This window comes from Pseudomonas brassicacearum (assembly GCF_003732225.1).
In the GTDB taxonomy this organism is placed as follows: domain Bacteria; phylum Pseudomonadota; class Gammaproteobacteria; order Pseudomonadales; family Pseudomonadaceae; genus Aquipseudomonas; species Aquipseudomonas brassicacearum_E.
The window spans coordinates 230,687-287,897 of the sequence record NZ_MOBJ01000005.1 but is presented as its reverse complement, the minus strand read 5'-3'; the positions used below and the strand labels follow the sequence as shown (position 1 = coordinate 287,897).

The 57,211-nt window shown below is 59.1% G+C and carries 52 protein-coding genes and 1 pseudogene (1 of these 53 only partly in view); 25 read left to right on the top strand and 28 right to left on the bottom strand.

The annotated features are described in order from the left end of the window. Positions 1 to 16: 16 nt before the first annotated feature. The 5 genes from BK659_RS06900 (at position 17) to BK659_RS06880 (ending at position 5,432) form a co-directional block, all read left to right on the top strand. The gene (locus BK659_RS06900) at positions 17 to 2,761 is read left to right on the top strand and encodes a hypothetical protein (protein WP_123424342.1); all 2,745 of its coding nucleotides are present in this window, start codon (positions 17 to 19) and stop codon (positions 2,759 to 2,761) included. Positions 2,762 to 3,011: 250 nt separating this feature from the next. Continuing rightward, positions 3,012 to 3,476 (top strand): multidrug transporter, encoded by a 465-nt coding sequence (locus BK659_RS06895; RefSeq protein ID WP_123424341.1) that lies wholly within the window; start codon positions 3,012 to 3,014, stop codon positions 3,474 to 3,476. Between the two features lie 39 nt (positions 3,477 to 3,515). After that, entirely contained in the window at positions 3,516 to 4,340 is an 825-nt protein-coding gene (locus BK659_RS06890; RefSeq protein WP_123424340.1) for an SDR family oxidoreductase, read from the top strand. 36 nt (positions 4,341 to 4,376) lie between these two features. Further along, positions 4,377 to 4,775 (top strand): DUF4440 domain-containing protein, encoded by a 399-nt coding sequence (locus tag BK659_RS06885; RefSeq protein ID WP_123424339.1) that lies wholly within the window; start codon positions 4,377 to 4,379, stop codon positions 4,773 to 4,775. A 291-nt stretch (positions 4,776 to 5,066) separates the two neighbouring features. After that, a complete protein-coding gene (locus BK659_RS06880) occupies positions 5,067 to 5,432 on the top strand; it encodes a DUF6124 family protein (protein ID WP_123424338.1) in 366 nt (121 codons plus the stop codon). Between the two features lie 238 nt (positions 5,433 to 5,670). On the opposite strand, the gene BK659_RS06875 is transcribed toward BK659_RS06880, so the two are convergent. The 5 genes from BK659_RS06875 to BK659_RS06850 form a co-directional block, all read right to left on the bottom strand. After that, positions 5,671 to 6,417 carry a hypothetical protein gene (locus tag BK659_RS06875; RefSeq protein WP_123424337.1) on the bottom strand — a complete coding sequence of 249 codons (747 nt, stop codon included), beginning with the start codon at positions 6,415 to 6,417 and terminating at the stop codon, positions 5,671 to 5,673. Positions 6,418 to 6,612: 195 nt separating this feature from the next. Further along, on the bottom strand, positions 6,613 to 7,476 hold the full coding sequence (locus tag BK659_RS06870) for an efflux RND transporter periplasmic adaptor subunit (RefSeq protein ID WP_123424336.1): 864 nt from the start codon (positions 7,474 to 7,476) through the stop codon (positions 6,613 to 6,615). A 10-nt stretch (positions 7,477 to 7,486) separates the two neighbouring features. Next, the gene (locus BK659_RS06865; protein WP_019691945.1) at positions 7,487 to 7,687 is read right to left on the bottom strand and encodes a DUF1656 domain-containing protein; all 201 of its coding nucleotides are present in this window, start codon (positions 7,685 to 7,687) and stop codon (positions 7,487 to 7,489) included. Next, complete coding sequence (locus BK659_RS06860; RefSeq protein WP_123424335.1) at positions 7,677 to 9,863, bottom strand: FUSC family protein; 2,187 nt, start codon at positions 9,861 to 9,863, stop codon at positions 7,677 to 7,679. Before BK659_RS06860 ends, BK659_RS06865 begins: the two co-directional genes overlap by 11 nt. A 147-nt stretch (positions 9,864 to 10,010) precedes the next feature. Continuing rightward, positions 10,011 to 11,522: an efflux transporter outer membrane subunit gene (locus tag BK659_RS06850; RefSeq protein WP_123424334.1), complete on the bottom strand. Its 1,512-nt coding sequence runs from the start codon at positions 11,520 to 11,522 to the stop codon at positions 10,011 to 10,013. Between the two features lie 317 nt (positions 11,523 to 11,839). Between BK659_RS06850 and BK659_RS06845 the strand changes: the two genes are divergently transcribed. Then, complete coding sequence (locus BK659_RS06845; RefSeq protein WP_123424333.1) at positions 11,840 to 12,808, top strand: LysR family transcriptional regulator; 969 nt, start codon at positions 11,840 to 11,842, stop codon at positions 12,806 to 12,808. Positions 12,809 to 12,950: 142 nt separating this feature from the next. Next, entirely contained in the window at positions 12,951 to 13,925 is a 975-nt protein-coding gene (locus tag BK659_RS06840; protein ID WP_123424332.1) for a 2-hydroxyacid dehydrogenase, read from the top strand. A gap of 56 nt (positions 13,926 to 13,981) precedes the next feature. On the opposite strand, the gene BK659_RS06835 is transcribed toward BK659_RS06840, so the two are convergent. Continuing rightward, positions 13,982 to 14,386: a hypothetical protein gene (locus tag BK659_RS06835; protein ID WP_123424331.1), complete on the bottom strand. Its 405-nt coding sequence runs from the start codon at positions 14,384 to 14,386 to the stop codon at positions 13,982 to 13,984. Between the two features lie 252 nt (positions 14,387 to 14,638). Here BK659_RS06835 and BK659_RS06830 point away from each other — a divergent pair, with 252 nt between their 5' ends. Next, entirely contained in the window at positions 14,639 to 15,148 is a 510-nt protein-coding gene (locus BK659_RS06830) for a DUF2165 family protein (RefSeq protein WP_123424330.1), read from the top strand. 48 nt (positions 15,149 to 15,196) lie between these two features. On the opposite strand, the gene BK659_RS06825 is transcribed toward BK659_RS06830, so the two are convergent. Continuing rightward, positions 15,197 to 16,099 carry a DMT family transporter gene (locus tag BK659_RS06825; RefSeq protein ID WP_123424329.1) on the bottom strand — a complete coding sequence of 301 codons (903 nt, stop codon included), beginning with the start codon at positions 16,097 to 16,099 and terminating at the stop codon, positions 15,197 to 15,199. Between the two features lie 139 nt (positions 16,100 to 16,238). On the opposite strand from BK659_RS06825, the gene BK659_RS06820 reads away from it, so the two are divergent. Beyond that, positions 16,239 to 17,114 carry a helix-turn-helix domain-containing protein gene (locus tag BK659_RS06820; protein ID WP_123424328.1) on the top strand — a complete coding sequence of 292 codons (876 nt, stop codon included), beginning with the start codon at positions 16,239 to 16,241 and terminating at the stop codon, positions 17,112 to 17,114. A 93-nt stretch (positions 17,115 to 17,207) separates the two neighbouring features. On the opposite strand, the gene BK659_RS06815 is transcribed toward BK659_RS06820, so the two are convergent. From BK659_RS06815 to BK659_RS06765, 11 genes are all read right to left on the bottom strand, one after another. Beyond that, positions 17,208 to 18,260, bottom strand: a complete 1,053-nt coding sequence (locus tag BK659_RS06815; RefSeq protein ID WP_123424327.1) for a WD40 repeat domain-containing protein — start codon at positions 18,258 to 18,260, stop codon at positions 17,208 to 17,210. After that, positions 18,260 to 20,701, bottom strand: coding sequence for a TonB-dependent siderophore receptor (locus BK659_RS06810; protein WP_123424326.1), 2,442 nt, complete (start codon positions 20,699 to 20,701; stop codon positions 18,260 to 18,262). The genes BK659_RS06815 and BK659_RS06810 overlap by 1 nt, the downstream gene beginning before the upstream one ends. Positions 20,702 to 21,012: 311 nt before the next feature. After that, on the bottom strand, positions 21,013 to 22,713 hold the full coding sequence (locus BK659_RS06805) for a bifunctional metallophosphatase/5'-nucleotidase (protein WP_123424325.1): 1,701 nt from the start codon (positions 22,711 to 22,713) through the stop codon (positions 21,013 to 21,015). Positions 22,714 to 22,758: 45 nt separating this feature from the next. Further along, positions 22,759 to 23,403: a MotA/TolQ/ExbB proton channel family protein gene (locus BK659_RS06800; protein ID WP_123424324.1), complete on the bottom strand. Its 645-nt coding sequence runs from the start codon at positions 23,401 to 23,403 to the stop codon at positions 22,759 to 22,761. Between the two features lie 35 nt (positions 23,404 to 23,438). After that, a complete protein-coding gene (locus tag BK659_RS06795) occupies positions 23,439 to 25,682 on the bottom strand; it encodes a TonB-dependent receptor family protein (RefSeq protein WP_123424323.1) in 2,244 nt (747 codons plus the stop codon). A 42-nt stretch (positions 25,683 to 25,724) separates the two neighbouring features. Beyond that, positions 25,725 to 26,474: an energy transducer TonB family protein gene (locus BK659_RS06790; protein ID WP_123424322.1), complete on the bottom strand. Its 750-nt coding sequence runs from the start codon at positions 26,472 to 26,474 to the stop codon at positions 25,725 to 25,727. A 4-nt stretch (positions 26,475 to 26,478) separates the two neighbouring features. After that, positions 26,479 to 26,886: an ExbD/TolR family protein gene (locus BK659_RS06785; protein WP_123424321.1), complete on the bottom strand. Its 408-nt coding sequence runs from the start codon at positions 26,884 to 26,886 to the stop codon at positions 26,479 to 26,481. A 178-nt stretch (positions 26,887 to 27,064) separates the two neighbouring features. Beyond that, a complete protein-coding gene (locus tag BK659_RS06780) occupies positions 27,065 to 28,054 on the bottom strand; it encodes a FecR family protein (protein ID WP_123424320.1) in 990 nt (329 codons plus the stop codon). Next, positions 28,051 to 28,623, bottom strand: coding sequence for an RNA polymerase sigma factor (locus BK659_RS06775; RefSeq protein ID WP_123424319.1), 573 nt, complete (start codon positions 28,621 to 28,623; stop codon positions 28,051 to 28,053). The genes BK659_RS06780 and BK659_RS06775 overlap by 4 nt, the downstream gene beginning before the upstream one ends. 301 nt (positions 28,624 to 28,924) lie before the next feature. Further along, a complete protein-coding gene (locus BK659_RS06770) occupies positions 28,925 to 29,332 on the bottom strand; it encodes an HPF/RaiA family ribosome-associated protein (RefSeq protein ID WP_123424318.1) in 408 nt (135 codons plus the stop codon). A gap of 213 nt (positions 29,333 to 29,545) precedes the next feature. Continuing rightward, positions 29,546 to 30,493 carry a LysR substrate-binding domain-containing protein gene (locus BK659_RS06765; protein WP_123424317.1) on the bottom strand — a complete coding sequence of 316 codons (948 nt, stop codon included), beginning with the start codon at positions 30,491 to 30,493 and terminating at the stop codon, positions 29,546 to 29,548. Positions 30,494 to 30,628: 135 nt separating this feature from the next. On the opposite strand from BK659_RS06765, the gene BK659_RS06760 reads away from it, so the two are divergent. The 3 genes from BK659_RS06760 (at position 30,629) to BK659_RS06750 (ending at position 33,909) form a co-directional block, all read left to right on the top strand. Beyond that, a complete protein-coding gene (locus tag BK659_RS06760) occupies positions 30,629 to 32,005 on the top strand; it encodes an L-serine ammonia-lyase (RefSeq protein ID WP_123424316.1) in 1,377 nt (458 codons plus the stop codon). An 87-nt stretch (positions 32,006 to 32,092) separates the two neighbouring features. Then, complete coding sequence (locus tag BK659_RS06755) at positions 32,093 to 33,394, top strand: serine/threonine transporter (RefSeq protein ID WP_123424315.1); 1,302 nt, start codon at positions 32,093 to 32,095, stop codon at positions 33,392 to 33,394. Positions 33,395 to 33,591: 197 nt separating this feature from the next. Continuing rightward, positions 33,592 to 33,909, top strand: a complete 318-nt coding sequence (locus BK659_RS06750) for a DUF3509 domain-containing protein (RefSeq protein WP_123424314.1) — start codon at positions 33,592 to 33,594, stop codon at positions 33,907 to 33,909. Here BK659_RS06750 and BK659_RS06745 read toward each other — a convergent pair. After that, entirely contained in the window at positions 33,906 to 34,406 is a 501-nt protein-coding gene (locus BK659_RS06745) for a phosphate-starvation-inducible protein PsiE (protein ID WP_054595739.1), read from the bottom strand. The genes BK659_RS06750 and BK659_RS06745 overlap by 4 nt on opposite strands. Positions 34,407 to 34,667: 261 nt before the next feature. Here BK659_RS06745 and BK659_RS06740 point away from each other — a divergent pair, with 261 nt between their 5' ends. Further along, positions 34,668 to 37,436 carry an RHS repeat domain-containing protein gene (locus tag BK659_RS06740; protein ID WP_123424313.1) on the top strand — a complete coding sequence of 923 codons (2,769 nt, stop codon included), beginning with the start codon at positions 34,668 to 34,670 and terminating at the stop codon, positions 37,434 to 37,436. A gap of 349 nt (positions 37,437 to 37,785) precedes the next feature. Beyond that, positions 37,786 to 38,025, top strand: a pseudogene (locus tag BK659_RS06735) (YebG family protein); the annotation flags it as partial. A gap of 154 nt (positions 38,026 to 38,179) precedes the next feature. Here the strand turns inward: BK659_RS06735 and BK659_RS06730 are convergent. The 4 genes from BK659_RS06730 to BK659_RS06715 all read right to left on the bottom strand — a co-directional run bounded on the left by BK659_RS06730 (position 38,180) and on the right by BK659_RS06715 (position 42,503). Beyond that, complete coding sequence (locus BK659_RS06730) at positions 38,180 to 39,289, bottom strand: dihydrolipoamide acetyltransferase family protein (protein ID WP_123424311.1); 1,110 nt, start codon at positions 39,287 to 39,289, stop codon at positions 38,180 to 38,182. Between the two features lie 16 nt (positions 39,290 to 39,305). Beyond that, entirely contained in the window at positions 39,306 to 40,295 is a 990-nt protein-coding gene (locus BK659_RS06725; protein WP_123424310.1) for an alpha-ketoacid dehydrogenase subunit beta, read from the bottom strand. Further along, on the bottom strand, positions 40,288 to 41,382 hold the full coding sequence (gene pdhA / locus BK659_RS06720; RefSeq protein WP_123424309.1) for a pyruvate dehydrogenase (acetyl-transferring) E1 component subunit alpha: 1,095 nt from the start codon (positions 41,380 to 41,382) through the stop codon (positions 40,288 to 40,290). The genes BK659_RS06725 and pdhA overlap by 8 nt, the downstream gene beginning before the upstream one ends. A gap of 101 nt (positions 41,383 to 41,483) precedes the next feature. Continuing rightward, entirely contained in the window at positions 41,484 to 42,503 is a 1,020-nt protein-coding gene (locus BK659_RS06715; RefSeq protein WP_123424308.1) for a Glu/Leu/Phe/Val dehydrogenase family protein, read from the bottom strand. Between the two features lie 184 nt (positions 42,504 to 42,687). Between BK659_RS06715 and BK659_RS06710 the strand changes: the two genes are divergently transcribed. The 6 genes from BK659_RS06710 to BK659_RS06685 all read left to right on the top strand — a co-directional run bounded on the left by BK659_RS06710 (position 42,688) and on the right by BK659_RS06685 (position 45,946). Then, entirely contained in the window at positions 42,688 to 43,491 is an 804-nt protein-coding gene (locus BK659_RS06710) for a SirB1 family protein (protein WP_123424307.1), read from the top strand. Between the two features lie 75 nt (positions 43,492 to 43,566). Next, a complete protein-coding gene (gene folM, locus BK659_RS06705; RefSeq protein WP_123424306.1) occupies positions 43,567 to 44,277 on the top strand; it encodes a dihydromonapterin reductase in 711 nt (236 codons plus the stop codon). 23 nt (positions 44,278 to 44,300) lie between these two features. After that, positions 44,301 to 44,876, top strand: a complete 576-nt coding sequence (gene folE / locus BK659_RS06700) for a GTP cyclohydrolase I FolE (RefSeq protein ID WP_123424305.1) — start codon at positions 44,301 to 44,303, stop codon at positions 44,874 to 44,876. A 2-nt stretch (positions 44,877 to 44,878) separates the two neighbouring features. Then, positions 44,879 to 45,250, top strand: coding sequence for a dihydroneopterin triphosphate 2'-epimerase (gene folX, locus BK659_RS06695; RefSeq protein ID WP_123424304.1), 372 nt, complete (start codon positions 44,879 to 44,881; stop codon positions 45,248 to 45,250). 68 nt (positions 45,251 to 45,318) lie between these two features. Beyond that, on the top strand, positions 45,319 to 45,615 hold the full coding sequence (locus BK659_RS06690; protein ID WP_123424303.1) for a DUF1244 domain-containing protein: 297 nt from the start codon (positions 45,319 to 45,321) through the stop codon (positions 45,613 to 45,615). After that, entirely contained in the window at positions 45,608 to 45,946 is a 339-nt protein-coding gene (locus BK659_RS06685) for a HopJ type III effector protein (protein ID WP_123424302.1), read from the top strand. The genes BK659_RS06690 and BK659_RS06685 overlap by 8 nt, the downstream gene beginning before the upstream one ends. 185 nt (positions 45,947 to 46,131) lie before the next feature. On the opposite strand, the gene trxB is transcribed toward BK659_RS06685, so the two are convergent. Further along, a complete protein-coding gene (gene trxB, locus BK659_RS06675) occupies positions 46,132 to 47,094 on the bottom strand; it encodes a thioredoxin-disulfide reductase (RefSeq protein ID WP_123424300.1) in 963 nt (320 codons plus the stop codon). Positions 47,095 to 47,425: 331 nt separating this feature from the next. Here trxB and cysZ point away from each other — a divergent pair, with 331 nt between their 5' ends. Then, positions 47,426 to 48,181, top strand: coding sequence for a sulfate transporter CysZ (gene cysZ, locus BK659_RS06670; protein WP_123424299.1), 756 nt, complete (start codon positions 47,426 to 47,428; stop codon positions 48,179 to 48,181). A 40-nt stretch (positions 48,182 to 48,221) separates the two neighbouring features. Beyond that, entirely contained in the window at positions 48,222 to 49,421 is a 1,200-nt protein-coding gene (locus tag BK659_RS06665; protein WP_123424298.1) for a glycosyltransferase family 4 protein, read from the top strand. Between the two features lie 108 nt (positions 49,422 to 49,529). On the opposite strand, the gene BK659_RS06660 is transcribed toward BK659_RS06665, so the two are convergent. The 3 genes from BK659_RS06660 to BK659_RS06650 all read right to left on the bottom strand — a co-directional run bounded on the left by BK659_RS06660 (position 49,530) and on the right by BK659_RS06650 (position 51,905). Beyond that, positions 49,530 to 50,633 carry an NADH:flavin oxidoreductase gene (locus tag BK659_RS06660; protein ID WP_123424297.1) on the bottom strand — a complete coding sequence of 368 codons (1,104 nt, stop codon included), beginning with the start codon at positions 50,631 to 50,633 and terminating at the stop codon, positions 49,530 to 49,532. Positions 50,634 to 50,811: 178 nt separating this feature from the next. Continuing rightward, entirely contained in the window at positions 50,812 to 51,294 is a 483-nt protein-coding gene (locus tag BK659_RS06655; RefSeq protein ID WP_123424296.1) for a glutathione peroxidase, read from the bottom strand. A gap of 125 nt (positions 51,295 to 51,419) precedes the next feature. Further along, positions 51,420 to 51,905 (bottom strand): FKBP-type peptidyl-prolyl cis-trans isomerase, encoded by a 486-nt coding sequence (locus BK659_RS06650; protein ID WP_123424295.1) that lies wholly within the window; start codon positions 51,903 to 51,905, stop codon positions 51,420 to 51,422. Between BK659_RS06650 and BK659_RS06645 the strand changes: the two genes are divergently transcribed. From BK659_RS06645 to BK659_RS06635, 3 genes are read left to right on the top strand one after another with little or no spacing between them, the layout of a single operon-like run. After that, positions 51,874 to 52,212 carry a DUF3565 domain-containing protein gene (locus tag BK659_RS06645; RefSeq protein ID WP_123424350.1) on the top strand — a complete coding sequence of 113 codons (339 nt, stop codon included), beginning with the start codon at positions 51,874 to 51,876 and terminating at the stop codon, positions 52,210 to 52,212. The genes BK659_RS06650 and BK659_RS06645 overlap by 32 nt on opposite strands. 59 nt (positions 52,213 to 52,271) lie before the next feature. Beyond that, complete coding sequence (gene pta / locus BK659_RS06640) at positions 52,272 to 54,371, top strand: phosphate acetyltransferase (RefSeq protein ID WP_123424294.1); 2,100 nt, start codon at positions 52,272 to 52,274, stop codon at positions 54,369 to 54,371. After that, positions 54,372 to 55,277 carry an acyltransferase gene (locus BK659_RS06635; RefSeq protein WP_123424293.1) on the top strand — a complete coding sequence of 302 codons (906 nt, stop codon included), beginning with the start codon at positions 54,372 to 54,374 and terminating at the stop codon, positions 55,275 to 55,277. A gap of 184 nt (positions 55,278 to 55,461) precedes the next feature. On the opposite strand, the gene cysN is transcribed toward BK659_RS06635, so the two are convergent. Further along, positions 55,462 to 57,211: the 3' portion of a sulfate adenylyltransferase subunit CysN gene (cysN, locus tag BK659_RS06630; RefSeq protein ID WP_123424292.1), read on the bottom strand. Its footprint extends 149 nt past the window's final position; 1,750 of the gene's 1,899 nt are visible here — the last part of the coding sequence; the start codon falls outside the window, past its right edge — the gene reads right to left on this strand; it ends in the stop codon at positions 55,462 to 55,464.

Below are 57,211 nucleotides of genomic sequence, written 5' to 3'. Positions count from 1 at the left end.
GCCTGCGGGTCTGGGCATGACTTACGCCCCCTTGCTTAAACAACCCCTTCCGGTACCGGAAGGGTTGCAACTGAGATGGAGTGTCACCGGCGCCAACAACAGTGGTCTTTTCACACTGCGTGCAGTCTGTGCCAACACATCTGTGCCGTTGACTCTCGAGAGTCGGGTGATCTCGAGAACACTGGTGCAGGAAATCACCCGAATTGAAGTACGAGGCAGACCGGTCTCTGAGGTCGGGGCAATTTTTTTTCGCGAAGAGCTGGCCGAATTCAAGTTGACTTTCGAGCCCGGGATGCAAGGGTTAGCCGTGTTGCTTGAAGACACCGACGCTCCGGTCGGGATGGTCTACGTGCCAGCGCTTCGACAACTTACCGACGTACCGCAAGGCCTGACTTTGAGCTGGAACGTCACGGGGGGTAAGGTCAGCGGTTCTTTTGCGTTGAAGCTTGGCTGCGCAGGTGTCACCACGGCGCTGACCCTCACCAGTCGGGTGATGTCGAAACTCACCTCGGACGCATTTGAATCGATCACGCTCAATGGCGAGACCATCGATGATCTGAGTAAACCAGACCTGGTGTTTTTTCGTGCGGGCACTCATGTGCTGGAGCTGAAACCCAAGTCAGGCGGGCCGTTGCCTGAAATGAAGGTGGCCCTGATTGCTGGCGACATTAATCCAAACCTGGGCATCACCTACACCCCTCCGCTGGGCGAATCCAATACCCAGGACATCCCCGAAAACGGCTCGGTGAAGTGGACCATTATCGGCGGCAGTCAAAGCGGATTCTTTGATTTGCAATTCAAGTTCACGGAAACCGATGAAGTCTTTCCCTTGCCTTGTCGGGTGCTCTCCAAAAATCTGAATGATGAGGCAACGGCCATCCTTGAGGGGAACGATGACTTTTTTCTTCGTGGAATACCACGTACGCTGAAATTGACAGCAAAACCCGGCAGCCCGTTGGATGGCTATCCGGTGACGCTGACCTGCGCGATCAAGAGTGGGCTGGATGTGGCCAACGTGGGGAGTAACCCGATATTCGGCCTAGATAACACAACTAACAGCTGGGCCGTGACCGGCTCAACCAAAAGCGGCACCTTCCAGCTGAGCCTTACGGGCAAGGGTATGACCGCGCCGATTGCGCTGACCGTCAGCAAACTGCTGTCGACCAACCTGAATGATGAGGCCGACGTCACGATTGACACAAAGCCGGTTCCCCCCGAGGGTAACTTTTTCCTCCGGGGACAGGCCCAGACCGTCAAGCTGACGCCCAAGGCCAACAGTCCGCTGGCCGGCTATCCGGTGACGCTGACCTGCGCGATCAAGAGTGGGCTGGTAGCGGCCAACGTGGTGAGTGTCCCGGCATTCGACGCAGAAAAAACAACTCACAGCTGGGATGTAACCGGCTCGACCAAAAGCGGCACCTTCCAGCTGAGCCTTACGGGCAAGGACATGACCACGCCGATAGTGCTGAACGCCAGCAAACTGCTGTCGACCAACCTGAATGATGAGGCCGACGTCAAGATCGGCGGCGCGCTGGTTCCCGCCGATGGTAACTTTTTCCTCCGGGGACAGGCCCAGACCGTCATGCTGACGCCCAAGGCCAACAGTCCGCTGGCCGGCTATCCGGTGACGCTGACCTGCGCGATCAAGAGTGGGCTGGATGTGGCCAACGTGGGGAGTAACCCGATATTCGGCCTAGATAACACAACTCACAGCTGGGCCGTGACCGGCTCAACCAAAAGCGGCACCTTCCAGCTGAGCCTTACGGGCAAGGGCATGACCGCGCCGATTGCGCTGACCGTCAGCAAACTGCTGTCGACCAACCTGGCGGATGAGGTGACACCTCTACTTGATGGGGATATTTTCTCTGAAAAAAGCTCCGTATTTGCGGGAAAACCTTCCACCCTTTCACTTCTTTCGAAGACTGGAATTACTGGTATTCCCCTCGAACTGGAATGGCACACCGGAACAGGTGTAACCAAGAATGACTTTACTGTCACACCACCTTTTGACAGCAGTACGACGGCTAGTTCGTGGAGTATTACAGCAACCAAAAACTCTCCAGGCACTTTCGCCGTAACATTTTTACCACAACTAGTTGGAATGAATTCCCGAATAACCACATCGCCTATAAATTCGATTCCGTATGTGATGCTTAAATTTTGCAACCAACTAATTGAACCTGGCGTTACAGTTGACGCAGCGAGAAATGGACGTCACTCAATCCGGCTACTGGAAGGCGATGGCGATACTCCCTATACAGGAGCACGAGTAAAAATCGAACTGGAAGGTGCCAGTTCTATTGGAAAACTTTCTCCCGATTTCGGCACTTGGATGTCAATGAGCAGTACCTCAGAGTGGCTATTGGACTGTGACGACAAGGATGCAAATTTTTCACTAAAATTTATTTTTGAAAACACACCAACCCATCAGTTTATCGCCCCATTCTCTTTAACCAACCACCCCCGCACTATTAAGTCAATGACGCCTGATAGAGATAAATTCATTGCGCATGAATTAGGTTACTACAATGTATTTGTGACCTCAGCCAGGAATACTGAAATCCCAATGAGAGTTGAAATTTTCTATTTTAACTATTTTGGCGTACCATTCGGCGTTGGTCCTATCGATTATGACGGCAGGGGCCAAGTCCCAATAAACTATATAGCAGGGCAATACACTCTCACCTGTTTTATGAGAAGCCCAAACAATGATAAAGAGGGTGAGAAATCAGCTCCCTTGGTTGTCTACCCTGCCCAATAAACATTCGGATTCACGCACTGTATAGGCGTCATTAGCCGGTTGCGCTTGGGCACACTGGCTATCTGACTCGGTTAAGGCACACGCTGAGTGGAGTCTGTCGCAAGACGGGCGCTGCGAGGTGTTGGCCCACCAAACCTCTGGTTATCTTGGCAGCATTACGGGTATCGGATGGCCTCACCAAACCCGCCCATCGCCAACCCCATCTACGCTTAGGTAGGATGACCCTCTCCCCTGCCCGAGGTTTCGCTTCATGTTCATCGGCGTCCTGCTGGTCATTACCTGGCTGGTCCTGTTACTGCGCTATCCGGCCAAAGCCTTGCCGGTCTCGCTGGCGGCGGCCATCGGGTTGGCGTTAGTGGCCGTCTGGGTGGTCTGGCTGGACAACCGCGAGGCCAAGCAACTGGCGCGGCTGGAATTGCGCATCACCTACGCACCGGAACACTGCCCGGCCGATCGCCCGCTGCTGCTGAAGCTGAACAACGGCAACGACGTGCCGCTCACCGAGTTGCGCTGGCGGATCGCCGCCTACGCGCCGGGCGATACGGTCAATCTGGCCGACAATCAATACGCCGCGCCGCGCTACCGTGGCCCCGGCGAATTGCAGGCTGGCGCCGATTGGGAAGACTGTTTGCCGATGCCACCGCTACGTCCCGGCTATCGCCCGCAAACCCTGGAGTTTCGCGCCGAGCGTTTGCAGGGTAGTTTCTCTGACTGATCCCTCACCTTCCCCCTCTTATTGCACAAGGACCGCGCCATGCCCATCGCGTTAATCACCGGTTGTTCCAGCGGTATCGGCCGCGCTTTGGCTGACGCCTTCAAAGGTGCCGGCTATGAAGTCTGGGCCAGCGCCCGCAAGCCTGAAGACGTGGCGGTTCTGGCTGACGCCGGTTTTACCGCCGTGCAACTGGATGTCAATGACGGCGCGGCACTTGAACAGCTGAGCGAACGGATCAACCAGCAACGCGGCGGCCTCGATGTGCTGATCAACAATGCCGGTTACGGTGCCATGGGGCCGCTGCTCGACGGCGGTGTCGCGGCGATGCAGCGCCAGTTTGAAACCAACGTGTTCGCCATCGTCGGCGTCACCCGTGCATTGTTCCCGGTGCTGCGGCGCGCCAAAGGGTTAGTGATTAACATCGGCAGTGTCTCCGGGGTTTTGGTCACGCCGTTCGCCGGCGCCTACTGCGCCTCGAAAGCCGCGGTGCATGCCTTGAGCGACGCGCTGCGCATGGAACTGGCGCCGTTCGGCATCCGGGTGATGGAAGTCCAGCCCGGCGCCATCGCCTCCAGTTTCGCCAAGAATGCCGGCGTTGAAGCCGAACAACTGATCACCGAACAATCACCCTGGTGGCCGTTGCGCGAAGGCATTCGCGCTCGGGCCAAGGCCTCTCAGGACAACCCGACCCCGGCGAGCACGTTTGCCGACGACCTGCTCAAAGCCGTGCAGCAGAGCAAACCACCGCGTTTACTGCGGCTGGGCAATGGCAGCCGGGCGTTGCCGCTGCTGGCGGGGTTGCTGCCCAAGGGGTTGCTGGAAAGCGGATTGATGAAGCGGTTCGGCCTGACAGGGCACCTTTAATCAATAGAAACAACGACGATATTTCAAGGAACGAACATGACCGATTACACCCCCTACTTCAACGAAGTGACCCAGACCCTCGTCGACATCGAGCAATGGTTTTCCGGCACGGCCGATAAAGGCGTATTGACGCAGCTGCTGGCGCGTTTCTCGCCGCAGTTTTCTATGATCGTGCCTGGCGGCAACGCGCTGGATTATCCGGGCTTGAGTGAGCTGTTCGATAAACTCGGCGGCACCCGCCCTGGCTTGCGAATCGGCCTGAGCGAACTGCGCGGGATTGATCAACACGCAGGCGGCGCCACCGTCAGCTACCGCGAATTGCAATCCGATGCCAGCGGCGTGCTGAACGATCGGCGCGCGACGGCGGTGATTGAAAAACTGCCGTCAGGCGCGTTGCTGTGGCGGCATTTGCATGAGACGTATTGCCAAGCCTGAACAAGAAAACAGATCGCAGCCTTCGGCAGCTCCTACACAAACCGGTGTGCGCCCGGCACCCCGTAGGAGCTGCCGCAGGCTGCGATCCTTTGATCTTGAAAAAAAGAACGTTTATGTCGCGTAGGTTTTTGAAGGACAATGCCCCACGCTTCCGAGGACGGTTCCGACACGTTTTGACGGTTGCGCTGGGTGATGGAGGACGGATAACCTTTTCGGGTCGCTGCCAATCAGCGATCGGGTGTGGTAGCCCGGATATCTCATAGGAGTGACTTAACCTATTGGAGCATCACCATGTCTAACGCTACCCCCAATCCCACTGAAACCGACAGCACCTCCCCCTACGCCTCCCTCGATTCAAAAGAACTCCACGCCGCCGCGCACCGTGCGCTCGATCATTACCTGGTACTGCCCGAGACCAAGGCAATGTTGGCCGACCGACGTCCCGGCTGCATTTTCGTCATTGCTCCCGACGTCGACAGCGAAACCCTGCTGGCGCACGCCTGCGAGACGCTCGCCTCGGTGAATGTCATGGCCAGCGATCTGGCGTTTGAGCTTGAGGGTCCGAAACGCAATACCGCACTGGCGATTCAGCAGATGATTTCTCTGGCCGAGTTGGCGGTTAATCGCGCACTGGATCATCTCGACCCACCGGAGTAACAGCGCCCGTAGCAGCTGTCGAGCCCGCGAGGCTGCGTTCGAGGACGCAGTCCTCGCAAACCCTGCATACACGGTTTACCTGGAAGAACGCGCGGCCTGATTTTACGACTGCTGCGCAGCCGAACGCAGCCTCGCGGGCTCGGCAGCTGCTACGAGTTTTTGTGGTGAGGGGGTTATTCCTCGCGATCCTGCTTCACCACCGTATGAGGCAGTCTGGTGTTATCAACACCCTGCCCTGTCAGAGCGGGTAGGCAACCAGATTAGGAACGTTCTGGAATGACGGGTCCTGACCCGACTCGACCGGGTAAAGCAGTTGAACGGAAACAGGCAGGTCTGTGTCTGGCTCCAACAGGTACTTGTCCCCCTCAGGCGTGCGCAACTCGATAATCCCTTCTGTGCCGTCATGGGTTATGTCGAGCCAGGGATTGGCGTAAATTTTCGTGCCCTGTGGTAATCCTGCGGTCGAAATTTTCCACTGCGCAATCGAGTGCCGGGTGGATCTTAGAATGAGCTCATAACTGTATACCCAGCCTTTAGTGGCCTGATCCTGCCATGCACCATTAAACGTCTGGCGCACCTGGATATTTTGCTCTTCAATACCTGTTGCCAGAACAGCGCAATAGAGATCCACCATATGGGCCGGCTGGTAATAAATAATTGCGCACAACTCGGCAACTGATGAAGGCCCTAAATCTCTTTCGGAAATTAAAGTCAGTGTGCGTTTAGGGTTCCATCCCTGAGTTTGCACATCAGTAATCGTTATCATGCTGGAGTCATAGTAACCCGGTCTAAAAAACATCTGCGCCCCGTTGACTGGCATCGAAGCGTGCAGCAGGGTCACGTCCTTGTACGCCCGAAACTCCAGACGTGATCCGACAGGAGGTGGTGCGCCATCCGTTTCAAGGGTAAATCCGAGCGTCACCGGCACACCTTTTTTAATACCGTTGATAAAGTTATCCATCCTGATATCTATCAGCTTTGTCATTTTAAAAATCCTTTTTAAAACCATAATCACACTAAAAAATAGAGCCGAATAAGTACCAACCCTTATAAACAAACTAATATAAGCCACCTGCAAAGGTGACAACCTGAAAACTAACACATAACAAAATAACCAAACCCCCTAACTAACACCCTATTACAATTGGTACCGGGAAAGAACAACGCCCCCACTGCGAAGTCACTCTGCGTCATCCCGATTGACCACTACCGTGCACGTAATCCCCGCCGCCAACAGCACCCCATCCGGCACTTCATCAATGTGAATCCGCACCGGCACCCGTTGTGCCAAACGTACCCAGTTAAAGGTTGGATTCACGTCAGCGATCAGCTCGCGGCTTTCCGGGTTATCGCGGTCGTAGATGCCACGCGAAATACTTTCGACATGGCCCTTGAGCACTTCGCCGCTCATCAGTTGCATATCGGCCTGATCGCCAACCTTCACATGCGGCAGTTTGGTTTCTTCGAAGAAGCCGTAGACCCAGAACGAGTTCATGTCGACCACGGCCATTTTCGCTTCGCCGATGCGCGCATAGTCACCGCGATGGACATTGAGGTTAGTGACGTAACCGTCCACCGCCGCCAGCACTTTGGTGCGTTTGAGGTTCAGCTCCGCCGCCTCCAGCTGAGCCTGGGCCTGTTGGTAATCGGCCAGTGCCGAGTCGGCGATGTTGCTGGCGTCGTCGCGGTTTTCCTTGGAGATCACCAGGTTGTCGAGATCCGCTCGGCGATGCGCGTTGACCTTGCGCATCTCCCAGGTGGCCTTGCGTGAGGCCACCAGCGACTGCGCCTGTTTCACCGCGATCTGGTAGTGCTCGGGGTCGATCTGCATCAGCAGGTCGCCCTTTTTCACCAACTGGTTATCACGCACCGGCACGTCGATCACTTCGCCGGTGACGTCGGCGGCGACGTTGATGATGTCGGCGCGCACCCGGCCATCGCGAGTCCACGGGGTGTCCATGTAATGCACCCAAAGGGTCCGGCCGATCCACAGCGCGAGGGCCAGTACCAACAAGGTCGCAAGCAGGCTGAAAAGTTTTTTCATCGAATCGGTCTCAAGGGTAAACAGTCAGCGCAAGGGCGCCGAACAAACAGGTGAAGAGGCTCAGGCGCAGCAGCGCCGGGTGCCAGAAGAAGCGGTACAGATCAAACCCGGACAGAAACCGGTCGAGCGCCCAGGCCACTGCCGCAGCGATGAAAAACATCAGGGTCATGGTCGGCATGTACACGCCGTGGAAGGCGATTTCACGAGGCATGGTCAGGTCCTTGCGGGGCAGCGAGTGCCGCCAGCGGCGATTGCGGGTCGAGCAGCGAGGTGCGGATGAAATGCAGGTAGCTCTTCACCCGACGCAGTGCCGAGGTGTCGAAGTGCGGGGCGAACGGTTCGTCAGTGGCCTGGACGCGGCCGATGGCGTGGTCGACCGCCACCAGACTGCGCTCAAGATTGCTCTGGCTCGGTTGCAGAAACAGCCGCACCAGCGAGCGGCCCATGACCCGGATCGCCTGACGCCACGGCTGGGTTTCGGCATACGCCGGGTGCACCGGGAGAATCGCCTGTTCCTTGCGCAACTCGATGATCGCGTGGCCGACTTCCAGCACCACGAACATCCAGCGCAGCAAATCGCGTTGTACCTGAGGCTGCCCGGCAGCCAGGCCATACGCCTGATGCACCAGATCGCGGGTGCTGCTTTCAAAACCCGATGCCAGCCCCTTGAGTTTGCCGCTGATGGCGAACACCACTTGCCCGCGCAAGTCCTGCTCCAGACGCCACCACAACCAGCGACTGTTGGGCGGCAGAATGATTGCCCCCGCCGCCGCGCACACCAGCATGCCCATGACCATGGCGATGTAGTCGTTGATGAAGGTGTAAGGGTTGTAGACGGTCAGGTTGTCTGGCACTGAACCGGTGCTGAAAAAGATCAGCAAACCCAGGCCGACACCGGCGTACTGCGGTCGTGAGGTGAGGAACGAACCGAACACGATCACCGGCGCCAGCATCACGCATAACAGTGGGAAGCCGTCGATCCGCGGGAAGATGAAAAACATCTCGACGAAGCCGATCAGCGCCCCGAGCAACGTCCCGCAGGCCATCTGGAACGCCATGCGTTTGGGGTTCGGTGTAGCCGCCGACAAACCGACGGTGGCGGCAGCGATCAAGGTCATGGTCGCGCCGCTTGGCCACGCGGTGGCGACCCAGTAACTGCCCAGCACAATCAGAATGAACGACGCCCGAATGCCCGCCGCAGCCGAGGCCAGCCAGTTGGTTTTCGGGGTGTAGGGTTCGTCCCATTGCTCGCGTTCGTGGCGGTGCTCGGCCAGCGATGCATGGGTCTGTGCATAACTGTGCACTTCATCGACGAAGCGGTAGAGCAACTCATACGCGGTGTGGAAATCCAGCTGCTCGGCGTCGCTCGGTTCGCTCTGCTGAAAGCTCGCCCGCAAGCTGCGCACCCGCGCCGGCAGTCCTTCTTTATAGGCGGCCAATTGCGCCGCCAGACGCGCCGCGTCGGCATGCGTCAGCGCGCGACCCGAGAAACCATCGAGCACTTCGGCCAGCTCCTGCAATCCCGGTTTGATTGCCGCCACCACCTGTTCGGCGCCGCTGCTGCGCAGGCGTTCAATCAATTGGTGCAAGGCGTTGAAACGGGTGGTGATGCCCATGAACTCGCTGTTCAGCCGACTGAGCCGACCATTGCGTCGACGCATGTGCGGGTCTTCGAACACGGTGACGCTGCGCAAACCTTCCAGGCCCACGGCTTCGGCGATAAACCGCACGTTGCCAGCTTCGAAAGCCTCGCGTTGGCTGCGCCCGCGCAAGCCATCGGTCACGAACAGCGCGAACACCCCGAAGCGCTGATACAAGGCGTTGCGCATCGCCGCGCTGGCGGTTTGCGGGAGGATCGCGGCGCTGACCAGGGTCGAGCAGAGAATCCCCAGGGAGATTTCCAGCACCCGCCAGACCGCCGCCATGAACGCGCCGTCCGGGTGCGCCAGCGCCGGCAAGCCGACCATCGCTGCGGTGTAACCGGCGAGCACAAAACCGTAAGCGCGGAAGTTGCGATAACGCGCCGCGCCGGCCGTGCAGATGCCGACCCAGATCGCCAGCGAACCGAGGAACAGTTCGGTGTTCTGTGCGAACAAGGCAATCAGCGCGACCATCACCGCCGAGCCAGCCAAGGTGCCAAGGAAGCGATAGAAACTCTTGGCGAACACCTGACCGCTCTGCGGCTGCATGACGATGAACACGGTGATCATCGCCGTGCGCGGTTGCGGCAGTTCCAGGCGCATGGCCAACCAAAGAGTCAGGAACGCGGCGATCAGCACCTTGAAGATGTAGACCCAGGTCACGCCGTCACTGCGTGCCCAATCGAAGAAACCCCGGCGCCACTCAAGGGAATACAGCCAGCGCAAAGGTGCGGGCAAGGGAGTCATGAAATCCTGCTCAGTGTTCGAAAATTGTGCGGCGAGAACACGATCCCTGTGGGAGCGAGCTTGCTCGCGAAAGCGGTGTGTCAGGCGACATCTGCATTGACTGACACTCCGTCTTCGCGAGCAAGCTCGCTCCCACAGGTTTTGTGTTCAATTCACGATGCTCTGAAGAAGGACCGGAGTTTTCGGTGCCTGAGTCTGGCCTTCTTTCGGTACGTCGTTACCGGCGCCGAGCCCGCCACCGAGGGCGGTGACCAGTTCGGCATGGGCACTCAAACGCGCAGCCTGAACCTGTTGTTGCACTTGCTGCTGCTTGAACAACAGGCTCTGGGCATTCAGCACGTTGAGGTAATCGGTGAGCCCGCGCTGATAGGCGATCATCGCGATGTCGTAGGTTTTCTGCGCGGTGGCCACCGACTCGGCAGCGAAGGCTTGCTGCTTGTCCATGGACTCGCGGCGGATCAACTGGTCGGAGATGCTTTTGAGCGCATTGACCAGGGTCTGGTTGTACTTGGCCACGGCAATGTCATAGCCCGCCGAGGCTTCACCCAGTTCCGAGCGCAAACGCCCACCGTCGAAGATCGGCAAGGAAATCGCCGGCCCGGCGTTGTAGTTGAGCTTCTTGCCAGTCAAAAACTCCAGCGCCCCACCGCCGGTCGCCATGTAACCGAGGCTGCCGACCAGATCGACGTTGGGGTAGAACCCGGCGTGGGCCACATCGATCCCGCGAGCCTGGGCTGCGACTTGCCAGCGACTGGCAACTACGTCCGGGCGTTGGCCGAGCAACTGCGCGGGCAACGCCGAAGGCAGTTTCAGCGCTGTGCCCAAAGACAGCGTCGGACGCTGCAAGCGTGCGCCCTCCCCTGGGCCCTTGCCGGCCAATGCGGCGAGTTGATTGCGGCTCAGGGCAATTTCTTCGTCCAGTGCATCCAGTTGCCGATGGGTTTCCGGCAACGGGGTTTGTGCCTGGCTGACTTCGAAATGGGTGCCGATGCCACCGTCCAGACGCTTTTGCGCGAGGTCGAGAATCTGCTGTTGCTGCTTGAGGGTCGCGGTCACGATGTCCCGCTGTGCGTAATGCAGCGATAACTGGATGTAGGTGCGGACCACGTTGTTCTGCAATTCTAGCTGAGCCATGCGCGCTTCGGCGGCGCTCATGTGCGCCATGTCGACAGCGCGTTCGGTGGCATTGCTTTCGCGGCCCCACAGGTCGAGAGCGTAGCTGAAGCCGAGGGCGGCGTTATTGTCCCAGGTGGTGGTGTTGGCCAGCTCGCCCGGACCGTAGAATTGGTCGGTCGGCCAGTTATGGCGTTTGAGGGTGGATTGGCCATTGACCTGCAACGACTCGGCCGACTCGGCAACACCGGCCATGGATTTGGCCTGACGCACACGGGCGGTGGCCATGGCCATGCTCGGGCTGCCTTGCACGGCGAGGTCGACCCAGTGATTGAGTTGCGGATCGCCATAGGCCTGCCACCACTGCGCGGTGGGCCAATGAGCGTCCTTGGCGGCGCTTTGAATGGCCTCGTCGGTGGCCAATGTATTGGCGTCGAATGCCTTGCCCTGTGGGGCAATACCTCCGGTTCCGATGCAGCCGCTGATGGCTAACGATAAAGCCCAAACACTGAGAGTCTTCAGCTCTCTGCTGATGCGACGCGGCACTGCTGCAAATTCCTGGAATTAGGGGGGAGGTACGAAATATTGGGGAACGGACACCGCCCCCCTGTGGGAGCGAGCTTGCTCGCGATAGCGGTGGGTCAGGCAACATCAATGCTGGCTGTGATGGCCCCATCGCGAGCAAGCTCGCTCCCACAGGTTTGATGTTCCGGCGGTGGCGGCAATTCTAGGGGTGGGCCTGAGCGGCGATAAGCCGGGAATCCTGTGAATCTTTGTTACCGTTCACGAGATAATCCCTTGGTCGGGGTCACAGAATTCCGCAACTTCGTGTCACAATTTGTCATCGCCCCCGAGAGCACCCCATGGACACTTTGCAAAACATGCGTGCCTTCAGCTGTGTCGCCGAAGCCGGCAGCTTCACTGCCGCTGCCGTGCAGCTGGATACCACGACGGCCAACGTCTCGCGCGCGGTCTCCAACCTGGAAGCCCATCTGCAAACCCGTTTGCTCAACCGCACCACCCGCCGCATCGCCCTGACCGAGGCTGGCAAACGTTATTTGCTGCGCTGCGAGCAGATTCTCGCCTATGTCGAGGAAGCCGAAGCTGAGGCCAGCGACGCCCATGCTCGCCCGGCCGGGCAACTCAAAGTGCACACCATGACCGGGATCGGTCAGCACTTCGTGATCGATGCGATCGCCCGTTATCGCAAGTCCCATCCGGACGTGACCTTCGATCTGACCATGGCCAACCGCGTGCCTGATTTGCTGGACGAGGGCTACGACGTATCGATCGTGCTCGCCAGCGAACTGCCGGACTCGGGTTTTGTCTCGCAACGGCTGGGCATCACTTACAGCATCGTCTGCGCGTCTCCTGCTTATGTAAAAGCCAACGGCTGCGCACAGAAACCCAGCGACCTGCTGAATCACGCCTGCCTGCGCCTGGTCAGCCCGGTGATTCCGCTGGAGAAGTGGGTGTTCGACGGCCCGGAAGGCCAGGAAATGGTCACCATCAACAGCTCGCCGTTTCTGGTGAACTCCGCCGACGCGATGAAAACCGCGATCATCAGCGGCATGGGCGTCGGTGTGCTGCCGGTCTACGCCGCCATCGAGAGTCTGCGCAACGGTAGCCTGGTGCGGGTCATGCCCAACTACCGCTCGCAAGAGCTGAACCTGTACGCCATCTACCCGTCGCGCCAGTACCTGGATGCGAAGATCAAAACCTGGGTCGAATACCTGCGCGGGTCGTTGCCGGAGATTCTGGCGGCGCATCAGGCAGAATTGACGGCGTATGAGTTGAGCGGCACGTTGAATGGGGCCAGGTTGGCCAATTAAAAAGATCGCAGCCTGCGGCAGCTCCTACGGATGTACACCCTGTAGGAGCTGCCGCAGGCTGCGATCTTTTCCGCCTCGCAAAAAACCCTCCAGGAATGTTAGCGTGCCCGGCATTCTCCTCCGCCTGACGAGCCTTCCTGCGATGAAAAAGACCGTACTTGCCTTCAGCCGTGTCTCGCCCGAAATGGTCGAGTCCCTGCAACAAGACTTCGATGTAATCGCGCCCAATCCCAAGTTGGGCGACATCAATGCTCAGTTCAACGAAGCCCTGCCCCACGCCCACGGGTTGATCGGCGTCGGTCGCAAGCTCGGTCGTGCACAACTGGAAAACGCCAGCAAACTCGAAGTGGTGTCCAGCGTCTCGGTCGGCTACGACAACTACGACCTGGCCTACTTCAACGAGCGCGGGATCATGCTCACCAACACCCCGGACGTGCTGACCGAAAGCACCGCCGACCTGGCCTTTGCCTTGCTGATGAGCAGTGCCCGGCGTGTCGCCGAGCTGGACGCCTGGACCAAGGCCGGGCAATGGCAGGCCACCGTCGGCGCGCCGCTGTTTGGTTGCGACGTGCATGGCAAAACCCTGGGCATCGTCGGCATGGGCAACATCGGTGCAGCCATCGCACGACGCGGTCGTCTGGGCTTCAATATGCCGATTCTGTACAGCGGCAACAGCCGCAAGGCCAACCTTGAACAGGAACTCGGCGCACAGTTTCGCAGCCTTGATAAGTTGCTGGCCGAAGCCGACTTCGTCTGCCTGGTGGTGCCGCTCAGCGACAAGACCCGGCACCTGATCAGCCATCGCGAACTGGCACTGATGAAACCCGGCGCGATTCTGGTGAATATTTCCCGTGGCCCGGTGGTCGATGAACCGGCGCTGATCGAGGCCTTGCAGAACAACCGGATCCGCGGCGCCGGGCTGGATGTCTACGAGAAGGAACCACTGGCCGAGTCGCCGCTGTTCCAGCTGAAGAACGCCGTGACCTTGCCGCACATCGGCTCGGCCACCCATGAAACCCGCGAAGCCATGGCCAACCGCGCCTTGGCCAACCTGCGCAGCGCGCTGCTGGGTGAGCGGCCGCAGGATCTGGTGAATCCGCAGGTGTGGAAAGGTTGATAGAAACAGGTACGCCCCCCTCAGGCGTGCCTGCATCATCCCGGCTATAAAAATGGTTATTCGGTCACCTCAAAATAGTTAACATTCGAAGGTAGCGTATTGTTCACAAAATAAACGGCGAATGCCTGCAGGTTTATCAGTTTTTTAGGGGACAATTTTGGAACATCGAGATGAGCCTCCCGACCATCGGCCAGAGTAAATCTGTGTTCGTAATCAGCAAGTCCGGGGGTGGCGCCGCCGAAATAAAACAAGATCTCATCGCCTATGTTCATCCCCTTATAGGACAAACGCACCGGTAGGACATCGCCTCGAATTAAACTGTAAGAAAGTACGGAATTCGTATCAACCAATGGAATATTCGGTTTTGCGGGGTAATCCAAATTCACCTCACCACCAGAATATCCAGACGCTTTGATAACATTACGGATTTTATCAATGTGCTGGAGCTGCTCACTGTTCATTTTATGTTCCTCATCAAGTATTACAACCAGAAAACAAAATACTTGAGTACGCTAAGCCTCCCCAACCAGCGCGTCCACTGTCACATCTGACAGTTGACATCGCCAAAAAAACAACAACTACCAAGCCAGCCAGCTCTACTGCAAGTTGACACAACTTGCAATTCAGTCCGGCGCCCTACACTTTTTTTTGCGTTATACACTCATGCCCCTACCCCTGCGAATGGCAGGAACCGGAAATGGAGAGTACGCACCATGATAAATTTCACCACGGCCTGCCTGATCAGGCGCAGTAAGTTGGCCCTGGTTTTAATGGCTGGAATATTTGGCCTGCTGGTGGTCTACAGCAACTTGACCGACTACGCCTCCAACTACGAATTCGTTGGACATATCCTCAGCATGGACACGACCCGCCCCAACGAAGCTCTGCGCTATCGCGCCATTACCTCCCCTATGCTGCACCATAGAATCTACTGGATGATCATTACCCTGGAGACGATCTACACCGCCTGTTGTTTATTGGGGGCCTTTCAGCTTTACAAAAAACTCCATGCATCACGCAAGGAATTCCACGAGGCAAAAAAATACGGAATTGTCGGTTTGATGATCGGCATTTTCGTATATTACTTCTGCATACAGGTTATCGCCAATGAATGGTTCGACATGGATACTTCCGCAGAGTGGAACGCCATGGCATGGACCCGAAGCATTATCGGTTACATGATGACGGCGCTTATTTATCTGTCACTGAAGACTGACCATTAACAAACGCCGTACGGCTGAACCCTGCAACACAAAGTGCAACTTATTCGATCACGCCAACTTGCCACTGCCCGCCATCACCCGCGCCTTGGGTTTGCGAAACACCAACACGTTACCCAGCATCACCAGTACCAACCCGGCCAATGCGGGAGCCGTCCATTGGTAGCCTTCGGCAAAGGCCGACACGTTCAACGCCACCACCGGGAACAGCACGGTGCAATACGCCGCACGTTCAGGGCCCATGCGCCCGACCAGGGTCAGGTAAGCGGTGAAGCCGATGACCGAACCCGGAATCACCAGATACAACAACGAGCCGATGTAACGAGTATTCCATTCAATGTCGAAGGGAATGCCTTTGACCAGGCAGTACATCGACAGCATCGCGGCGCCATAGGCCATGCCCCAGGCGTTGGTCGTCAACGGCTTGAGGCCGGCTTTCTGTTGCAGGCTCGAGAGCATGTTGCCAGCCGAAAAACACAGGGTGCCGAGCAGCGCCAGACCCAGGCCAAGCAAGGTTTGCGGACTGGCGGTATGGCCGACCAGTTCCGGCCAGAACAACAAGCCCAGCCCGATCAACCCCAGCGCGCCGCCCATCAGCACATTGCGGGCCACTTTCTGACCGAAGAACACCCGCGCATTCAGCGCATTCCACAGCGTGGCGGTGGAGAACACCACGGCGACCAGACCGCTGGGGATCCACTGGCTGGCGGTGAGAAAGCACATGAAATTGATGCAGAACAGGCACAACCCTTGGGCCAGGCAGATCAGATGACCGCGCCGGTTCATCACTTGCAGGCGTCGGCTGAGCAGTAACATCACGAACAGCACCAGCGATGCCAGGCCGAAGCGATAAACAATCGACACCGGAATCGCCACCACCCCCAGTTGCAGTTTCAAGGCGATCCAGGTGGTGCCCCAGATCAGCACGGTCAGCAGGTATAACGAGAGGTTCATGACGGCAACTCCTGAAGATGACCTTCAGTCTGTGCCCGAGGCAGGCCGCGCACTTGCATAAACTTGCGCTTTTGTCAGGCGACAGGCTGGCAGCGTCGAGGCGACGGAGTAGGATGCAAGGCGTTGGAGAGAACCGATCATGCCCGCACTGGAAACCCTGCAAGTCTTTCAAGCCCTCAACCGCTCGCCGAATGCTCGCCTTGAGCACAGCGCCGAGCTCGGTGACGGCATGGCTGCAGCCCTGTGGAGCAACCATCACGACGCGCAGGACTATGAAGCGCCGGGTCATCACACCCTCTCCTGCTACATCGCCGGAGGCACCGGGACCTTTCGCCGCGAGCAGCCCGGCACCAAGGGCGGCCCGGACAAACTCTGCATCCTGCCCGCCGAGCACCAGTCGGCCTGGGTGATCAACGGTGAAATCCGCCTGGCTCACTTGTACTTCAGCCCCGAACAATTTGCCCTCGGCTGCGTCACCTTGCTCGACCGTGAGCCTCGCGAGCTGCAATTGCAGGAAAGCACCTTTCTCGAAGACCCGCAGCAGGCCCGGCGTTTCCGTCAGTTGATTGAATTGAACTGGGATGAACCCGGCGAACGCCTGCTGACCAGCAGCCTTGCGCATGAAATGCTCAGCCACACCTTGCTCAGCCAGGTCGGCCTGCGCCAGGGCTTGCGTCTCAAGGGTGGGCTGGCCGCCCATCAACGCCGGCAACTGGTCGAGTACATCGACCAGCAATTGGCCGAGCCGATCAGCCTCGGGCAGTTGGCCGGTCTGTGCGCATTGTCGGAGTACCACTTCGCGCGGATGTTTCGCGAGAGCTTTGGCTTGCCTCCGCATCAATACCTGCTGGCCCGCCGCCTGACTCATGCGCGGCATTTGCTGCGCAGCACTTCACAACCGCTTGGTGAAATTGCGCTGGCCTGCGGTTTTGCCAGCGCCAGTCATTTCACCAACCGCTTTCGTCAGGCCATGAAGGGCACGCCCGGCGAATACCGCCAGGCGTTTTTGCGTTAAGCCTGCCTCGACGCAACACTCCTCCTGGGACTTATGGATACACATCGATCCCCGTAGGGGTTTACGGGGTTAAGGCGGTCACCGAGTAGGGATTTACGGGGCCAGGGTGGTCACCGAGAAGGTGTTGGCGTGAAACAGCGGATCCGGCTTGGGCTCAGCCTTGCTCGGTGTTGGCTGGGTGAAGTCCATCGCTGGCAGGTAGAGCTTTTTACTCAACGGATCGAAGGCCATGTTGTAGGCCATCGGCAAGGTGCTGACGCTGGCCTGCGCCTGGTAATGATCGGCATCGAGTTGCTTGACGATGCTCAGGCTGGCATCGACCCCGCTGGGGATCAACAACCGCCGGTTGTCCGCGTCATAGGCCAGGGCGTTGACGTCACGAGTGATCGGCAAGCTCGCCTTCAGCGCACCGCTCTGAAGATCGGCGACGACCAGTTGCGGTTTTTCGCCTCGGCACGCAATGAACAAACGCCCGCGTTCGGCATCCTGTGCCAGCGCACTGGGGCGCGAGCAGCCTTCGAACTGCCAAGTATCGAGGACTTCAAAACTGCTCGCCGAGAAACGGGCGACCTTGCCCTCATCACGCATCGGCAGGAAGAAACTGCCGTCGTCCTTGACCAGCAACGGGTCGATTTTCTTCACGTCCAGCTCATGCGCGGCGGTGATGCGCTCTTGCTTCGGATCGAACACGAACAAGGTCGAACGATTGGCACGCCGGCCGCTGACGATGATCACCTGACCCGTGCGCGGTTCATACACCGCGCTGTTGAGGTTGCTCTGAGCCACCGGGATTCGCTTGAGCAGTTTGAGTGTGGATAACTCGACCACGCCCAGGCTGCCGTCGGTGTTGAGCACAAACACCCGGTTCAACGTCGGCACGAACACCACGCCGTTGGCGCTCGCTGAACCGTCGACGGTTTTCAGCAGACGTTGCTGGTCGACATCGAACACGCTCAGGCCGTTTTCCCGGCGGGCCAGAAACAGATAAGGCCGCGTCGGGTCGAGGGCGACAAACCCCCAACTGTCTCCCGAGCCGGGCAAGCTGACCTGCTGCTCGCGATGGTAGACCTGGGCGTCCGGTGCCGGCGTGGCAAACGCCGCGCCGCTGAAGGCCAGCGCCAACATGGCAATCTTCAAGTTTTTCATCAGAACTCCAGGGTGCTGGACAACGACACTTGACGCGAATCGCCCATCGACACAAAGAACCGGCTGACGGCCGAGGTGTAGTAAGTGCGGTCGAAGAGGTTTTTCACGTTGAGCTGGAACTTGACCTTTTGCCCGTCGAGTTTGGTGTCGTAGGTGGCGAAGGCGTCGGCCACGGTGTAGCCCGGCAGGTCGAAGTCGTTCACCGCGTTACCGGCCCGTTCGCCGACATAACGCGCGCCCGCGCCTACCCGCAACTGATCGCCACCGACGATGGTGCCGAAGTCATAGACCGCCGACAGCGAGCCGGTGTTTTTCGCCACGTTTTGCAGTCGTTTGCCTTTGTAGGTCGGGTCTTCGGTGACCTCGGCGTCGGTGTAGGCGTAGCTGCCGATCATGCTCCAGCGGTCGCTCAACTGGCCGGTCAGGTCCATTTCCAGGCCACGGGAACGCACTTCGCCGGCCGCGCTGTACGTGGTGACCAGCGGGTTCTCGGCGTTGGCCACCAGCACGTTGCGTTTCTTGATGTCGAACAGCGCGATGTTACCGGTCACCCGGCCCGGGATATCGAGCTTGGCCCCCAGCTCCCAGGATTTGGCTTCTTCCGGCGCAATGCCGCCATCGAGCACGACCGTGCTGCCGCTCAATGGCGCGATGGTCGAGTTCGGTTTGAAGGACTCGGTGTAGCTGCCGTAGAACGACAACTCATCGGTGTAGCGATACACCAGACCCGCACGCGGCACCCACTTCTGGCCGTTACTGTCGGTGTTGGCCTTGAACGGGCGGCCCTTGCCGGCGTACTGGTCGTACTCCTGGAAGCGTCCACCGGCCACCAGAATCCACTGGTCGTTCAGGTGGATCGAGTCCTGCAAAAAGACCGAATCGCTGCGCAGCAGATCAGTCTGATCGCTATCCGCAGCGCTGACCGTGGTGCCTGCCACCTCACGACCGTAGACCGGGTCCAGATAACTGAAGGACGGGAACAGGCTCTTCTGACGAATCAGGTCGGCACGGTAAATCTTGCGGTATTCGTCATCCACGCCGAACACCAGATCGTGTTGCATGCCGGCCACATCGACCTTGCCTTCGAGGCTGGCGGTGGTGAAACGGTCGGTGGTCAGGGCGCCCTGCGTGCCGTCCATGCTGCGGGTCAGCGTGCCTTTTTTCGGGTCGATGGCGGTGATCCGAACCTGGCTGGCGTCGTAGGTTTCGCGGTTCCAGCTGTAACCGAAGTGGGCTTTCCAGTTGTCGTTGAGCTCGTGATCGGCTTCGAAATGGTACAGGTCCGAACGGCCTTCCATGTTGTTGAACGGCTCATCGAGACGGCGACCACGCGGGATGTCCAGCGGGTGATTGGTGCGTGGGTCGATGGCCGTACCACGGTCGAACGGGGCAAGGAATTCGCGGTGCTCGTAGGCGAACAGCAGCTTGGTGCTCTCACCAAACCAGGCCAAGGACGGGGCGATCAATGTCTCGCGATGCGTGCCGAAGTTGCGCCAGTAGTCTTCGTCTTCGTGGTCCAGCACCATTCGATAAGCCAGGCCGGAATCGCCCAGCGCACCGGTGCTGTCGAGGCTGCCGCCGCTGCCGTTCTTGCCATTGCCATAGCTCGAACCACGCACGGTCAAGGCGTTGTATTGCTGCAATTCGGGTTTCTTGCTGACCATGTTCACCACGCCGCCCGGATCCTGAATGCCGTAGAGCAACGAGGCCGGTCCCTTAAGGACTTCGACCCGATCCACCGAGGCGTTCAGGCCACGGCCCTGCACCAGCGGCATGCCGTCGCGCATGATCGAGCCGTTGCGGTTGTCGCCGAAACCGCGAGTCATCACCGAATCCTGAGTACTGCCCAAGGTGTTGCCTTGGGTGATGCCGCTGACATTGGCCAACGCATCGTCCAGGTTACGCGGCGCCTGATCGCGCAGTACCTGAGCCGGGATCACGTTGATGGTCTGAGGGATTTCCTGAAGCGAGGCCGAGGAACGTGCCACTGAAGTGGTGGACGGTGGCTGATAGCTCATCGGTTGCTCAACCGCCGAGGTGATGGTGGTCGCCCCGAGGTTCAGGGCGCCTTCGGTGGGCTGTGGTTCAAGGGCCAGGGTGTGGGCGTCGGTCTGGCGGAAGGTGAAACCGGACTTGCTCAACAAGCGCTGCATGGCTTGCTCGGCGCTCATCTCGCCATTGATGGCCGGTGCGCTGAGGCCGTACGGCGCTTCATCGGTGTAAACCACGCTGATGCCGGTGACCCGGCTGAAGTCGCTCAAGGCCTGGGGCAACGGTTTGGCGCCGATGCTGAAGCTGAACAGCGCGCTGTGTTGCTCGCTGGACTGCGCGGCGCAAGCGACGCTCAACGGCAACAAGGCCAACGCCGAAACGGCCAGCGCAGAAGCGCCAAACCACTGTTTAACCGAACCGCCTGCCGCCGATTTTGCCCTGGACTTCATTACTCGTGACCTGTGTGTAGAAACGCTACGGATGCGAATGAATCGCACTTTCACCACTACACGGATGTCACTCGGGTTTACCTCACACGAAAATTGAAAATAGTTTGAAAGCCCCTTCCACAGCTTGCCATCACGCGGTCCGTAGCAGCTGCCGAGCCTGCGAGGCTGCGTTCGAGGACGCAGTCCTCGCAAATCCTGCGTGTGCGGTTTACCTGAAGGAACGCGCTGCCTGATGTCACGACTGCTTCGCAGCCGAACGCAGCCTCGCAGGCTCGGCAGCTGCTACGGGTAATGCGACATGTCTGGCAGTCCTATTTCACCTTCACGATGCGCCCTGCACTTTGCGTCGAACCAACGGGTTGGCCTTTTTGATCCATGCGGTGCAGGTAGTCGATCAGGCTATCCAGGTCCGTCACTTGCAAATCCCGACGGTTGATTCCCTGTTTGAAAAGACTGAAGCGATCGCCACCGTCGGCCAGGAAGCCGTTCAGCACCAGGCGATAAGTGCGCTCGGGCTGCACCGGCTTACCGTTGAGGCGAACACTGCCGGGGATCACCCGACTGTCCAGCGGGCGCGTGGAATCCCAGCGATAGCTGAAGCCTTTGGAGACTTGCAGCACATTCACGTCGCCTTCTGCTTTCCATTGCTGATTGAGCAACTGTTCAAGTTGCCGACCCTTCAGATCGAAGGCGATCAGGGTGTTGTTGAACGGCTGCACCGTCGCCACCTGCCCATAGTTCAGGCGTTTGAGACCTGGCTCCAGGGCCAGGTCGCCACGAATACCACCGTTGTTCATGAAGGCGATCTGCGCCCCATGTGCAGCGCCAGCCGCCAGTTGGGCATCGGCGATCAAGTCACCCAACGGCGTCTCCCCCGCCGCATTGGCACGTCGAGTGATCGGTGAAGCCGCGATGGCGCCGACGGGTTTGAGCAGCACGTTATTGCTGCGTGCTTCGACTTCCCGCTGCAAGGCGAGCATCTGCGGATCGGCTGGATACTGCGCCGGATCGGCCAGCAAGTTGGCCGCTTGAATGCGCGTGACCCGATGCTGACCGGGGGTTACGTCAAGCGTCAGGTGGGTCATCAGATGCCCATAGGAACTGCCCTGAGTCACCAGCAGAGAACCGACCTTGCACAGATAGCCCTTATGGGAATGCCCGGTGATCAACACATCGACTGCCGGATCAAGACGCTTGGCCACATCGACGATATCGCCGCTCAGCTGGCTGCAGTCCTGTTTGTCGTAGGGTTCGGGGGTTGAGCCGCCCTGGTGCACCACCGCGACAATCGCATTGACGCCCTGGCGGTTGAGCTCGGGAATCAGCCGATTGATCGACTCGGCTTCGTCCTCGGTACGCAAACCCTGCATGCCCTTGACGCTGACCACTGACGCCACATCGCGCAGGACCGCGCCGACAAAAGCGATCTTCTGACCTTTGACCTCTTCGATACGGTACGGCGGCAACAGGGTTTTGCCGGTATCGGTGTCGATCAGGTTCGCCGCCAGATAGGGGAAACCGCTGCCGGGATAGCTGGCGCGAAACTGGCAGGCCTTGGTCGGACGAATGGATTCGCAGCCGCCATTGAGCTGACGCAGGAACTCCGCCTTGCCGTTGTCCAGCTCATGATTGCCGATGGCGCTGAGTTTCATGTCCATGTGCCGCAACGCTTCGAGCGTCGGCTCGTCGGCCCACATCGCCGACAGCGGCGGACTGCCGCCCACCAGGTCACCGGCACCGATGAACAGCAACTGCGGATCGTCCTTGCGCAGTTGCGTCAGCATCCCGCCGAGGGTCGCAATGCCCCCGGCCTTGAGCATGCGCACACCGTCAGCGGCCGTGCTGTCACGAACCGAATACGGGTTGGCCTGCAAGTAACCGTGCAGGTCGTTGATCGCCACGATGTTCACGGCAACCGGTTGGGCTGGCGGCTGAACATGGGCGCAACCGCCCAGCGCGGCGACAGCCAGGGCGACTGCACTGAGCAGCCTTGGCAGGGAATGGCGTGACATGAGTTCATCCTTGTTCGCTAATCATTATCTGTAGAAGTGTGGCGGTCAGGCCGGATGCAGTTGGCCGTGTATCGCTTGCGGCACTTCAACCTGTTTCAGCGTAGTTCCCATACCGGCACGCAGCAGGAGGATTTTCAGATGGTCGGTAATACGCTCGACCCGGTCCTGAAAGTGGTTGTGGAAAATCATGCTGCCCAACGCGACGGCGATCCCCAGCGCCGTGGCATACAACGCCGTACCAATGCCTTTGGAGACTTCGCCCGGGTCCGAAACACCGGTCTCGGCCAATGCCTTGAAGGTGTCGATGATCCCCAGAATCGTCCCCAGCAGCCCCAGTAATGGCGCTGCGGTAACCACAGTTTCGAGCAGCCACAAACCGTGCATCAGTTTGCTGCGGGTAGAAATGTAGATCGACTCGCTGAGGTCTTCCAGATCCTTGTGCGTCGCCAGCCCTTGTTTATGCGCAAATAGCGTTTCGAGCATTTCCAGTGGCAGGCTGTTGCGTTGGCGCAACGCGGCGGGCAGGTCCTCGACGGCGTGCATGGTTGGGTTGAGCACCGTTTCCAGTTTTTTCGCCTGACGCAGGCTGAAGCTGAAGTAAATTCCGCGTTCGACGGCGATGAAAGCGGCAATCGCAGCCGCGCCGTACAGGGTGTAGAAGGTGAGGTCGTGCAGCAGATCCATGTCCATCGGTAATCCCTCGGGTCAGAACGAATTCAGCGAAATCAGAAAGCCGCTTCCAGCGAAACCACGGCCGTGCGTTCTTCGCCGACGTTGTAGTACGCGGTACTCGGGGCCAGGCCATTGGTGGGTTGCGAGTTGAACGACACGGTGCGCACCGAGGACAGGTATTCCTTGTCGAACACGTTGAGCATCGAGAATCGCAGGGTCGCGGATTTGAACACCTTCTTGTCCACCGGCAGGTACACGCCGGCATTCAGGTCGACCACGGTGCGCCCGGCAATCTTCTCGTCGTTGGTCAAATCGCCGTAGTAACTGCCCACGTACTTGCCCGCGACGTTGCCGTAGAAGCGGCTGTCGTCATAACCCAGGCTCAGGTTGAACATGTTCTGCGGCACGTTGGCCAGTTGCTTGCCGGAGGTCGGCAGCAACACGCCCTTGTTCTTGAAATCGTCCTGCTGCTCGGAGCGGGTGTAGGTGTACGAGGCGTAATAGTTGAAGTTGTGCGGCAGCAAACCGCTCCACTCCAGCTCCAGGCCTTTGTTGGTCACTTCACCGACGTTGGCCACGACAAAGTCGCCATTGAGGTCGGTGGTCGACAGTTGCCGATCCTTGAAAGTGATGTAGAACAGGCTCGCGCTGAGCGCCATGGCCTCTTCGCTGTACCGCCAGCCCAGCTCCTGGTTCCAGCTCAACTCGGGTTTCAGGCTGATGGAATCGCCCTTGTTGTACAGCACGTAGTTAGGCGGGGTGCGCATGTTGCGGGTGACGTTATAGAACGTCTGGTTGCGCGCATCGATCTGGTACTTGGCGCTGAAGCTGGGCAGGAACTCGTGGTAGCGGGCGTCTTTCTTCTCCGGCTTGTCGGTCAGACTGCCAAGGTTGTCGCCATCACGCTCGACATACTGGTAAGCCAGTGCACCCGTCAAGGTCAGGTCTGGCGTGGCGAGCCAGGTGTCCTGAATCCACAGTTTTTGCGCCGGGGTCACGGTGTATTGATGGCGGCCCTGAACGGTCTTGCCGTTTCGGTCGACCAATTGACTGGATGCGCCATAGTCGCCCCATATATCCACCGGACTGCCGCCGGGATCGATCGCGATGAACGGCTGGGTCTGGCGCTGTCGAGCGCGCTCGTACCAGTAGCCGACGTCCAGGCTGTGCTCATCGTTGATGTCCCACTTCAGCTTGCTGGTCATGCCGGGGCGCCAGGTCTCGGTCCAGGACGGTCGGTAGTAGGTATTGGCGCCCAGTCCCGTGAGGTCAAAGTTGCCGGCCTTGTCCGAGGTGCTGGAGAGTGCCGTGGAGGTCTGGCCGCTGTAGCTGCCGCCGCTGGACCAGACGTAATACGGGTTGAACGTCAGGCTCAGGTCATCGCGCAGTTGAAAGCGCTGGGTGATCGAAGACGTCACGCTTTCGAAGGGGTTGCGGTTGAGCTTGAAGGACTGCAACACCTGACCGGCCTTGTTGTAGACGGTGTTTTCGGCGTAGTCCAGACGTCGCCCCTGGTTCTCGAACTGCGCTTTACTAAGGGTGTTGTAGTTGTAGTTTTCCTGCCGGTTGTATTTGACGATGGCGTTGGTCGAGTTGCCATTGCCGTCCTCGAACAAGGTGTTCCACTCCACCTTGTCAGCCAGCAGCGAACCCTTGCCCCGCCACTTGTCGCCCTCGGTATGCGACGCCGAAACCCAGGTCTTGAAGCCGCCCAGATCACCGGTGTTGATCCGCGCGAAGGTCTTGTGCAGGTTGTTTGAACCCAGGGACTGTTTGACGAAGACGCCGGGATCCTTCTGTGGACGAATCGTCACCAGTCCAATGTTGCCACCACTCGAGCCGATGTGCGGGCCATCAGCCTCGGAGGAGCCCTGAGTGACGAAGACTTCGGCGAGGTTTTCCGGATCGCCCAGCAGGTTCGGGTAAATGTTGTAGTCACCCGAATCATTGATCGGGAACCCGTCGGAAGAAACGCCGACCTGATCGGAGTTCATCCCGCGCATGGTGAAGTTGGTGCCGCTCAGACCGCTGGCATCGGTGCTGGAAACGTTGATCCCCGGGGTGTACTTGAGTTTGTCCAGAGCGTTGGCGGTGGGCGCCATTTCGTCCATGGCTTCTTTGGTCACGGTGGAACGCGACTTGGCACTTTCTTCCTTGATCATATGGCCGTTGCCCAGGGTTTGTTTGCCGGTCACATTCACCGCGCCGACATCTACCGAGTCATCAGCCAGTACCAACGGCGCAACGCCGCCCAGGCCCGATGCTAAAAGCAGGGCATAGAGTTTATTGATCTTCACGGGTAATCCCTTACATACATCTATCTGTTAGTGGATGGCGGGTTATTCCAGGTTGTAGCTAAACGTCGCGGTAAACCGCTGTTTGTCTTTGCCGGAAAACGCATCGGAGGGGAATGGCGACACTTTCTCAACCCGACGCAAACTGGTTTGCGCCGCCCGGTTGAGCAACATGTTCGGTGCCTTGCTTTCGATACCACTGTTCAACACGTTGCCGGCGCGGTCGACTTCCAGCCAGATCACCACATCGCCATGCGGGCGTTGCAGTGACGCTTCGCGGCTGCTGGGGTATTGCTTGTGCTTTTCCAGCTCCTTGCGCAGCGCGCTGGTGTACACACTTTCCAGCGCTGCATTGCTCGGTGCCGAGGCCGCTGTTGCAACGGTTGTGGCGGGTTTTGGTAGCGCTGCCGCAACCACTGGCGCCGGTGCCGGCGCAGCAGTTTTAGCCATGGTTGCGGGGGCGGCAGGCGCTGTTGTCCGCTTGACTACCACGGGTTTGGGCGCTGGCGGCCGGGGTTTGGCCACGGGTTTGGGTTTAGGTGGTTCGATGACTACCGGCTCCACCACTTCAGGCTCGATCAGCGGCGCTTCGGGCTCAATGGGTGGAGGCTCGGGCGTCGGTTCGACGGCGGCCAGCAACTCGGCCGCGTCTATCAGTGCGATCTCGACCGTGCTGTCGTCATACACCGGTTTGATCTGCAAACTCTGCAACTGGCTGGTGTAGATCACGATAACCACCAGGCAAGCCGGCAGCAGGCACGCGATCCATTGGCGAGCTTTATAAAGACTGAACATGGCGTCAGGTCTTGCGCGTGGCGATAGAAACGGAGGAGAAGCCATTGCCCTTGAGCAAATCCATCACCGACACCAGGCGTTTGACTTCAACGCCCTGATCACTGTTGATGATGATGACCAACTTCTCGGCGCTGTTATTCAGCACTTTAAGTTGCGCAAGCAAGGTACTTTCGTTGATGTCCTGACCGTCGAGTTGCAGACGCTCGTCGAGGCCAAGAGTAATGATGGCTTTGTTCTGCGGTTTAAGTTGTTGCGCCTGACTGGCGACCGGCAGTTGGGTCTTGATGCCCACGGCCGGAATCACGTTCAGGCTGATCAAGACGAAAAACACCAGCAGAAACATCATCACGTCGATCATCGGAATGATCTCGATGTGAGCTTTTTTCTTGTGGGTAACATCCCAACTGCGCATCGCACCTCTCCCTGTTATTCAATCATCTGAACGATGAAGCGCCCTCCGGCTGTTCCTGACCATTTGCTCAGGAATGCGAAGATCATCCTCGGGAGTTGTAACGTTTAGGTTACAGAACGGGGCCATTGAGATGACGATTGAATAATGCATCGTGAGGACTCGAACATCGCCCTCATCTTCAGCGCAGAATAATCACCCGTCCCAGCAGGCTATGCTGCTCGAACCCCAACACCCCTTGCAGGGAATCGAGCACCGCTTGCGGGTCTTTGCTCGGAAAGCTGCCACTGATCCGTCGTGCGGCCAGGTCGTCGTTGAGCACGATGATTCGTCCCGGGTAATACCGACCGAGGTCTTTCACCACATCGGCCAAGGGTGACTTGTAGTAATTGAGCCAGCCCTGACGCCACGCCAGTTGCGCTTCACTGCCGACGGCGTGGAGTTTTGCCGCGGTGCCGGCGCCGTAGGCCACTTGCTGGCCGGCTGTCAGCACCTGCTGCTCGGCGCCCTTGGCTGGTGTCACGCCGACGCGTCCCGAGAGCACCGTCACCTGCGCGCCTGCCGGTTGCAATCGCACTTCGAACTGCGTGCCGAGTACCCGCGCCTCGCCCTTTCCGGCATCGACCACAAAGGGCTCGCCGGTATGTGTCACGCTGAAAAAGGCCGCACCGCGACGCAGTCGAACGTGCCGTTCACCGTGGCTGAAATCCACGGCAATGGCGCTGTCGGCATCGAGGGTGACTTGGGAGTGGTCGGCCAGGGTCACGCTGCGCACTTCGCCCGGCGCCGAGACGTAGTCGGCGCCGAAATCATCGAACCAACGCGACGGCTGCCAACCGGCGCCTATCGAAACCATCAACAGCAAGCAGGCGGCCATGGCCAAGCCGCCAGACCAACGCCGCACGCTGGAACGCCTGGAGCAGTGCATCGCATTGAGATAACCCTGCAAGGCAAACGCCTCTTCCTCGGCCAGAGTGCGGGCCGGCACTTCGCTCAATTCCCAGACCACCTGCGCTTGAGCGTAGGCCTCGGCATGCGCCGGATCGGCCTGCAGCCAACGGCTGAACGTGGCTTGATCGCCGCTGCTCGGCTGATCATGCAACAGGCTCAGCCAGGCCAGCGCGGCCTGCTCCTGAGCGGGCGTCGGAGTGACGCGAGCGGTGTGATTCACGGTGCTTTCCCTGGCGTGCGCGTTTCAGGTTCTCGCAGACTGGCCTTGCAGGCTTCGAGGGCGCGCATCATATGTTTTTCCACGGCACTTTGGGAAAGCCCCATGGCCTTGGCGATTTCAGCGTATTTGCGCCCGTGAATGCGGTTGAGCAGAAAAATCTGCCGGGTACGTTCGGGCAAACCGCGCAACGCCGCCTCGACATGGCGCAGGTCATTGCCGGCTTCCAGCGCGGCTTGCGGCTCGATGCTGAGGGTGTGCTGTTGCTCGGGCAACCAGCCTTCGTTGAGCCGGACCCGCGCGCCTTCGCTGCGCAGATGGTCGATGGCGATGTTGCCGGCGCAGCGCAGCAGGTAAGTGCTGAGTTCTTCGACTTGCACCAGCGGTCGGCGCCAGAAACGCAAAAACAGGTCCTGCACCAGATCGGCAGCCGTCGCCCGACAGCCCACTCGCCGACTGACCAACGCTTCCATTTGCGGACGCTGGGACAAAAACACCTGCAAAAAATACGCGCGGCCGCCCGGGCTGTCGGTGCCGTCAACGTTCTGGGATTCGGGTGGCGTGGTGCTCATCAAAGGTCGACTCAACGTGGTCCATGCCCTGCGCAGGGTCAACGGTGCGCCAATATTAATGATAAATATTCTCATATGCAAAAGACTCAATGACGCTGCAACACTCCGACGATCAACGCTGGTTGTCAAAAGCCGATATATGCGGGATGTTCCAGTTTTTTTGCAGGAGCGTGGGACACGCTGGCCTTACCCGCAATTGCAGTGCAAGCCGGCCCCCAGAGGAGAGTATTCAAGACACAAACCAAAACGGGCCTGCAAATGCAGGCCCGTTTTCATTGGGGTGGTAAGGGTGTTTCAGCCGTCAGCTATTGAGCGCGGCCTGTTCGTTTTCGAGAAATTCTTCTTCAAGCAGCGCATCGGCATGCGCACCCGAGCTGATCGGCGTTACGCTGGCGCGTTTACCGCGCAATTTGCCGAACAGGTGTTCCAGCGCGTGTTCAAGCTTGGCGGCCGCCCCATCGATGGCCAGTTCCAGTGTGGCGGCTTTATGAGTAACGGAAACCGGTTGGTGGCCTTTAGGCCGCGCTTCAAGCTGGCAGCGCATGTCGTGTGGACCGGGTTTATCGCCGTTCTCGTCCCGCAGGTGGACTTCGACCCGTGTCAGGTCTTCTTCGTAACGTTCGAGCGTGCTCTCAATGGTAGTACGTACCCACTCCTCCAGTCGGATGCTGCTTTGAATATGGTTATCGCTGTTGACTTGGATTTGCATAGTTCATCCCTTATTTCAGCTAGCTCGCGAGAGGTCCGGTGCAGTGTTTGAAACCTGGGTGACCGTGACCTCTTGATTACAGAGTTGGGCAGACGGAGAAACAATTCAACCCCTAAAAAAAGATAAATTTTCATACGCAAAAAAAGCCGGACAACCGACAAAAGCGCTGTTAATGTCGGGAGTTGGGTAGCCCTGCAACGCCGCAACAAATCCTCACAATTGCCCCTCGCCCAACGGGTGCATTCCGCGAAAAATCTCCGCCTCCTCCACCAGCCAGTCATGCACCGCGCGCACGCCCGGATGGCTCAGCGCACCCGGTGAATACAGCAACACATAGCGTTTGTAATTGGGCACCGCGACGCCAAACGGCACGATCAGCGTGCCACGCTCCAGTTCATCGTTGAGCAAGGTCCGCCGGGCAATGGCCACGCCCATTCCGGCAATCGCCGCCTCGATGGTCAGGTGGTTGCGGTTGAAGGTATGCCCGCGCCGCACGTCCGCACCGTCGAAGCCGATGGCGTTCAGGTAAAACTCCCATTCCGCATATTCATAACTGCCGCGCCAGGCGGTGATGTCGTGCAACAACGGAAAATGCACCAGATCCGCCGGCCCATGCAGCGGTGGTCGGCCACGCAGCAGGCTCGGCGCGCAGACCGGGAAAATCTGCTCATCGAGCAAGGCTGTGGATAACAATCCCGGGTAGCTCCCGTCGTTCAGATCGATGGCCAGGTCGAAGTCACCTTCGTGCAGCGCCACGCTGCTGTCCTCGGCCACCAGCCGCAACTGGATATCCGGAAAGCGCTGCTGCAAACGCGGCAGGCGCGGCGTCAGCCATTTGCCGAGAAACGAAGGGATCGAGCGCAAACGCAGGATGCCGCTGATCATCCCCGCGTCCAGCCGGCGTAATTCCGCGTCAATGCTGCCATAGGCCTCGTTGACGGTGATCGCCAGGCGCTGGCCTTCGGCACTCAATTCGACACCCCGGGCGCGGCGGTGAAACAGGCGAAAACCCAAGCGTTCTTCCAACTGGCGAATTTGCTGGCTGACGGCGCCGGGGGTGATGTGCAGTTCTTCGGCACAGCGGGTGAACGACAAGTGGCGTGCCGCACAGGAAAACACATGCAGCCAGACGTAGGTCTGGGCATGAAATTGACGACTCATCGTTTAGTCCTACTAAAGCCTGTCTTAGGAAGTTTCGTTGGTCACGACTGACCGAGGTAGGCAGTATCGCCGACATTGCGCTTGTCCTACAAAAAATGGCAGCGATTCCTACTCCATTGCTTGTAAGGCTTTAGCATGGCTATCAGTGTTTTCGATCTCTTCAAAGTCGGCATCGGCCCGTCCAGCTCCCACACCGTCGGCCCGATGCGCGCCGCCGCGACCTTCGCCCAAGCGTTGTTTGACCAGGGTTTGCTGGAGCAAGTCCGGCGTGTGGAAGTCCGTCTCTACGGCTCGCTTTCCGCCACCGGCGTCGGCCACGCCACCGACCGCGCCTGCGTCATGGGCCTGATGGGCGAATGGCCTGACAGCATCGACCCGAGCTGCATCGGTCCGCGGATCCAGCAGTTGCGTGAAAACGGCGAACTGCTGCTGGCCGGCCGCCTGAACATTGCCTTTGATTGGCAGCGCGACTTGCTGCTGCTCGACGAAAGCCTGCCCTACCACCCCAACGCGATGTCGCTGACAGCCTTTGACGAAAACGGCCAGCTATGGGAACAGACCTACTACTCGGTTGGCGGCGGTTTCATCGTCGAAGCGGCCGAAGCCGAGTCGGGCGTGCCGGCGGCCAGCGACGTGGTGTTGCCGTACGACTTTTCCACCGCCGTCGAACTCCTGTCGCTGTGCAACCAGCACGGCCTGCGGGTTTCCGAGCTGATGATGGCCAACGAACGGGCCTGGCGCAGCGATGCGGAAATCCGCAAAGGCCTGCTGCATATCTGGTCGGTGATGCGTGAGTGCGTCGAACAAGGCTTGCGCCACGAAGGCATCCTGCCGGGTGGCCTGGATGTTCCGCGCCGCGCCGCGAAATTGCACCGCAGCCTGCTGGAAATCGGCAAGCCGAACGTGATCAGTTCGACCCTCTCGGCGATGGAGTGGGTCAACCTGTTCGCCCTCGCGGTCAACGAAGAAAACGCTGCCGGCGGACGCATGGTCACCGCACCGACCAACGGTGCAGCGGGGATCATCCCGGCGGTGCTGCATTACTACATGAAGTTCAACCCCGACGCGTCCGACGACGATGTCGTGGACTTCTTCCTCGCCGCCGCCTCAGTGGGCATCCTCTGCAAGAAAAACGCCTCGATCTCCGGCGCCGAAGTCGGCTGCCAGGGCGAAGTCGGTTCTGCCTGCGCCATGGCGGCTGCCGGGCTCGCCGACGTCTTGGGCGCGACGCCCGAGCAACTGGAAAACGCCGCCGAAATCGGCCTGGAACACAACCTTGGCCTGACCTGCGACCCGGTCGGCGGGCTGGTTCAGGTGCCATGCATCGAGCGCAACGCGATTGCCGCCGTGAAGGCGATCAACGCCACCCAAATGGCCCTGCGCGGCGACGGCAAACACTTCATTTCCCTGGACCGGGTGATCCGCACCATGCGCGATACCGGCGCCGATATGCACGACAAATACAAAGAGACTTCACGGGGCGGCCTGGCGGTGAGCTGGGTGGAATGTTGACGAGCATTCCCTGACCGCCCCCGGCACGTCGCTAGAAGCGGCCTGCCTGACGTGAGCCCGAGTAAAAATAATAACGAGGCAAAAACGATGACCGATGTACGTACACCTGCTGCCGATAATCCTGCTGTAGAACTGCCCCGCAGTACCGCAACAACCAGCAAAGGCTGGAGCAAACACGACACGACCTGGATGCTCGGCCTTTACGGCACGGCGATTGGCGCGGGCACGCTGTTCCTGCCGATCAACGCCGGCGTCGGCGGTTTCTGGCCGTTGCTGGTGCTGGCACTGCTGGCCTTTCCAATGACCTTCTTCGCTCACCGTGGCCTGACCCGCTTCGTGCTGTCCGGGCGTTCCGGGGACATCACCGAAGTGGTGGAAGAACACTTCGGCATCGGTGCCGGCAAGCTGATCACCCTGCTGTACTTCTTTGCGATTTTCCCGATTCTGCTGGTGTACAGCGTGGCGCTGACCAACACCCTCAGCAGCTTCATGGAGCATCAGTTGCACATCGCGCCGCCACCCCGCGCGGTGTTGTCGCTGGCGCTGATTCTGGGCCTGATGGCGATCGTGCGTTGCGGCCAGGGCGTGATCGTCAAATGCATGAGCGTGCTGGTGTACCCGTTTGTCGCGGCGTTGCTGTTGCTCGGCGTGAGCCTGATCCCGAACTGGAACGGCGCGTTCTTCGCCTCGGCCAGTGAAGGCATGCCGCTGCCGCTGTTCTTCAAAACCCTGTGGCTGGCGATCCCGGTGATGGTGTTCTCGTTCAACCATTCGCCGATCATCTCCGCCTTCGCCGTCGATCAGAAACAGCGTTACGGCGCCCAGGCCGAGCCAAAAAGCAGCGGCATCCTCGCTATCGCCCACAGCATGATGGTGCTGACGGTGATGTTCTTCTGCTTCAGCTGCGTGCTGGCCCTGTCACCGGCAGACCTTGCGGCAGCGAAGGCGCAGAACATCTCGATCCTGTCGTACCTGGCCAACCACTTCCAGACCCCGGTTATTGCCTATGCCGCGCCGTTGATCGCGCTGGTGGCGATCACCAAATCCTTCCTCGGCCACTACATCGGCGCCAGCGAAGGCTTCCAGGGCCTGATCGTGAAAAGCCTGCGCGGCCGTGGCCGGGTGATGTCGGCGAGTTGGCTGAACCGCGCCACCGCGCTGTTCATGATCCTCAGCTGCTGGGCCGTGGCGACCTTCAACCCAAGCATCCTGGGCATGATCGAGACCCTCGGTGGGCCGGTGATCGCCTGCTTGCTGTTCCTGATGCCGATGTACGCGATCCGCCGGGTGCCATCTCTGCGCCAGTATTCGGGGCAAGCCTCGAACATGTTCGTGGTATTGATCGGCCTGATCGCACTGTCAGCGATCATCTACTCCGTCATGCCCTGAAACCGACCATGAATGAAAAAGGCGAGCCATTGAGCTCGCCTTTTTATTGGCCCAAAACAGGGCCGGCATGCCCCTTGCTTTGTCCGTAGGAGTAGAGGAGCGAACGTTACGGAGGATTGCCGATGGTCTGGAAAAGCGAACCAATCCTGATCACGGCCGGTCAATAACTGCACGATCCAATCAAGCGGTGACGCATTATGGATAACCCATTCCAACTGATTACCGACGCTTTTGCGCCGGATTATCAGATCAACCTGAGTATTCAGGGGCTCGATGGCAGCATCATGCTGACCCTTTCCAACGCCGGCCGAATCGTCGCCAAACGGATGATCAGCGCCGAACAACGCAATGACCCGCAACGCCTGAAACGGCTGGTGCAAAGCATTCAGTTTGGCATCGCTATCCAACAGGGTCAGTGCGCCATGGCGATCCTCGAAGCCATGACCGACGGCGACAACCTCAAGCTGCCACCGCCGTCACGCAAGGGTCAACGCCCCCTGCCGGCAAGGCATTAAAGCTCGCCCTTCTCGACTTCCGGATGTTCGCCGGAGCCCGCACCGGTCTTGCGTTGCGGGTGTGCGATCTTCACCGACGGGAATTGCGAAGAGGCATAGCGCACCACCAGAATCGAAAACGCCAGCAGCAGAATCCCGCCGCACAGGTAAATGATCCCGATGTCCGGCGGGTTGTGGTGCGACACGTTGGAGATCAGCAGGCGCGTCAGCGCGGTGATCGCCACGTAGATCAGAAAGCGCACCGGCATGTGGTTGGTCTTGAAGTAAATCCCGACCATCGCTCCCAGCTCGAGGTAGATGAACAGCAGCAAGATGTCATCGATCTTGATGTCACCTTCCTTGATCATCAGCAAAAACTCCGCCACCGCAGCCCAGGCGGTGACTGCGCCGATGGCGAACAGCGCCAGGTAATGGAACGTCTCAACGAACAGGTTGCCCAGCGATCCGGCCAACTCATGGACGCTCTGGCGAAGCTTTTCAGCCCAATTGATATTCACGGTAGTTCTTTCCTTAGGTCGGCTCGACCGATGATGCGGGTTCGACGTGACGGTTGTTCTGCATGCAGAAAAAAGGCCAGCGGCATGGAATGAGATGGTGGCGGGACGATATGAGGCACGTTATGCGGTGCTTCCCATACCACCCTCCGGGTAAACCGTAATGCCAACCAGTCCGCCTGACCTGGTACTTCTTACAGTATCTTTGACGCGAAAATTAAGGCACGTTTGAGGGGACTCTATGCCAGACAGCTGGACTATCACATGCCCGCAACCACTTTCAGCCTGGACCATTCAACACCTGGGATCACAGCCATTGATCCAAGGGGGCTGGTCATTCGCAATGTCGCATACTGCCGAACAATCGCTGGAGGCAAAGCGCAACCGCGGGTTACTCGCCAGCGTTACAACCACGCGGCTCAGCAAGTGGCCAATTGGGACCCACGTCTCTGGGAACTGGCTGACACCGAATCGAACATAAAAGCCAATCTCACCACCCTCTACGGCTTGCCTGGCCTGGCGCTGATGACCGACAGTGTCGATTCTGGTTGGCGGCTGTCGCTCCCAAATGAAGCAGGCGAAGCGTGTTTGACCTGGGATTCACGCGGTAGCCGGCGACACACTGAATATGACACCTTGCTGCGTCCGGTTTCAGTGACCGAGCAGGGTATAGACAGCGAGTCTGGAACCGTTGAGCGTTTCACCTATGCCGACGGCAGTTCGCAATCAGCCGAACATAATCACCGTGGTCGTATCACCCGCCATGATGACACTGCTGGCAGCAAGCAAATATCCGGTTATGCCTTAAGTGGCCAGGTCCTGAGTGAAACACGACGATTCCTGAAACAGCTGCAAACCCCTTCCTGGCCCGTCGAGCTGCCCCTTCGTGACGAACTGCTCAAGGAGCAGGCTTTCACCAGTACTTCACTTCACGCTCCGATCGGTGAGCTGTTGGAGCAAACCGATGCCATGGGCAACCGTCAACGCCATCAATACAACGTGGCTGGGCAACTCAAACAAAACCATCTTCAACTAAAAGGCTCACGCGAAAAAACGCTGTTGAGCGCGATTCGCTACAACGCGTTGGGTCAGGTAGAAAGTGAAACGGCCGGCAATGGCGTGATCAGCAGTTTTCAATACCGCCCCGAAGATGGCCGGCTAATACACCTGTTCGCGCAGCGCACCACAGACTCTGCACTACAAGACATCCGCTATGACTATGATCCTGTGGGCAACATAGTCAGCATTAACGACGTGGCTCTGGGAACGCGTCACTTCAACAATCAGCGCATAGAACCTGTCTCAACCTACCGCTACGACTCGTTGTACCAACTGATTGAGGCTACGGGCCGCGAGAGCTGTTCGCCTGCCAACGGCTCCGAACTCCCACACTATCAGCCTCTGCCTTCTGACCCGAACCAGATGGCTAACTACACTCAAACTTATGAATACGATTCCGGCGGGAATTTAGAGAAACTGATGCATGTCGGGGCCCAGCAATACTCCCGAGCGATGATGACAGCCATCAACAGCAACCGTAGTCTGCCCTTGCCTGATGGCGGACGCGACCCGGACTTCGCCAACAGTTTCGACCCTAATGGAAACTTGAAACACTTGCAGCCAGGTCCGGACATGAACTGGAACCTGCGTAATCAATTGCAGGAAATCACCTTGGCCACCCGACCGGATAGCGCCAACGATAGCGAGTGGTATGTCTATGACGGCGGTGGTCAACGCGTGCGCAAGGTTCGCACCACCCAGGCCAAAAGTGTGAGCCACATTGCCGAGGTGCTGTACCTGCCAGGCCTGGAAATTCGAACCGACAGTGCAAACGATCAAGTCCTGCACGTTATCAACGTACAGGCTGGGCGGATCAACGTGCGGGTGCTGCATTGGGAAACTGTGCCTCCCAAGGATGTCGAGAATGATCAATTACGCTACGGCCTCAGTGATCATTTGGGTTCCAGCACCCTGGAACTGGATGAACAGGCCAAGCTGCTGAACCAGGAAGGTTATTACCCGTTTGGTGGCACGGCGTGGTTCGCGGCGCGCAGTGAGACCGAGGGCAAATACAAAACCATTCGTTATTCAGGCAAGGAACGGGATGCAAGCGGGCTTTATTACTATGGTTTCAGGTATTACGTGTCGTGGTGGATGCGGTGGCTTAATCCCGATCCGGCAGGGGCGGTGGATGGATTAAATCTGTATCGGATGGTGAGGAATAATCCGATGACTCTCGTGGACGAGAACGGGTTGCGCCCTGGAGACAAAATGCCTCCACCCGTACCTCCACGACCGCCCGCAGTACCCCCTCGTCCTCCTGTTCGGCCTAGCAACGATAGTATGAGCTCAACGCAGCCATACGCACTTGCGTCAACAATACCGCAGTCTGTTACAGAAAAAAAATTCGAATCTGAAGCTCTGACAGCTAAAGAAAAAGTAACACGCACACGAAGCAACGAATATATCCACCCACACAAAAAATCACATCTAACAAAAACGAAGAGCTTGGAGTTTATAAATACAATAGGTACGAACAACGATTTCACCCCTAAAAGAATCACTGTACTTGACTCTTACATTCAAAACCCAGCACCAAAAAATACAGTTTTTAGCCTATCGAAGCGTAATGAAAAGTATGAATTCCTATCCACCCACGCAGCAGAAAGTCCAGCCCCTCCAAAAAATATAAAAGGTGAGATTATTTTTGTAATACCCTACTCAAATCCTTTTGGCGTCCTAAGTTCCATCCCTGAAGGCGCAGGCAACACGGAGCTTAAGCCTTTTGAGGTTCACGGACATACGTCCATCTCAAACCGAGAAGATGTTTTATATGCAGGAAAAATCTACCTTGACGATGATAGCAAACTACAGTATTGGGACAATGGCAGTGGACATTACAAACCAGATGTAAGTTTACACATATCAAACATCCCCCCCGCTCTTAGAGAGCTACTGCCACCCGATAAATTCAAGCCATATGACCGATCAAAACCTAGATCCATAGATATTGCAAGAGGGTATATTTTCTGAACAAAATACTGGATAACGCGATAACGCATTGATATTAAAAAGTTCGTTAAAGAATGTGGACTATGGTCAAGAAACGACGTTCTCTCATGCTTGTCATCGACAAGCAGGCTCAAGAGAGAATGTCATTGCATCAGTTCTTTTGATCGTGTCGACTGCTACGAGCAAGGTACAGACCAAAAATTGAGAATAAAAGGGGCATAATTTGCCCCTTTCAAACGTCTGCGAACCTCAACCAGCAGCTAACGTAAAAATCCACTACCCAACGCGCAGGGATTCGCTTATCCTTTCGGCTGTATATAAATACAGTAGTAGCAAAAGACAATTATCGTGAAGGCATGTGAGGTGGTGAATGGCCGTCGAAGTGGTATACCGCAGCAGCCGAGATCTGGAGCGCTTGTTCATGGATAAAGCCGAAGCTGACCGTCATGACAAAATGCTCGAACTGGCCGAATTGCTGGCTGAAGTGTTGCAAAAAGCGGTTCCGTCGCTGACCGAGAAACAGGTGGAAGAAGCCGGGATCTACATGGCGAAAAATCGCGATGTATTCGCCAAGGCATTCAAGAGCCAACCGGACGCCCTGTCCGAATTGCTCAACGTGCCTGTTGAAGCCGTTGAACCCGCTGAACCTGGCGAATCAACCGAGCCAGCCAAGCCCGCCAAGCCCGCTAAAGCTGCCAAGTAAGCAACGCCCGAATTGAATAGGCCCTGAGTCACTGAGTCAGGGCCTTTTTCATGCCTGGATTTCAAGCGTCCGGTTGTTCCAATGCCTCGACCAACACCTTGAAGAACCGCGCCGCCTCACCGCCCGTTACTACCCGGTGATCGAAGGTCAGCGACAGTGGCAATATCGGGTGCACTACAACCTTGCCCTCCATCGCCACCGGCTCATCGCGAATGGCCCCAGCGGCCAGTATCGCCACTTGTGGCGGCACTACCACCGGGTTGGCGTAGCGCCCGAACAAGGTGCCGAAATTCGACAAGGTCAGGGTCGCGCCCATCATTTCCCTGGGCGGAATCGAACGTGCCTGCACGTCTATGCGCAAGCGGGTCACGCCTTCTTTCAAATCGGCTGACGTGCGATTGCCAACATCGCGCAACACCGGCACGAACAAACCGTCCGGGGTGTCGACGGCAATGCCCAGGTCCAATGTGCCGTGGTGTTTGATCGACAAGGTCTTGCCATCAAACCCGCTGTTGAGCACCGGCTCCACGGCACAGGCTGCCGCCATGGCTTTGGCGAGACGGATCAACGGCTCACGCGCACTGCCCCAACGATGCAGATCGGCATCGGCAAAGATGGTCACCGGCACCACCTCGGCGTGGGACCTGGCCATGTTCAGCGCCATGCTGCGACGAACTCCGCGCAGCTTCTCACCACCGAATTTGTCGCGCTCGGTCTGCGAAGCACTTTCGACGTCGCTACGGGTGATCAGCCCATTGGGGCCTGAACCGCTCAACCCACTCAGCTCGACGCCCAATTGCCGGGCCAGTTGCCGCACCGCCGGGGTGGCACGGGCACTCATGTGTTCGCGGGTCGAGGGTGCGGCGCCGACAAAAAAACGGTCGTCCTGACTGCCGCCACCCCCTTCAAGCCGGCCCACCACCGTGCCGGCATCCGACTCGCCTTCATACCCCAGCAAAGGTTCGCCAACGTGCAGAATATCGCCTTCAGCGCCGTAGGTTTTCGCTACCACCCCGTCGTAGGGCGAGGGAATATCCACCAGAGCCTTGGCGGTTTCCACCGAGACCAGCAGTTGATCGGCCTTCACCGTATCGCCGACCTTGACGTGCCATTGGACGATTTCCGCTTCTTGCAGCCCTTCGCCCAGGTCGGGCAATTTGAAGTACTTCATCGCAGCCTCCCAGGCCTTAGAAGTGGTGCAGTAGCACGCTGTCGCAGGCGTGAAGGATGTCCTCGACGTTTGGCATGTACAGCAACTCTTGCCGATACAGCGGTGGCGGAATGTCCGGCGCGGTGACCCGCAGGATCGGCGCCTGCAAATCCAGCAATGCGCGTTCGTAGAGGCTGGCGGCGATTTCCGCGCCGACGCCACAGGTGCGTGGAGCTTCATGGACAATCACGCACCGACCGGTCTTGCGCACCGAGGCTTCCAGCGTGTCGAGGTCCAGCGGCTTGATGCAGGCGACATCGATCACCTCGGCCAAAATCCCCTGCGCGGCCAACGCATCGGCCGCCTGCAAGGTTTCCATGACGCTGGCGCCCCAGCTGATCAGGGTGATATCGCTGCCCTCACGCAAGGTGAAACAGCTGTCCAGCGGCAGGCGCTTGCCATCGTCGATCAACGGTTGCGGGTTCATCCGGTAGAGCCGTGTCGGTTCGAGGAACAGCACCGGGTCCGGGTCGTCGATGGCCGCCAGCAACAGGCCATACGCCCGCGCCGGCGATGACGGAATCACCACCCGCAACCCGGGGATATGGGCAAACAGCGCCTCGGTGCTTTCGCTGTGATGTTCCGGCGCACGAATCCCCGCGCCCATCGGCGTGCGCAGCACCATCGGGCAAGTGATCCGCCCGCGCGTGCGGTTGCGCATGCGGCTGGCGTGGGACACCAGGTGCTCCATGGTGGCGTAGATGAACCCCATGAACTGGATTTCCAGCACCGGCTTCAAGCCTTGGGCCGCCATGCCAATTACCAGTCCGCCGAGCATGGTTTCGGCCAGCGGCGTATCGATCACCCGCTTGAAGCCAAAGCTGTCGCGCAGCCCTTGCGTGGCGCGAAACACGCCACCGTTCACGCCGACGTCTTCACCGAGCACGATCACGTTTTCGTCCTCGCGCATGGCCCGGTGCATCGCCAGGTTGACCGCCTCCAGCAACGTGACTTTGCCGTTACTCATGGGCAGGCCCTCCCGCACGGCGCGCCGCCCGTTCGAGCAACCATTCGCGCTGCTCGGCCAGTGCGGCCGGCCACTGGGCATAAACGTGATCGATCACCGATTCGGCTGATTGCTGGCCGGCCGCCTCGAAGTTATCCACAGCGCCCTGCACCAGAGCCTGACACTCGGCGATCAACGTCTGTTCGCGCCCCTCGTCCCACACGCCCTGCCCGGCCAGAAAACGTTGCAAGCGCTTGACCGGCTCTTCAAGCCAGGCCTGTTTGACCTCATCCGCCGGGCGATAGCGGGTCGCATCGTCTGCGGTGGTGTGATCGCCGAGGCGATAACTCACACACTCCAGCAACACCGGGCCTTTACCGTGACGCGCTCGTTCGAGGGCAATTTGCACCCGGTCATAGACCGCGAGTATGTCGTTGCCATCGACCTGCTCGCCGTGGAAACCGGCGCCTATGGCCTTCTGAGCCAGGGTCGGCGCGGCGCATTGAATGCGCCGTGGCACCGAAATCGCCCATTGATTGTTGTTGACCACGAACACCACCGGCAACTGCCAGGCACCCGCGACGTTCAAGGCTTCGAGGAAGTCGCCTTTGCTGGTGGCGCCATCGCCGCAGGTGGTCACGGCAACCCGGTGTTCACCGCGAATCTTGAACGCGCTGGCGACTCCGCACGCATGCAGCGCTTGGGTGGCGATCGGCACACAGATCGGGAAGTCCTCGGCCGCCGACGGTTCGGCAAAGTCGCTGCCGCGCTCATCACCGCCCCAGTACAGCAAAATCTCTTCCATGCGCACCCCGCGCATCAATTGCACGGCGGTGTCGCGGTAATACGGAATCAGCACGTCTTCAGGATGCATCAGGCTCCCGACCGCCACCCCGATCGCTTCCTGGCCGAGGGTCGGCGCGTAAGTACCGATGCGCCCGGTGCGTTGCAGGGCGACGGCTTTTTGATCGAAGAGTCGGGTCAGAACCATTTGCCGGTAGAGGCGGGTCAGCAGATTGAAGTCGTCGGCCCAAGCGGGAAGTTCACTCAATGCCTGGCCGTCGGGGGATAAATAGCGGGTGTAGGAAAGGTCGAGCTTGTTGAGCATCGCTTGGCTCCTGGCACGCGGGGTCAGCGTGCAGTTGTCGGGCCCGACGCTTGTGGCGCCGGGCTCAGGGAGCAAGTCGACCGGGTAAGGTCCTCACTCCTTCATCGGTACAACACTTTCTCCGCCAGCTCATCCGCGACCCGGGCCGGCGAGCGTTTTTCAGCCTGGGCATGGGCGAAGACTTCGGTCAGCCGCGAGCTGATTTTCGAGAGGTGCGCGGTGATGTTCGACAACGCCTCGCCACGGTGTTTGAGCGATACATAAATCAACCCGCCGGAATTGATCACGTAGTCCGGCGCATAAAGAATGCCGCGCTTCTCCAACTGGTCGGCAACGTGCAGGTTGGTTAGCTGGTTATTCGCCGACCCGGCCACCGCGGCGCAGCGCAATTGCGCAACGCTGTGGCTGTTGAGTACGCCGCCCAGCCCGCAAGGCGCGAGGATGTCGCACGGGGTGCTGAGCAGCGAATCGTTGGCAATCGGATGGGCGCCCAGTTGCTCCATCGCCAGTTGTACCTTGCCGGCGTCGATGTCGCTGACCAGCAATTCGGCCCCGGCGGCATGCAGTTGCTCGGCGAGGGAATAACCGACATTGCCCAACCCCTGGATCGCCACCCGCAGGCCTTCAAGGTTATCGCTGCCCAGGCGGGCCATGGCGGTGGCGCGGATACCGGTGAACACACCCATGGCGGCATGCGGCGCCGGATCGCCGGCGGCAGTGGTGCTGGTGACATGCTGGGTTGTCTGGGCAATGCAGTCCATGTCGGCAACCGAGGTGCCGCTGTCGATGGCCGTGATGTAACGACCGTCGAGCTGTTCGACAACGCGTCCGAAGGCCTCGAACAAGGCAGCGCGGTTTTCCACGTGAGGTGGGCGAATGATCACCGCCACCCCACCACCCTGCGCCAACCCGGCCAGCGCGGCCTTGTAACTCATGCCTTGCGCCAGGCGCACAGCATCCATCACGGCGCTTTCATCGTCGGGATAGGCAAGGTAACGGCAGCCACCGAGGGCGGGGCCCAAACGGCTGCAATGAATGGCAATGACCGCCTTCAACCCGGTCACCGGGTCAACGCTAAGGTGCAGCGATTCAAGGCGAGTGCTTTGCATGAGAGCGAACATCGTAGGGCTCCCGAATCACTTCTTGTAGTCGCCAGTATAGGCTTGCGGCTGAAAATTGCTGAAGCGCACCGGAATAAGCAAAGGGCGCTTTGCAACCTTAAAGACATAACCTGCAACACCGTGTGTACAGCACTGGACGAATGCCTGCGACGGGGCTAAAACGAGGCATCCGCCGGAGATTTTGATGAACCCGCGCCAAGCTTTTTTCGCCTGTCTGCAACACTCGCCACCAGCGCTCTTCGAAGCGGCGCTGTGGATCGCTGCCGAGCACGATCCAGAGGTGAAGCCCGAGGTGCTGCTGGAACAGTTCAAGGATCTGCAACAACGGGTCAGCGCCGGTTTGCCGATGTTGCCGGTCAGCGAGTTGGCTCAACCATTGTTGCGGCGACTCAACGACATGGGCTATCAACAGGACGAATCCACCCCGCTACGTCCGCAGGCGGCGCTACTCAACAAGGTGCTGGAACGCCGACGCGGGCAACCGCTGGCACTCGGGTTGATTGCGCTGGAGTTGGCCCGACGCCTGGAGATTCCGATGGTCGGGGTCAATTTCCCCGGACATTTCCTGTTGAAAGTGCCGGGTGCCGATCATTTGCTCGACCCGTGTGGCGGTCGGCGGTTATACCCCAACGATTGCCGCGAGCTGCTGCTACGCCAGTACGGCCCGAACATGCCGCTCAACGCCGAGCATCTGCTCACCAGCGAACCGATCCACATGCTCCAGCGACTGTCGCGCAACTTGCGCCAGCTGCATTTGGCCAACGACGACAACATCGGCGCGCTGATCGACGCCGAGCGGGTACTGGAGCTCGGCAATGCCAGCGCCAGCGACTACCTGGCCCGCGCCAGCCTCTATCAACGGCTGGACTGCCCCAACGCCGAACGTTTCGACCTGGAGCATGCCTTGCTGCTCAGCGACGATCCGATCCAGCGAATTCGCCTGACCGAACGGCTGGGGCATTTGCCGCCCAACCGTGTGGTGCACTGACAGCGCAATGGATTACCGGCCTTGGCAGCCGGGATCGCTGGTATAGTTTTGCCATACCCGCGAACCGAGCCGTTCATGACCTCATCCCCTGCTCCGATCCTCATCACGGGCGCCAGCCAGCGCGTCGGCCTGCATTGTGCCCAACGGTTGCTGGAGGAAGGTCACCGCGTGATCATCAGCTACCGCAGCGAACGCCCTGGCGTGCAAACCCTGCGTGACCTTGGCGCGACAGCACTGTTTGCCGACTTCTCCAGCGAGGCCGGGATTCTGGCGTTCATCGCGCAACTGAAAGCCCATACCCAAAGCCTGCGGGCGATTGTGCATAACGCCTCCGCATGGCTGGCCGAAACGCCTGACACCGAAGTGGCCGCCTTCACCCAGATGTTCAGCGTGCACATGCTTGCGCCCTATCTGATCAACCTGCATTGTGCCGACTTGCTGGAGCGCTCGACGCCTGCCGACATTGTGCATATCAGCGACGATGTCACGCGCAAGGGTAGCAGCAAGCACATCGCCTACTGCGCCAGCAAAGCCGGGCTCGACAGCCTGACCCTGTCCTTCGCCGCGAAATACGCTCCGAAAATCAAGGTCAACGGTATCGCTCCGGCCCTGCTACTGTTTAACCCCGACGACGACACGGCATACCGCGCCAAGGCCCTGGCCAAATCCGCGCTGGGTATCGAGCCCGGCAGCGAGGTTGTCTACCAGAGCCTGCGCTATTTGCTGGACAACCCTTATGTCACCGGCACGACCCTGACCGTCAACGGCGGACGGCACGTCAAGTAAGCCGTCCCCCGCGAGGATGTTCCATGACCTTATTCCTGCCCCAGAACTCCCTGTCCCAGAGCTACCGCGAGATCCTTATCGGCGTTGGTGAAGACCCCGACCGCGAAGGTCTGCAAGACACCCCGATGCGTGCGGCCAAGGCCATGCAGTACCTGTGTCATGGTTACGAGCAGAGCGTCGACGAGATCGTCAATGGCGCGCTATTCGCCTCTGACAACGATGAAATGGTGATCGTCGACGACATTGAGCTCTATTCGCTCTGCGAACATCACATGCTGCCCTTCATCGGCAAGGCCCATGTGGCTTATATTCCTACCGGCAAGGTGCTGGGTCTGTCGAAGATCGCGCGAATCGTCGACATGTTCGCCCGACGGTTGCAGATCCAGGAAAACCTCACCCGGGAAATCGCCGAGGCGGTGCAGCGCGTAACCCAGGCTGCTGGTGTTGCGGTAGTGATCGAGGCCCAGCACATGTGCATGATGATGCGTGGCGTCGAGAAACAGAATTCGACCATGAACACCTCGGTGATGCTCGGCGCCTTCCGCGATTCGAGCAACACCCGCCAGGAGTTCCTGCAATTGATTGGACGGAGCAAGTAGCAATGCCACAACTTCAACCAGGAATGGCCCGCATTCGGGTCAAGGACCTGTGCCTGCGGACCTTCATCGGAATCAATGAGGACGAAATCCTCAACAAGCAGGATGTGCTGATCAATCTGACCATCCTCTATGCAGCACACGATGCGGTGCGCGACAACGACATCGATCATGCGCTCAATTACCGCACCATCACCAAGGCAATCATCGCCCACGTGGAGGGCAATCGGTTTGCGCTGCTCGAACGCCTGACCCAGGAGTTGCTCGACCTGATCATGGCCAACCAGAGCGTGCTCTACGCCGAAGTCGAAGTCGACAAACCCCACGCCCTGCGTTTTGCCGAGTCGGTATCGATTACCCTCGCCGCGAGTCGCTGACCGTGTCTGGCGCATAGTCCGCCAGGCTTTTATTATCCGCGCCACGATTTGATTGCAGCGAGCCCATCATGACCGAACAACAACGCCTGGAACTTGAAGCTGCCGCCTTCCGCCGGCTGGTCGCGCACCTGGACAGCCGCAAGGATGTGCAGAACATCGACCTGATGAACCTCGCGGGCTTCTGCCGCAACTGCCTGTCCAAGTGGTACAAAGCCGCCGCCGACGATCGCCAGATCGAGGTCAGCCTCGATGATGCCCGTGAAGTGGTTTACGGCATGCCGTACGCCGAGTGGAAAGCCCAATACCAGCAAGAAGCCAGCGCCGACCAGCAAGCGGCGTTCGCCAAAGGAAAAACCCATGACTGACCTGAACACCCTGCGCGCCAGCCTCAAGAGCGGCGAACACGCTTTCGCCGACACCCTGGCGTTCATCGCCGCGGGCTACGATTACCAGCCACAAGCGTTCAACAACGGTGGCGTGGAAAACGCCGCGGGACAGAACGAAGGCTCGTGCAAAACCCTCGGCCTGGCGCTGCTGGAAGGCTTGAGCGATGAAGAAACGCTGCTGGCGTTTGGTGAGCATTACCGCTCGGTGGTTGCCACGCCGGATGGCAGCGATCACGGCAACATCCGTGCGTTGATTGCGCATGGTTTGGCCGGGGTGAAGTTCGAAGCTCAGCCACTGACTCGCCGCTAATCCCCTGCTTGAATGCAATCCCCTGTGGGAGCGAGCTTGCTCGCGATGGCTGCTTCACATTCAACACTGATGTTGACTGATACACCGCTATCGCGAGCAAGCTCGCTCCCACATGAGTTGCGCATCGCCCGTGAAATCGCGGGCACAAAAAACCGGCCGAGGCCGGTTTTTTCATTTCAACGATTTCAGAACGTGGCGTTCTGCAGGTCGTCCAGGTAACGCTCGGCGTCCAGTGCGGCCATGCAGCCAGCGCCAGCCGAGGTGATCGCCTGACGGTAAACGTGGTCAGCCACGTCGCCCGCAGCAAAGATGCCTTCAAGGCTGGTCGCCGTCGCGTTGCCGTCACGGCCGCCCTGCACTACCAGATAACCGTCTTTCAAGGTCAGCTGGCCTTCGAACAGCGAAGTGTTCGGGGTGTGGCCGATAGCGATGAACACGCCGTCGACTTTCAGCTCGTCGAAGCTGCCGTCGTTGTTCTTCAAACGTGCACCGGTCACGCCCATGTTGTCGCCCAACACTTCGTCCAGCGTCGAGTTCAGCTTCAGGACGATCTTGCCTTCGGCAACCCGTGCGTGCAGCTTGTCGATCAGGATTTTCTCGGCGCGGAAGGTCTCGCGACGGTGAATCAGGGTCACTTTGCTGGCGATGTTGGCCAGGTACAGCGCCTCTTCAACAGCGGTGTTGCCGCCGCCGACCACGGCCACTTCACGGTTGCGGTAGAAGAAACCATCACAGGTTGCGCAGGCCGATACACCTTTGCCCATGAAAGTTTCTTCCGACGGCAGGCCCAGGTAACGGGCGCTGGCGCCGGTCGCGATGATCAGTGCGTCGCAGGTGTAAGTGGCACTGTCACCCGTCAGGGTGTACGGCTTGGCGGCGAAGTCGACGGCGTTGATGTGGTCGAAAACGATTTCGGTCTCAAAGCGCTCGGCGTGCTCTTTCATCCGCTCCATCAGTGCCGGGCCGGTCAGGCCGTGCACGTCGCCCGGCCAGTTGTCGACTTCGGTGGTGGTGGTCAGTTGACCGCCAGCCTGCATGCCAGTGATCAGCAACGGCTTCAGGTTAGCGCGGGCGGCATAGACCGCAGCGCTGTAACCGGCAGGGCCGGAACCGAGAATAATCACTCGCGAATGACGTACATCAGACATGACTCACTCCTATCGACCGGCCGGTACTACCTGGCGCGGAATGCCGGATGACCGGCTGGAATAAAAAAGGGCTGTGCAAGCACTTGGGGAAGTGCCGTAGCTGGACAGCCCTGAAAAATATTGGGTGCAGCGTATCGAGGAGGCGAAGATTAAGGAAATACGGAATAACAATCCAGCTCATAGGCGGTCTCTATCCCCAGGAGGCTGATTTAAAGACGCCTTTGTTACAGTCTCTTTGTTGTTATAGCTAGTGTCGATACCGTTACCGCGCTTTCGCCTGTGTGGCAAAGCCGGTAAGGTCGGCGCGTTTTCTCATTGCTCGGAGCCCACTATGCCCGCCCCCGTTCTGTCCGGCCCGCAATACCTGCGCGAAGGCCTGAAGCTGGTCTTGAGTCCCGGCCTGCGTTTGTTCGTGTTGTTGCCGCTGGCCATCAACCTGGTGCTGTTCGTCGGATTGATTTACTTCGCCGGCCATCAGTTCAGCCTGTGGGTCGACACCTTGATGCCTTCACTGCCGAGCTGGCTGAGTTTTCTCAGTTATGTGCTTTGGCCACTGTTCGTCATTCTGGTGGCGCTGATGGTGTTCTTCACCTTCACCATGCTCGCCAACGTGATCGCCGCACCTTTTAACGGTTTTCTCGCGGAGAAAGTCGAAGTGGTGGTGCGCGGCACCGACGACTTCCCGACCTTCAGCTGGGGCGAGTTGATCGCGATGATCCCGCGCACGCTTGCCCGGGAAATGCGCAAACTCGGCTACTTCCTGCCCAGGGCCCTCGCGCTGCTGATCCTTTCGTTCATCCCGGTGGTCAACCTGATCGCAGCGCCGCTGTGGTTGCTGTTCGGTGTGTGGATGATGGCGATCCAGTACATCGACTACCCGGCGGACAACCACCAGTTGGGCTGGAACGAGATGCTCGCCTGGCTGCGCAAGAAGCGTTGGCAGAGCATGAGCTTTGGTGGAATCGTCTATCTGGCGCTGATGATACCGGTGGTGAACATCCTGATGATGCCGGCGGCGGTGGCTGGCGCGACGTTGTTTTGGGTGCGCGAGCGTGGCGCGGAAAACCTGGTGGCCAAGCCGGCCTGACTGCGTCACAAATCCATCATCGCGCTGACACAATGGCGACATGGCCTCAGCCGACACTGAGGTCATGACGACAGCTCTGCATATCACTCTGATCACCGAAACCTTCCCTCCGGAAATCAACGGCGTGGCCAATACCCTTGGCCGCTTGTGCGAAGGCCTGCGCGCGCGCGGGCATCTGGTAGAACTGGTGCGACCGCGCCAGGGCAGCGATCAAACCCGCCTCAGCGACGATGAACTGCTGCTCTGCCGCGGCTGGCCGCTGCCGGGTTATCCAGGGCTGCAATGGGGCCAGTCGTCGATGCACAAGTTGCTCAGGCGCTGGCAGCGTCATCGCCCGGACGTGCTCTACATCGCCACCGAAGGACCGCTGGGGTTGTCGGCCTTGCGGGCGGCACGGCGGCTGGGCATTTCAGTGGTGAGCGGTTTTCACACCAACTTCCAGCAGTACTCCAACCAGTACGGTCTCGGGCTGTTGACCCGGCTACTGACGCATTACCTGCGCTGGTTCCATAACCGCTCCACATTGACCCTGGTGCCCAGTGCCAGCCAACGAATGGAGTTGGAGCGTCGGCATTTCGAGCGCCTGGCACTGCTGTCCCGTGGCGTCGACAGTCAACTGTTCCACCCGGCCAAACGGCTGGGTTCGCTGCGTGAAAGCTGGGGACTGGATAACGACGATGTCGCGCTGATTCACGTCGGCCGGCTCGCCCAGGAAAAGAACCTCGGGCTGCTCAAGCGTTGTTACCAGGCCTTGCAGTCGACTTATCCACAGCGACGGATAAAGCTGATTGTGGTCGGTGATGGCCCGCAGCGTGCGCTGCTGGAACAGGAGCTGCCCGAGGCCATCTTCTGCGGCTCACAGCGCGGTGAAGCCCTGGCTTGTCACTACGCGTCCGGGGATCTGTTTCTGTTTCCGAGCCTGACCGAAACCTTCGGCAACGTGGTGCTGGAAGCACTGGCCTCAGGGTTGGGTGTGGTGGCCTATGATCAGGCAGCGGCAGCTCAACACATTCGCCATGGTTACAACGGCGTGCTGGCGATGCCGGGGGACGAAGAAGCGTTTTGCGATGCCGCCCGTTGGCTGCTGGAAGCAGCAGAAACCTTGCGCTGCATACGACTCAACGCGCGTCAGCACGCCAGTCGGCAGGGTTGGGGGGCAATCATCGAGCAGTTTGAAGGGCAGTTGCGCGGGGCCTGCGTCGCAGAGCATGGGCCGGTTAGTGCTGCGATATTGCCCTGATTTCTCTGTAGCATTGAGTCAGCCATCGCGAGCAAGCTCGCTCCCACAGGAGTATGTATTCCAATGTGGGAGCGAGCTTGCTCGCGATGGCGTCGGCACAGCCGCCGTTTAAACCAGCGTCATCAACGCCTCACGACTGAATGGCAGGATGTCCTGCTCGCGACCTTCGCGGACTTTCTGCGCCCAGTCCGGGTCGACCAGCAAGGCGCGACCCACCGCCACCAGGTCGAACTCCTGGTTGTTCAAACGCTCCAGCAGATTCTCCAGACTGGCCGGTTGCGCGACTTTGTCGGTGTTGACCATGAACTGCAGGAACTCACCGTCCAGCCCTACGCTGCCCACGGTGATGGTCGGCTTGCCGGTCAGTTGGCGGGTCCAGCCTGCCAGGTTCAGCTCGGAACCGTCGAACTCCGGCTCCCAGAAACGCCGCGTCGAGCAGTGGAAAATATCCACGCCGGCATCGGACAGCGGCTGAAGAAACTCGCCCAACGCCTCTGGGGTTTGTACCAGGCGTGCGCTGTAGTCCTGCTGCTTCCACTGGGAGAAACGGAAGATGATCGGGTAGTTCGGACCGACTGCCGCACGCACGGCCTGGATCAGTTCAATGGCAAAGCGAGAACGATTGGCCAGGCTGCCGCCGTATTCGTCGGTGCGCTGGTTGCTGCCTTCCCAGAAAAACTGGTCGACCAGATAGCCGTGGGCGCCGTGGATCTCGACGCCGTCCATGCCGATGCTCTGCGCATCTTTGGCGGCCTGGGCGAAGGCCGCGATCACGTCCTGGATATCCTGTTTGGTCATGCCGTGAACCACGACCTGACCGTCCTTGAGTTTTTCCGACGGTCCGTAACCCGGCACGCTGGCATCCGGTTCGGTGCCGATGCGCCGTACGCTGCCGACGTGCCACAACTGCGGAACGATCTTGCCGCCTTCGGCGTGCACCGCATCAACGACTTTTTTCCAGCCGGCCAACGCCGCTTCGCCGTAAAAGTGCGGGACGTTCGGGTAACCGTTGGACGCCTTGTGGCCCACCGTGGTGCCCTCGGTGATGATCAGGCCCACACCTGCGGCTGCGCGTCGGCGGTAGTACTCGATGACTTTCGAATTCGGCACACCGCCCGGGGAAAACGAGCGGGTCATCGGCGCCATGACCACACGGGTCGGCAACTCCAGGGCACCGAGGTTAAACGGCTTGAACAAGGCTTTGACTGGCATGCGACACTCCATGGAGAGGCGAGGTTTATGACGGTGATAATATGGAGTGCGCACAGTTTTGCGAAGCACTATTGATTTGGGTGATTAAAGGGTAGAAGCGAAAAGATCGCAGCCTGCGGCAGCTCCTACAGATAGCGTTGATCCGTAGGAGCTGCCGCCGGCTGCGATCTTTTGATGTTCAGATCAGGGCTTTTTCGATCGCCTGAACGATCGTCGGATCATCCGGCGCGGTACGTGGCGAGAAACGCGCCAGCACGCGACCATCTTTACCGAGGAGGAACTTCTCGAAGTTCCAGGTGATGTCACCCGGGAATTCCGCGCCCTCACCTGCCAACAACCGGTACAGCTGATGGCGATCATGACCGTTGACTTCCAGCTTGCTGGACAGCGGGAAGGTCACGCCGTAGTTGAGGCTGCAGAACTCTTTGATCTCGTTTTCAGTGCCCGGCTCTTGCCCGGCGAACTGATTGCACGGCAAACCCAGCACGCTGAAACCTTTACCCTTGTATTGCTGGTAGAGGTTTTCCAGAGCAGCGTACTGTGGGGTCAATCCACACTTGGAGGCGACGTTGACCACCAGCACGACGTGCCCTTTGAAGGGCGCCAGAGGCAACTCCTGGCCATCCAAAGCTTTCAATGTAAGGTCGTGAAAAGCACTCATGACGGACTCCAAATTTCCCGTGTTCTTCTCGAAACAGCCACTTGGCGATGTCGCCAAGGACAGCCGCGGACTAAAAAGGCGCCCCTCGGGCGCCTCTCCAGTTCTCGAAAGCTTAGCGCAGAAAATCAGTGGTGATGGCCACCTTCGCCATGGACGTGACCATGAGCGATTTCTTCCTGGCTGGCATCACGGATGTCGACGATTTTGACCTGGAAGGTCAAACGCTGGCCGGCCAACGGGTGGTTGCCGTCAACGGTCACGTCGTCGCCGTCCAGATCACGGATGGTGACGATTTGCATCTGGCCGTCTGGCGCGGAAGCGTGGAACTGCATGCCCACTTCCAGTTCGTCGACGCCTTCGAACATGCTGCGGCTCAGGGTGCTGACCAGTTCGGCAGCGTATTCGCCGTAGGCATCTTCAGGTTCTACGGAGACTTTCAGTTCTTCACCGACAGCTTTACCTTCCAGGGCTTTTTCCAGGCCCGGGATGATGTTACCTGCGCCTTGCAGGTAAACCAGCGGTGCGCCGCCGGCAGAGCTGTCGATGACCTCACCAGCGTCGTTGGTCAGGGTATAGTCGATGGAGACAGCCTTATTGGCGGCGATCAGCATGGGGCGAGACCTTTTGCATAAGAATATAGAAAGACCAAGTTTAGCGAAGCAATCGCCCGAAAGCGAACAGAACCCGGACGGACGGGTCGCTTCGACCGGGTCGACGATCCAGGGCTTCCATCTGGACGAGGACGGACACTGGGTTGCCGAGCTTTCCTGCGGCCATACCCAGCATCTGCGCCACCAGCCACCGTGGCAATCACGAGCCTGGGTGCTCGACCCTACCAAACGGATTGAAAAAATAGGCCAACCCTTTGATTGCGGTTGGTGCGCTCAGGGCTCGGTTAGCGATAACCTTGACGTCTGATTTCGGCAGACAGCCAGATATAGGCCGTCGCCATTGCCATGCACCTCCAGAGAATCCGCATGCAAACTTTTTTTATCGCGCCCACCGATTTTGGTGTGGGTCTGACCTCCATCAGCCTCGGGCTGGTGCGTACCCTTGAACGAGCCGGACTGAAAGTCGGCTTCTTCAAACCGATTGCCCAGCCACACCCTGGCGACACCGGCCCTGAACGCTCCACCGAACTGGTGGCCCGCACCCACGGCCTGAAGCCGCCGCAACCACTGGGCCTGGCTCACGTCGAGCGGATGCTTGGTGACGGTCAACTGGATGAACTGCTCGAAGAAATCATCACCCTGTACCAGCAAGCCGCCATTGGCAAAGACGTGCTGATCGTCGAAGGCATGGTCCCGACCCGTAGCGCCAGCTACGCCGCACGGGTCAATCTGCACCTGGCGAAAAGCCTGGATGCCGAGGTGATTCTGGTCTCGGCACCAGAAAACGAAGTGCTCACCGAACTCTCCGGCCGGGTCGAGTTGCAAGCGCAATTGTTCGGCGGTCCGAAAGACCCGAAAGTGCTCGGCGTGATCCTCAACAAAGTCAAAACCGATGAAAGCATGGAGGCTTTCGCCGCCCGTTTGAAGGAACACTCGCCGTTGTTGCGCAGCGGTGACTTCCGGCTGCTCGGCTGCATTCCGTTCCAGCCAGAGCTGAACGCCCCGCGCACCCGCGACGTAGCAGACCTGATGGGCGCTCAGGTGCTCAATGCCGGCGACTACGAAACCCGGCGCATGAGCAAGATCATCATTTGCGCCCGAACCATGCGCAACACGGTCGAACTGCTCAAGCCCGGCGTGCTGGTGGTGACCCCCGGCGATCGCGACGACATCATCCTCGCCGTCAGCCTCGCGGCGATCAATGGCGTGCCGCTGGCCGGACTGCTGCTGACCAGCGGCACCCTGCCCGACCCACGGATCATGGACCTCTGCCGAGGTGCCTTGCAGGCCGGTCTGCCAATGTTGTCAGTGAGCACGGGCTCCTACGACACCGCCAACCTGTTGAACGGTTTGAACAAGGAAATCCCGATCGACGACCGCGAGCGCGCGGAAATCATCACCGACTTCGTCGCCAGCCACCTCGACGCCAACTGGCTGCACCAGCGCTGCGGCACGCCACGGGAAATGCGCCTGTCGCCGGCGGTGTTCCGCTATCAACTGATCCAGCGCGCCCAGGCTGCCAACAAACGCATCGTCCTGCCCGAAGGCAGCGAACCGTTGATCGTGCAGGCGGCAGCGATCTGCCAGGCGCGCGGCATTGCTCGTTGCGTGTTGCTGGCCAAACCCGAGGACGTGCAAGCAGTCGCGCGCGCACAGGGTATCGAACTGCCTGAGGGGCTGGAAATTCTCGACCCGGACCTGATCCGTCAGCGTTATGTCGAGCCGATGGTTGCGCTGCGCAAAACCAAAAGCCTCAACGCTCCAATGGCCGAGCAGCAGCTGGAAGACACCGTGGTGATCGGCACCATGATGCTCGCGCTGGATGAAGTCGACGGGCTGGTGTCGGGGGTCATTCACTCCACCGCCAATACCATTCGCCCGGCGCTGCAACTGATCAAGACCGCACCTGGCTGCACGCTGGTGTCGTCGGTGTTTTTCATGCTGTTCCCGGAGGAAGTGCTGGTCTACGGCGACTGCGTCATGAACCCGCACCCGAGCGCCAGCGAGCTGGCCGAGATCGCCCTTCAAAGCGCCGACTCTGCCGCAGCCTTCGGGATCACGCCACGGGTGGCGATGCTCAGCTATTCCAGCGGTGAATCGGCCAGCGGCGAAGAAGTCGAGAAAGTCCGCGAGGCCACCTTGCTCGCCCACGAAGCGCAAAACGCGCTGCTGATCGACGGGCCGTTGCAGTACGATGCCGCCGCCAACGAAGACGTGGCCCGGCAACTGGCACCGAACAGCCGGGTAGCCGGTCGAGCCACGGTGTTCATTTTCCCTGACCTGAACACCGGCAACACCACCCACAAAGCCGTGCAACGCAGCGCCGACTGCGTCAGCCTCGGACCGATGCTGCAAGGCCTGCGCAAACCGGTGAATGATTTGCCGCGCGGCGCTCAGGTCGACGACATCGTCTACACCATTGCCCTGACTGCGATTCAAGCCGCCAACCGACCTATGGATGTTTAAATGCTGGATTCTCTACCTGCACCCTTGCGAGGCGTGATCGCCTCGCTGTTGTTGGCGCTGAACACGATCGTCTGCTGCACACCGCTGTTTGTCGTGGCGATCTTCAAATTACTGCTGCCCTTCCCTATCGCACAGCGCTTCACCGACTGGCTGATGAGCCACATCCACGAAGCCTGGATCAGCAACAACAAGGCCTGGATGGATTTGCTCGGGCACACGCGCTGGAAGCTCAGCGGGCTCGAAGGCCTGGACTATCAGCATTCGTACCTGATCACCAGCAACCACCAGAGCTGGGTCGACATCATGGTGCTGCAATACGTGCTCAACCGGCGGATTCGCCCGCTGAAGTTCTTCCTCAAGCAAGAGCTGATCTGGGTGCCGGTAATCGGTCTGGCGTGGTGGGCGTTGGGCTTTCCATTCATGAAGCGCTACTCCAAGGCTTATCTGGAGAAGTATCCGGAGAAGAAAGGCAAAGACCTGGAAACCACTCGCAAGACCTGCGACAAGTTTCGCAATAACCCGGTGGGGATTTTCAACTTCGTCGAAGGCACGCGCTTCACCGAAGGCAAGCATGCGCAGCAGCAATCACCCTTGCGCTACCTGCTCAAGCCCAAGGCCGGTGGCATCGCGTTTGTGCTGGATGCCATGGGCGAGCAACTGGAATCCATCGTCAACGTGACCATTCACTACCCGGCCGGGCGCCCCGGTTATTGGGACCTGCTCTGTGGCAATGTGAAAGACGTGGTGGTGCACTTTCAGGAACTGAAGATCCCGCAGCAGTTCATCGGCAAGAACTACGACCAGGACGGCGTGTACCGCCTGGAGTTCCAGGGCTGGATCAACCAGTTGTGGCAGGACAAGGATGCGCTGCTTGCGCAGATGCATCGCGAATATCCCGCCAAGTAATGGGTGTCTGTGCCGACCCTATCGCGAGCAAGCTCGCTCCCACAGTTGATCGTTGGTGAACACAAAATTTGTATTCCATAAAGATCCCATGTGGGAGCGAGCTTGCTCGCGATGGCGTCCGACCAGACATGAAAAAGCCCGCAGATGATCACTCATCGGCGGGCTTTTTATTTGCGGCTAACGCTTAGATCGCGCCGCGTTTACGCAGCAGATCCAGCACTTGCTTGACGCTTTCTTCCAGCGACAGCGTCTGGGTGTCGACCACAAGGTCAGCGTCCAGCGGCACGTCATAGGGGAAGGAGTCGCCCGGGATGTTGTCACCAGCAGCGGCGTACAAACCTTGCGGATCACGCGCAGCGCAGACCAGCGGCGACGCCTGCACGTAAACGGTCAGCAAGCGGTCGCTGCCAATCAGTGCCTTGGCCTGCTCGCGGCCTTCGGCGTCCGGTGCGACAAACGCCGCCAGGGTCAGCAAACCGGCTTCGTTGAACTGACGTGCGACGTGAGCCGCACGACGCCAGTTCTCGGTACGCCCGGCGCGATCCTGCGGCAGACCTTTGTTCAGGTCGTGACGCAGGTTCTGACCATCGAGCACAAACACCGCACGGCCCATGTCGAACAGCTTGCGCTCGACCGCATAGGCCAGGGTGCTTTTGCCAGCGCCCGACAAGCCGCTGAACAGCACGGTAGCCGGTTGCTGCCCGAAGCGCTGAGCACGCTCTTCGGTGGCTACATGGGCCAATTTTCCATGGTGCGTGGAGTTGCCATGAGCCAAAGGCTGGGCGACGATCATGCCCGCGCCGACGGTGCCGTTGGTCAAGCGGTCGATGATGATGAACGAGCCAGTGGTGCGGTTGCTTTCATAACCATCGAGAGCAATCGGCGCGTCGAGGCTGATCCTGACCTTACCGATCTCGTTCAGCTGCAAGGCGCTGGCCGGGCCTTCTTCCAGGGTGTTCACGTCGACCTTGTTGACGATGCTGGCGATCGAGCCCGGCACATAACTGGTGGCGCGTTTGATGTCGTATTTCTTGCCCGGCAGCAGCGGCTCTTCAGCCATCCACACCAGCATCGCTTCGAAGCTGTCGGTGACCGGCGGCACGTTGTCGGCGTGAACCAACAGGTCGCCACGGGAGATGTCGATTTCGTCTTCCATGGTCAGCGTTACGGCCTGACCCGGGCCTGCGTGTTCCAGTTCACCGTCGAAGGTGACGATGGATTTCACGCGGCTGCTCTTGCCCGACGGCAGCACCACGACTTCGTCACCCTTCTTGACGATGCCGCTGGCCAGGGTGCCGGCGAAACCGCGGAAGTTCAGGTTCGGCCGGTTGACGTACTGCACCGGGAAACGCAGGTCGGTGAAGTTACGGTCGCCCGCCACTTCCACGGTTTCAAGGATTTCCATCAGCGACTGGCCGGTGTACCACGGCGAGCGCTCGGATTTGTTCACCACGTTGTCGCCCTTCAGCGCCGACATCGGCACGAAGTGCATGCTGGTAGGCTTCATCTTCAAGCCTTCAGCGAACTTCAGGTAGTCGGCCTTGATCGACTCGAACACGCCTTGATCGAAGTCCTTGAGGTCCATCTTGTTGATGGCGACAACGATGTGTTTGATGCCCAGCAACGAGGCAATGAAGCTGTGACGACGGGTCTGGGTCTGCACGCCATAACGGGCGTCGACCAGGATGATCGCCAGGTCACAGGTGGATGCACCGGTGGCCATGTTGCGGGTGTACTGCTCATGGCCAGGGGTGTCGGCAATGATGAATTTGCGCTTGGCGGTGGAGAAATAGCGGTACGCGACATCGATGGTGATGCCCTGTTCGCGCTCAGCTTGCAGGCCGTCGACCAGCAACGCCAGGTCGATGTCGTCACCGGTGGTGCCGACTTTTTTCGAGTCGCGGGTAATGGCTTCCAGATGGTCTTCGTAGATC

Bases quoted from the DNA above. Each gene is read 5' to 3' on its own strand.
- BK659_RS06815 (WP_123424327.1), bottom strand. From the start codon at position 18,260: ATGAAAAACTTGAAGATTGCCATGTTGGCGCTGGCCTTCAGCGGCGCG.
- BK659_RS06895 (WP_123424341.1), top strand. From the start codon at position 3,012: ATGTTCATCGGCGTCCTGCTGGTCATTACCTGGCTGGTCCTGTTACTG.
- folX (WP_123424304.1), top strand. From the start codon at position 44,879: ATGCCACAACTTCAACCAGGAATGGCCCGCATTCGGGTCAAGGACCTG.
- BK659_RS06875 (WP_123424337.1), bottom strand. From the start codon at position 6,417: ATGACAAAGCTGATAGATATCAGGATGGATAACTTTATCAACGGTATT.
- BK659_RS06840 (WP_123424332.1), top strand. From the start codon at position 12,951: ATGAAAAAGACCGTACTTGCCTTCAGCCGTGTCTCGCCCGAAATGGTC.
- BK659_RS06755 (WP_123424315.1), top strand. From the start codon at position 32,093: ATGACCGATGTACGTACACCTGCTGCCGATAATCCTGCTGTAGAACTG.
- BK659_RS06790 (WP_123424322.1), bottom strand. From the start codon at position 26,474: ATGTTCAGTCTTTATAAAGCTCGCCAATGGATCGCGTGCCTGCTGCCG.
- BK659_RS06835 (WP_123424331.1), bottom strand. From the start codon at position 14,386: ATGAACAGTGAGCAGCTCCAGCACATTGATAAAATCCGTAATGTTATC.
- BK659_RS06725 (WP_123424310.1), bottom strand. From the start codon at position 40,295: ATGAGTAACGGCAAAGTCACGTTGCTGGAGGCGGTCAACCTGGCGATG.
- BK659_RS06750 (WP_123424314.1), top strand. From the start codon at position 33,592: ATGGATAACCCATTCCAACTGATTACCGACGCTTTTGCGCCGGATTAT.
- BK659_RS06775 (WP_123424319.1), bottom strand. From the start codon at position 28,623: ATGAGCACCACGCCACCCGAATCCCAGAACGTTGACGGCACCGACAGC.
- BK659_RS06760 (WP_123424316.1), top strand. From the start codon at position 30,629: ATGGCTATCAGTGTTTTCGATCTCTTCAAAGTCGGCATCGGCCCGTCC.
- BK659_RS06765 (WP_123424317.1), bottom strand. From the start codon at position 30,493: ATGAGTCGTCAATTTCATGCCCAGACCTACGTCTGGCTGCATGTGTTT.
- BK659_RS06900 (WP_123424342.1), top strand. From the start codon at position 17: ATGACTTACGCCCCCTTGCTTAAACAACCCCTTCCGGTACCGGAAGGG.
- trxB (WP_123424300.1), bottom strand. From the start codon at position 47,094: ATGTCTGATGTACGTCATTCGCGAGTGATTATTCTCGGTTCCGGCCCT.
- BK659_RS06715 (WP_123424308.1), bottom strand. From the start codon at position 42,503: ATGTTCGCTCTCATGCAAAGCACTCGCCTTGAATCGCTGCACCTTAGC.
- BK659_RS06800 (WP_123424324.1), bottom strand. From the start codon at position 23,403: ATGGACATGGATCTGCTGCACGACCTCACCTTCTACACCCTGTACGGC.
- BK659_RS06805 (WP_123424325.1), bottom strand. From the start codon at position 22,713: ATGTCACGCCATTCCCTGCCAAGGCTGCTCAGTGCAGTCGCCCTGGCT.
- BK659_RS06865 (WP_019691945.1), bottom strand. From the start codon at position 7,687: ATGCCTCGTGAAATCGCCTTCCACGGCGTGTACATGCCGACCATGACC.
- pta (WP_123424294.1), top strand. From the start codon at position 52,272: ATGCAAACTTTTTTTATCGCGCCCACCGATTTTGGTGTGGGTCTGACC.
- BK659_RS06655 (WP_123424296.1), bottom strand. From the start codon at position 51,294: ATGAGTGCTTTTCACGACCTTACATTGAAAGCTTTGGATGGCCAGGAG.
- BK659_RS06810 (WP_123424326.1), bottom strand. From the start codon at position 20,701: ATGAAGTCCAGGGCAAAATCGGCGGCAGGCGGTTCGGTTAAACAGTGG.
- BK659_RS06740 (WP_123424313.1), top strand. From the start codon at position 34,668: ATGCCCGCAACCACTTTCAGCCTGGACCATTCAACACCTGGGATCACA.
- BK659_RS06880 (WP_123424338.1), top strand. From the start codon at position 5,067: ATGTCTAACGCTACCCCCAATCCCACTGAAACCGACAGCACCTCCCCC.
- BK659_RS06645 (WP_123424350.1), top strand. From the start codon at position 51,874: ATGGAGACAGCCTTATTGGCGGCGATCAGCATGGGGCGAGACCTTTTG.
- BK659_RS06845 (WP_123424333.1), top strand. From the start codon at position 11,840: ATGGACACTTTGCAAAACATGCGTGCCTTCAGCTGTGTCGCCGAAGCC.
- BK659_RS06685 (WP_123424302.1), top strand. From the start codon at position 45,608: ATGACTGACCTGAACACCCTGCGCGCCAGCCTCAAGAGCGGCGAACAC.
- BK659_RS06660 (WP_123424297.1), bottom strand. From the start codon at position 50,633: ATGCCAGTCAAAGCCTTGTTCAAGCCGTTTAACCTCGGTGCCCTGGAG.
- BK659_RS06770 (WP_123424318.1), bottom strand. From the start codon at position 29,332: ATGCAAATCCAAGTCAACAGCGATAACCATATTCAAAGCAGCATCCGA.
- BK659_RS06785 (WP_123424321.1), bottom strand. From the start codon at position 26,886: ATGCGCAGTTGGGATGTTACCCACAAGAAAAAAGCTCACATCGAGATC.
- pdhA (WP_123424309.1), bottom strand. From the start codon at position 41,382: ATGCTCAACAAGCTCGACCTTTCCTACACCCGCTATTTATCCCCCGAC.
- BK659_RS06635 (WP_123424293.1), top strand. From the start codon at position 54,372: ATGCTGGATTCTCTACCTGCACCCTTGCGAGGCGTGATCGCCTCGCTG.
- folE (WP_123424305.1), top strand. From the start codon at position 44,301: ATGACCTTATTCCTGCCCCAGAACTCCCTGTCCCAGAGCTACCGCGAG.
- BK659_RS06650 (WP_123424295.1), bottom strand. From the start codon at position 51,905: ATGCTGATCGCCGCCAATAAGGCTGTCTCCATCGACTATACCCTGACC.
- BK659_RS06890 (WP_123424340.1), top strand. From the start codon at position 3,516: ATGCCCATCGCGTTAATCACCGGTTGTTCCAGCGGTATCGGCCGCGCT.
- BK659_RS06825 (WP_123424329.1), bottom strand. From the start codon at position 16,099: ATGAACCTCTCGTTATACCTGCTGACCGTGCTGATCTGGGGCACCACC.
- BK659_RS06885 (WP_123424339.1), top strand. From the start codon at position 4,377: ATGACCGATTACACCCCCTACTTCAACGAAGTGACCCAGACCCTCGTC.
- BK659_RS06730 (WP_123424311.1), bottom strand. From the start codon at position 39,289: ATGAAGTACTTCAAATTGCCCGACCTGGGCGAAGGGCTGCAAGAAGCG.
- BK659_RS06830 (WP_123424330.1), top strand. From the start codon at position 14,639: ATGATAAATTTCACCACGGCCTGCCTGATCAGGCGCAGTAAGTTGGCC.
- cysZ (WP_123424299.1), top strand. From the start codon at position 47,426: ATGCCCGCCCCCGTTCTGTCCGGCCCGCAATACCTGCGCGAAGGCCTG.
- BK659_RS06870 (WP_123424336.1), bottom strand. From the start codon at position 7,476: ATGAAAAAACTTTTCAGCCTGCTTGCGACCTTGTTGGTACTGGCCCTC.
- BK659_RS06820 (WP_123424328.1), top strand. From the start codon at position 16,239: ATGCCCGCACTGGAAACCCTGCAAGTCTTTCAAGCCCTCAACCGCTCG.
- folM (WP_123424306.1), top strand. From the start codon at position 43,567: ATGACCTCATCCCCTGCTCCGATCCTCATCACGGGCGCCAGCCAGCGC.
- BK659_RS06860 (WP_123424335.1), bottom strand. From the start codon at position 9,863: ATGACTCCCTTGCCCGCACCTTTGCGCTGGCTGTATTCCCTTGAGTGG.
- BK659_RS06710 (WP_123424307.1), top strand. From the start codon at position 42,688: ATGAACCCGCGCCAAGCTTTTTTCGCCTGTCTGCAACACTCGCCACCA.
- BK659_RS06690 (WP_123424303.1), top strand. From the start codon at position 45,319: ATGACCGAACAACAACGCCTGGAACTTGAAGCTGCCGCCTTCCGCCGG.
- BK659_RS06665 (WP_123424298.1), top strand. From the start codon at position 48,222: ATGGCCTCAGCCGACACTGAGGTCATGACGACAGCTCTGCATATCACT.